At 67.7% G+C, this 54985-nt stretch carries 55 protein-coding genes (2 of these 55 only partly in view); 39 read left to right on the top strand and 16 right to left on the bottom strand.

Annotated features, from left to right (window positions below; all coding sequences use genetic code 11):
* The 3 genes in view from D8S75_RS02260 to D8S75_RS02270 are tightly spaced (each overlapping or abutting the next) and all read left to right on the top strand, a layout consistent with a single transcriptional unit that may run on beyond the window.
* Window positions 1-571, top strand: partial view of a carbon-nitrogen hydrolase family protein gene (locus D8S75_RS02260; protein ID WP_119964292.1) — the 3' portion only. 245 nt of this gene lie to the left of the window's left edge; only the last 571 of its 816 coding nucleotides appear in the window; the start codon falls outside the window, past its left edge; its stop codon occupies window positions 569-571.
* Complete coding sequence (locus D8S75_RS02265; RefSeq protein WP_232828827.1) at window positions 568-2622, top strand: two-component system sensor histidine kinase NtrB; 2055 nt, start codon at window positions 568-570, stop codon at window positions 2620-2622. Before D8S75_RS02260 ends, D8S75_RS02265 begins: the two co-directional genes overlap by 4 nt.
* Window positions 2622-3251: a response regulator transcription factor gene (locus D8S75_RS02270; RefSeq protein WP_119964293.1), complete on the top strand. Its 630-nt coding sequence runs from the start codon at window positions 2622-2624 to the stop codon at window positions 3249-3251. Before D8S75_RS02265 ends, D8S75_RS02270 begins: the two co-directional genes overlap by 1 nt.
* On the opposite strand, the gene D8S75_RS17990 is transcribed toward D8S75_RS02270, so the two are convergent.
* Window positions 3248-3376 carry a hypothetical protein gene (locus tag D8S75_RS17990; RefSeq protein WP_269813990.1) on the bottom strand — a complete coding sequence of 43 codons (129 nt, stop codon included), beginning with the start codon at window positions 3374-3376 and terminating at the stop codon, window positions 3248-3250. The genes D8S75_RS02270 and D8S75_RS17990 overlap by 4 nt on opposite strands.
* Here D8S75_RS17990 and mltA point away from each other — a divergent pair.
* Complete coding sequence (gene mltA, locus D8S75_RS02275) at window positions 3375-4541, top strand: murein transglycosylase A (protein ID WP_232828828.1); 1167 nt, start codon at window positions 3375-3377, stop codon at window positions 4539-4541. The two genes, D8S75_RS17990 and mltA, sit on opposite strands and share 2 nt — an antisense overlap.
* Window positions 4542-4606: 65 nt before the next feature.
* On the opposite strand, the gene D8S75_RS02280 is transcribed toward mltA, so the two are convergent.
* Window positions 4607-5092, bottom strand: a complete 486-nt coding sequence (locus D8S75_RS02280; protein ID WP_119964295.1) for an Lrp/AsnC family transcriptional regulator — start codon at window positions 5090-5092, stop codon at window positions 4607-4609.
* Between the two features lie 192 nt (window positions 5093-5284).
* Between D8S75_RS02280 and D8S75_RS02285 the strand changes: the two genes are divergently transcribed.
* The 9 genes from D8S75_RS02285 to D8S75_RS02325 all read left to right on the top strand — a co-directional run bounded on the left by D8S75_RS02285 (window position 5285) and on the right by D8S75_RS02325 (window position 18664).
* Window positions 5285-8845, top strand: a complete 3561-nt coding sequence (locus tag D8S75_RS02285; RefSeq protein ID WP_119964296.1) for an indolepyruvate ferredoxin oxidoreductase family protein — start codon at window positions 5285-5287, stop codon at window positions 8843-8845.
* 248 nt (window positions 8846-9093) lie between these two features.
* On the top strand, window positions 9094-9624 hold the full coding sequence (locus D8S75_RS02290) for an iron transporter (RefSeq protein WP_119964394.1): 531 nt from the start codon (window positions 9094-9096) through the stop codon (window positions 9622-9624).
* A 2-nt stretch (window positions 9625-9626) separates the two neighbouring features.
* Window positions 9627-11048: a carbohydrate porin gene (locus D8S75_RS02295; protein ID WP_119964297.1), complete on the top strand. Its 1422-nt coding sequence runs from the start codon at window positions 9627-9629 to the stop codon at window positions 11046-11048.
* A complete protein-coding gene (locus tag D8S75_RS02300; RefSeq protein WP_232828829.1) occupies window positions 11036-11461 on the top strand; it encodes a cupredoxin domain-containing protein in 426 nt (141 codons plus the stop codon). Before D8S75_RS02295 ends, D8S75_RS02300 begins: the two co-directional genes overlap by 13 nt.
* A gap of 79 nt (window positions 11462-11540) precedes the next feature.
* A complete protein-coding gene (locus tag D8S75_RS02305; protein ID WP_370807247.1) occupies window positions 11541-12857 on the top strand; it encodes a 4Fe-4S binding protein in 1317 nt (438 codons plus the stop codon).
* 165 nt (window positions 12858-13022) lie between these two features.
* Window positions 13023-13358 carry a preprotein translocase subunit YajC gene (yajC, locus tag D8S75_RS02310; RefSeq protein WP_119964396.1) on the top strand — a complete coding sequence of 112 codons (336 nt, stop codon included), beginning with the start codon at window positions 13023-13025 and terminating at the stop codon, window positions 13356-13358.
* A 79-nt stretch (window positions 13359-13437) separates the two neighbouring features.
* A complete protein-coding gene (gene secD, locus D8S75_RS02315; protein ID WP_119964299.1) occupies window positions 13438-15324 on the top strand; it encodes a protein translocase subunit SecD in 1887 nt (628 codons plus the stop codon).
* A 12-nt stretch (window positions 15325-15336) separates the two neighbouring features.
* The gene (gene secF, locus D8S75_RS02320; RefSeq protein WP_119964300.1) at window positions 15337-16290 is read left to right on the top strand and encodes a protein translocase subunit SecF; all 954 of its coding nucleotides are present in this window, start codon (window positions 15337-15339) and stop codon (window positions 16288-16290) included.
* A 34-nt stretch (window positions 16291-16324) separates the two neighbouring features.
* A complete protein-coding gene (locus tag D8S75_RS02325) occupies window positions 16325-18664 on the top strand; it encodes a DUF1631 domain-containing protein (protein WP_119964301.1) in 2340 nt (779 codons plus the stop codon).
* Between the two features lie 13 nt (window positions 18665-18677).
* On the opposite strand, the gene dprA is transcribed toward D8S75_RS02325, so the two are convergent.
* Both dprA and D8S75_RS02335 read right to left on the bottom strand, forming a co-directional pair.
* Window positions 18678-19817, bottom strand: coding sequence for a DNA-processing protein DprA (gene dprA, locus D8S75_RS02330; protein ID WP_119964302.1), 1140 nt, complete (start codon window positions 19815-19817; stop codon window positions 18678-18680).
* Window positions 19818-19888: 71 nt separating this feature from the next.
* Window positions 19889-21091: a LysM peptidoglycan-binding domain-containing protein gene (locus tag D8S75_RS02335; RefSeq protein WP_442474855.1), complete on the bottom strand. Its 1203-nt coding sequence runs from the start codon at window positions 21089-21091 to the stop codon at window positions 19889-19891.
* Window positions 21092-21291: 200 nt separating this feature from the next.
* Between D8S75_RS02335 and def the strand changes: the two genes are divergently transcribed.
* The 6 genes from def to D8S75_RS02365 all read left to right on the top strand — a co-directional run bounded on the left by def (window position 21292) and on the right by D8S75_RS02365 (window position 25619).
* Window positions 21292-21801: a peptide deformylase gene (def, locus tag D8S75_RS02340; RefSeq protein WP_119964397.1), complete on the top strand. Its 510-nt coding sequence runs from the start codon at window positions 21292-21294 to the stop codon at window positions 21799-21801.
* The gene (locus D8S75_RS02345; protein WP_157982580.1) at window positions 21798-22286 is read left to right on the top strand and encodes a hypothetical protein; all 489 of its coding nucleotides are present in this window, start codon (window positions 21798-21800) and stop codon (window positions 22284-22286) included. The genes def and D8S75_RS02345 overlap by 4 nt, the downstream gene beginning before the upstream one ends.
* A gap of 18 nt (window positions 22287-22304) precedes the next feature.
* A complete protein-coding gene (gene fmt, locus D8S75_RS02350; protein ID WP_119964305.1) occupies window positions 22305-23288 on the top strand; it encodes a methionyl-tRNA formyltransferase in 984 nt (327 codons plus the stop codon).
* Window positions 23289-23347: 59 nt separating this feature from the next.
* Entirely contained in the window at window positions 23348-24028 is a 681-nt protein-coding gene (locus D8S75_RS02355) for an AzlC family ABC transporter permease (RefSeq protein WP_119964398.1), read from the top strand.
* Window positions 24025-24360 carry an AzlD domain-containing protein gene (locus D8S75_RS02360; RefSeq protein WP_119964306.1) on the top strand — a complete coding sequence of 112 codons (336 nt, stop codon included), beginning with the start codon at window positions 24025-24027 and terminating at the stop codon, window positions 24358-24360. The genes D8S75_RS02355 and D8S75_RS02360 overlap by 4 nt, the downstream gene beginning before the upstream one ends.
* Window positions 24361-24425: 65 nt before the next feature.
* Entirely contained in the window at window positions 24426-25619 is a 1194-nt protein-coding gene (locus tag D8S75_RS02365) for a phosphoglycerate kinase (RefSeq protein ID WP_119964307.1), read from the top strand.
* A 69-nt stretch (window positions 25620-25688) separates the two neighbouring features.
* On the opposite strand, the gene D8S75_RS17655 is transcribed toward D8S75_RS02365, so the two are convergent.
* Complete coding sequence (locus D8S75_RS17655; protein WP_232828831.1) at window positions 25689-25919, bottom strand: hypothetical protein; 231 nt, start codon at window positions 25917-25919, stop codon at window positions 25689-25691.
* A gap of 79 nt (window positions 25920-25998) precedes the next feature.
* On the opposite strand from D8S75_RS17655, the gene D8S75_RS02370 reads away from it, so the two are divergent.
* From D8S75_RS02370 to pyk, 3 genes are all read left to right on the top strand, one after another.
* Entirely contained in the window at window positions 25999-26484 is a 486-nt protein-coding gene (locus tag D8S75_RS02370) for a hypothetical protein (RefSeq protein ID WP_232828833.1), read from the top strand.
* A complete protein-coding gene (locus tag D8S75_RS02375; protein ID WP_119964309.1) occupies window positions 26481-27035 on the top strand; it encodes a FlgO family outer membrane protein in 555 nt (184 codons plus the stop codon). Before D8S75_RS02370 ends, D8S75_RS02375 begins: the two co-directional genes overlap by 4 nt.
* Window positions 27036-27204: 169 nt before the next feature.
* A complete protein-coding gene (gene pyk / locus D8S75_RS02380) occupies window positions 27205-28641 on the top strand; it encodes a pyruvate kinase (protein ID WP_119964310.1) in 1437 nt (478 codons plus the stop codon).
* A 5-nt stretch (window positions 28642-28646) separates the two neighbouring features.
* On the opposite strand, the gene D8S75_RS02385 is transcribed toward pyk, so the two are convergent.
* Window positions 28647-29381 (bottom strand): phosphatase PAP2 family protein, encoded by a 735-nt coding sequence (locus tag D8S75_RS02385; protein WP_232828835.1) that lies wholly within the window; start codon window positions 29379-29381, stop codon window positions 28647-28649.
* A gap of 173 nt (window positions 29382-29554) precedes the next feature.
* On the opposite strand from D8S75_RS02385, the gene fba reads away from it, so the two are divergent.
* From fba to D8S75_RS02410, 5 genes are all read left to right on the top strand, one after another.
* The gene (gene fba / locus D8S75_RS02390; protein WP_119964312.1) at window positions 29555-30619 is read left to right on the top strand and encodes a class II fructose-bisphosphate aldolase; all 1065 of its coding nucleotides are present in this window, start codon (window positions 29555-29557) and stop codon (window positions 30617-30619) included.
* A gap of 237 nt (window positions 30620-30856) precedes the next feature.
* On the top strand, window positions 30857-32464 hold the full coding sequence (locus tag D8S75_RS02395; protein WP_119964313.1) for a Re/Si-specific NAD(P)(+) transhydrogenase subunit alpha: 1608 nt from the start codon (window positions 30857-30859) through the stop codon (window positions 32462-32464).
* A gap of 25 nt (window positions 32465-32489) precedes the next feature.
* On the top strand, window positions 32490-33902 hold the full coding sequence (pntB, locus tag D8S75_RS02400) for a Re/Si-specific NAD(P)(+) transhydrogenase subunit beta (protein ID WP_119964314.1): 1413 nt from the start codon (window positions 32490-32492) through the stop codon (window positions 33900-33902).
* Window positions 33903-33992: 90 nt separating this feature from the next.
* Window positions 33993-35672, top strand: coding sequence for a long-chain-fatty-acid--CoA ligase (locus tag D8S75_RS02405; RefSeq protein WP_119964315.1), 1680 nt, complete (start codon window positions 33993-33995; stop codon window positions 35670-35672).
* A gap of 77 nt (window positions 35673-35749) precedes the next feature.
* Window positions 35750-36499 carry a 5'-methylthioadenosine/adenosylhomocysteine nucleosidase gene (locus D8S75_RS02410; RefSeq protein ID WP_119964316.1) on the top strand — a complete coding sequence of 250 codons (750 nt, stop codon included), beginning with the start codon at window positions 35750-35752 and terminating at the stop codon, window positions 36497-36499.
* A 193-nt stretch (window positions 36500-36692) separates the two neighbouring features.
* Here the strand turns inward: D8S75_RS02410 and corA are convergent, their stop codons facing one another.
* The 4 genes from corA to tsaB form a co-directional block, all read right to left on the bottom strand.
* Window positions 36693-37679: a magnesium/cobalt transporter CorA gene (gene corA, locus D8S75_RS02415; RefSeq protein WP_119964317.1), complete on the bottom strand. Its 987-nt coding sequence runs from the start codon at window positions 37677-37679 to the stop codon at window positions 36693-36695.
* 183 nt (window positions 37680-37862) lie between these two features.
* Window positions 37863-38597 (bottom strand): uracil-DNA glycosylase family protein, encoded by a 735-nt coding sequence (locus D8S75_RS02420; protein ID WP_232828837.1) that lies wholly within the window; start codon window positions 38595-38597, stop codon window positions 37863-37865.
* The gene (gene rimI / locus D8S75_RS02425) at window positions 38594-39073 is read right to left on the bottom strand and encodes a ribosomal protein S18-alanine N-acetyltransferase (RefSeq protein WP_119964318.1); all 480 of its coding nucleotides are present in this window, start codon (window positions 39071-39073) and stop codon (window positions 38594-38596) included. The genes D8S75_RS02420 and rimI overlap by 4 nt, the downstream gene beginning before the upstream one ends.
* On the bottom strand, window positions 39070-39792 hold the full coding sequence (tsaB, locus tag D8S75_RS02430) for a tRNA (adenosine(37)-N6)-threonylcarbamoyltransferase complex dimerization subunit type 1 TsaB (protein WP_119964319.1): 723 nt from the start codon (window positions 39790-39792) through the stop codon (window positions 39070-39072). The genes rimI and tsaB overlap by 4 nt, the downstream gene beginning before the upstream one ends.
* Window positions 39793-39873: 81 nt before the next feature.
* Between tsaB and dacB the strand changes: the two genes are divergently transcribed.
* The 3 genes from dacB to D8S75_RS02445 all read left to right on the top strand — a co-directional run bounded on the left by dacB (window position 39874) and on the right by D8S75_RS02445 (window position 42977).
* A complete protein-coding gene (gene dacB, locus D8S75_RS02435) occupies window positions 39874-41295 on the top strand; it encodes a D-alanyl-D-alanine carboxypeptidase/D-alanyl-D-alanine endopeptidase (RefSeq protein ID WP_119964320.1) in 1422 nt (473 codons plus the stop codon).
* 4 nt (window positions 41296-41299) lie between these two features.
* Entirely contained in the window at window positions 41300-41572 is a 273-nt protein-coding gene (locus tag D8S75_RS02440) for a SemiSWEET transporter (RefSeq protein ID WP_119964321.1), read from the top strand.
* A gap of 94 nt (window positions 41573-41666) precedes the next feature.
* On the top strand, window positions 41667-42977 hold the full coding sequence (locus tag D8S75_RS02445; RefSeq protein WP_119964322.1) for a lipase family protein: 1311 nt from the start codon (window positions 41667-41669) through the stop codon (window positions 42975-42977).
* 77 nt (window positions 42978-43054) lie between these two features.
* Here the strand turns inward: D8S75_RS02445 and D8S75_RS02450 are convergent, their stop codons facing one another.
* Genes D8S75_RS02450 through purE form a run of 4 tightly spaced genes read right to left on the bottom strand, consistent with a single transcriptional unit; the run spans window position 43055 to window position 46744 of the window.
* Entirely contained in the window at window positions 43055-44008 is a 954-nt protein-coding gene (locus tag D8S75_RS02450) for an SGNH/GDSL hydrolase family protein (protein WP_119964323.1), read from the bottom strand.
* Between the two features lie 54 nt (window positions 44009-44062).
* On the bottom strand, window positions 44063-45079 hold the full coding sequence (locus D8S75_RS02455; RefSeq protein ID WP_119964324.1) for an L-threonylcarbamoyladenylate synthase: 1017 nt from the start codon (window positions 45077-45079) through the stop codon (window positions 44063-44065).
* A 7-nt stretch (window positions 45080-45086) separates the two neighbouring features.
* A complete protein-coding gene (locus D8S75_RS02460) occupies window positions 45087-46256 on the bottom strand; it encodes a 5-(carboxyamino)imidazole ribonucleotide synthase (protein ID WP_119964325.1) in 1170 nt (389 codons plus the stop codon).
* A complete protein-coding gene (gene purE, locus D8S75_RS02465; protein WP_119964326.1) occupies window positions 46253-46744 on the bottom strand; it encodes a 5-(carboxyamino)imidazole ribonucleotide mutase in 492 nt (163 codons plus the stop codon). The genes D8S75_RS02460 and purE overlap by 4 nt, the downstream gene beginning before the upstream one ends.
* 356 nt (window positions 46745-47100) lie before the next feature.
* On the opposite strand from purE, the gene trxA reads away from it, so the two are divergent.
* Window positions 47101-48009 carry a thioredoxin gene (trxA, locus tag D8S75_RS02470; protein WP_119964327.1) on the top strand — a complete coding sequence of 303 codons (909 nt, stop codon included), beginning with the start codon at window positions 47101-47103 and terminating at the stop codon, window positions 48007-48009.
* Between the two features lie 60 nt (window positions 48010-48069).
* On the opposite strand, the gene D8S75_RS02475 is transcribed toward trxA, so the two are convergent.
* The gene (locus D8S75_RS02475; RefSeq protein WP_119964328.1) at window positions 48070-48990 is read right to left on the bottom strand and encodes a phosphoribosylaminoimidazolesuccinocarboxamide synthase; all 921 of its coding nucleotides are present in this window, start codon (window positions 48988-48990) and stop codon (window positions 48070-48072) included.
* 342 nt (window positions 48991-49332) lie between these two features.
* Between D8S75_RS02475 and hpf the strand changes: the two genes are divergently transcribed.
* From hpf to hprK, 3 genes are all read left to right on the top strand, one after another.
* On the top strand, window positions 49333-49665 hold the full coding sequence (hpf, locus tag D8S75_RS02480) for a ribosome hibernation-promoting factor, HPF/YfiA family (RefSeq protein WP_119964329.1): 333 nt from the start codon (window positions 49333-49335) through the stop codon (window positions 49663-49665).
* Between the two features lie 128 nt (window positions 49666-49793).
* Window positions 49794-50261, top strand: coding sequence for a PTS sugar transporter subunit IIA (locus tag D8S75_RS02485; RefSeq protein WP_119964330.1), 468 nt, complete (start codon window positions 49794-49796; stop codon window positions 50259-50261).
* A 19-nt stretch (window positions 50262-50280) separates the two neighbouring features.
* Window positions 50281-51231 (top strand): HPr(Ser) kinase/phosphatase, encoded by a 951-nt coding sequence (gene hprK / locus D8S75_RS02490; protein ID WP_119964331.1) that lies wholly within the window; start codon window positions 50281-50283, stop codon window positions 51229-51231.
* Between the two features lie 3 nt (window positions 51232-51234).
* Here hprK and fur read toward each other — a convergent pair whose 3' ends face one another.
* Entirely contained in the window at window positions 51235-51657 is a 423-nt protein-coding gene (gene fur, locus D8S75_RS02495; protein ID WP_119964332.1) for a ferric iron uptake transcriptional regulator, read from the bottom strand.
* Between the two features lie 111 nt (window positions 51658-51768).
* On the opposite strand from fur, the gene D8S75_RS02500 reads away from it, so the two are divergent.
* The 5 genes in view from D8S75_RS02500 to leuS are tightly spaced (at most 60 nt apart) and all read left to right on the top strand, a layout consistent with a single transcriptional unit that may run on beyond the window.
* Window positions 51769-52326, top strand: coding sequence for an outer membrane protein assembly factor BamE (locus D8S75_RS02500; protein WP_119964333.1), 558 nt, complete (start codon window positions 51769-51771; stop codon window positions 52324-52326).
* A 51-nt stretch (window positions 52327-52377) separates the two neighbouring features.
* Window positions 52378-53214, top strand: coding sequence for a 4-hydroxy-tetrahydrodipicolinate reductase (dapB, locus tag D8S75_RS02505; protein ID WP_119964334.1), 837 nt, complete (start codon window positions 52378-52380; stop codon window positions 53212-53214).
* Window positions 53215-53224: 10 nt separating this feature from the next.
* Window positions 53225-53887 (top strand): MotA/TolQ/ExbB proton channel family protein, encoded by a 663-nt coding sequence (locus tag D8S75_RS02510; protein ID WP_119964335.1) that lies wholly within the window; start codon window positions 53225-53227, stop codon window positions 53885-53887.
* Between the two features lie 15 nt (window positions 53888-53902).
* A complete protein-coding gene (locus D8S75_RS02515) occupies window positions 53903-54325 on the top strand; it encodes an ExbD/TolR family protein (protein ID WP_119964336.1) in 423 nt (140 codons plus the stop codon).
* 60 nt (window positions 54326-54385) lie between these two features.
* Window positions 54386-54985, top strand: the beginning of a protein-coding gene (gene leuS, locus D8S75_RS02520) for a leucine--tRNA ligase (RefSeq protein WP_119964337.1). It continues 2094 nt past the right edge of the window; the window shows 600 of its 2694 coding nt (coding positions 1-600); it begins with the start codon at window positions 54386-54388; its stop codon lies off the right edge, out of view.

A 54985-nucleotide genomic window follows, 5' to 3' on the forward strand; every position in this document is an offset into this window, starting at 1 on the left:
CACCCTGCCCATGGCCAGTACGGCCCCCGGCCGCGTGCGCAACACCGTGCTGGCGTATGCACCCGATGGCGCCTGCGTGGCGCGCTACGACAAGATCCACCTGTTCCGCTTCGACAACGGCAGCGAGCGCTTCGACGAGGGCGCGACCATCGAGCCCGGAGACGCGCCCGTGCAGTTCCGGCTGCGCAGCCGCGACGGCCAGGCCTGGTGCGTGGGGCTGAGCGTCTGCTACGACCTGCGCTTTCCCGAGCTGTACCGCCAGCATGCGCGCGCTGGCGCCGACCTGCTGCTGGTGCCCAGCGCCTTCACCCACACCACGGGCCAGGCCCACTGGGAGGTGCTGCTGCGCGCGCGCGCCATCGAGAACCAGGCCTACGTGCTGGCACCGGCCCAGGGCGGCCGGCATGAGAACGGGCGGCGCACCTGGGGCCACAGCATGCTGGTGGACCCGTGGGGCGAAGTGCTGGCGGTGCGTCCCGAAGGGGCGGGCGTGGTGGCGGGCCTGCTCGACAGGGAACGCCTGCGCCAGGTGCGCCTGCAATTGCCCGCGCTGGAGCACCGCGTCCTGTGAACACGGCACTGTTCCACTGGGCCGTGCGGCGCCTGCGTGGCGCCTGGCGGCGCTGGTCGCTGTGGACGCTGCTGGTGGCGCTGGTGGCGGCCATGCTGGTCACGCTGGTGTGGCTGGCCGGCCGCTACGAGGCCAGCGTGGTGCAGGACCAGATCGAGCGCGATGCCTCCGACGCCGTGGCCGACATCCGCGCCGCGCTCGCGCGCAACCTGTTGAGCCTGCAAGCCCTGCAGACCCTGCAGGCGGGGTCGTCCGGCACGCAGCGCTGGGAAGCGCAGGCGGTGGCGCTGCTGCGCGAGCACCGTGAGCTGGTGCGCATCGAGTGGCGCTCGCCGTCGCTGCGCCTGCAGACCTTCGTGGACAGCCCGTTCCACGCCATCGAGTGGGCGAACGACGTGCGCGTGGAGCCGCATTCGGACACCGCGCTGGCCTGCGCCAATGCGCGCCGCCTCAGCAGCCCGGCCTATTCCAGCAGCTATTTCCAGCCGCATGGCGACGGCCTGGGCTCGGAGCTCGTCGAGTTCTGCATACCGCCTTCCGCCGGGGACCGCGACGCGGGCTACCTGGTCGCCACCTATTCGCTGCACAGCATCCTGACGGAAATGGTCGGCCATGGCCTGACGCGGCGCCAGGAGGTGTCGTTCACCGAGGCCGATGGCACCCGCCTGGCCCTGGTGGGCACGGCCCGGCGCAGTGCCCACATGTTCAGCGCGCGGCAGTTGCTGGACCTGCCCGGCAACACCCTGATCCTGCGCATGGATGGCTGGCACACCGCGCCCAGCCTGTTCCCTAATGTGCTCACGGCCCTGGTCACGGCCATGTCCATCGCGCTGGTCACGGTGCTGGTGGTGCTGGTGCGCGACAACCGGCGGCGCCTCAGGGCCGAGCGCGAGCTGGGCGATGCGTTCGCCTTCCGCAAGGCCATGGAGGATTCGCTGGTCACCGGCCTGCGCGCGCGGGACCTGCAGGGCCGCATCACCTACGTCAACCCGGCGTTCTGCGAGATGGTGGGCTTTTCCGCCGAGGAACTGCTGGGCCAGAGCACGCACCTGCCTTACTGGCCACCCGAACTTGCCGAGGAATACTGGCGCCGCCAGAAGGTGCGCCTGGCGGGCAACGCACCACCGCGCGAGGGCTTCGAGTCGGTGTTCATGCGCAAGGATGGCACGCGCTTTCCGGTGCTCATCATCGAGGCGCCCCTCATCAACGCCGTGGGCCAGCACACGGGCTGGATGAGCGCCTTCATCGACATCAGCGAGCAGCGCCGCGTGGAGGAGCTCTCGCGCGCCTCGCAGGAGCGCCTGCAGGCCACGGCGCGCCTGGCCACGGTGGGCGAGATGGCCTCCTTGCTGAGCCATGAGCTGAACCAGCCGCTGGCCGCCATCTCCAGCTATGCCACCGGTTCGCTGAACCTGCTGGATTCGGCGCGGGACGCCGACGCAGCCCACGTGCGCGCCGATCTGGGCGAGGTGCGCACCGCCATCGAGCGCATCGCCCAGCAGGCCGAACGTGCCGGCCGCGTCATCAAGAGCGTGCACGACTTCGTGCGCCGGCGCGACCGCGCGCGCGAGGCGGTGCCGGCGCAGGAACTGCTGGGCGACGTGCTGCCGCTGGTGAACCTGCAGGCGCGCAAGCTCGGCGTGCGCGTGCGGGTGGACGTGGAGCCGGGCCTGCCCCCCGTGCTGTGCGACCGCGTGATGGTCGAGCAGGTGCTGCTCAACCTGGCGCGCAACGCCATGCAGGCCATGGACGACCCGGCCATCACCGAGCGCACGCTGGACATCCAGGTGCGCCGGGCCGCGTCGAACGCCCACAGCGCCTGGCTGGAGTTCAGCCTCACCGATGGCGGCATCGGCATCAGCGAGGAGACGGCGCGCAATCTGTTCACGCCCTTCTTCACCACCCGGGCCGAGGGCATGGGCCTGGGGCTGAGCATGTGCCGCACGGTGGTGGAGCAGCATGGCGGCTTCATGGCGCACAAGCCGCACCATCCGCGTGGTACGGTATTCACCTTCACCTTGCCCGCGGTACCGCAGGAAGGGCACAACTGATGGAACCCATACCCAACGCCACCGTATACATCGTGGACGACGACGCCGGCGTGCGCGAGGCGCTGGCCTGGCTGCTGCGCTCGCGCCGTCTGCCCAGCGAGTCCTTCGACAGCGCCGAGGCCTTCGACGCGGTGCTGCAGTCGCGCCCGCCGCCGCGCGAGCCCTGCTGTCTGCTGCTGGACGTGCGCATGCCGGGCATGAGCGGCATCGCGCTGTTCGACGCGCTGCTCGCGCGTGGTGCCACCCATGCCATGCCGGTGATCTTCCTCACGGGCCATGCCGACGTGCCCACGGCGGTGGACACGGTCAAGCGCGGTGCCTTCGACTTCTGCGAGAAGCCTTTTTCCGACAACGCCCTGGTGGACCGCATCGAGCAGGCGCTGGCGCTCTCGGCGCAGCACCTGGCGCTGCTGCGCCAGCGCAAGGATCTGAGCAGCCGGCTGGCCGACCTGACCGAGCGCGAGCGCGACGTGATGCGCTGCGTGGTCGAGGGCCTGCCCAACAAGCTGATCGCCGACCGGCTCGACATCAGCGTGCGCACGGTGGAGGTGCACCGCGCGCGCGTGTTCGACAAGATGCAGGTCAAGTCGGCCGTGGAGCTGGCCAACCTGCTGCGCGAGGCGTCCTAGCGGGAAGGCTGGTCGTCGTCCTCGGCCTCCAGTTCGCCGCCCTTGCGCCCCGAGAACATGGTCCACCAGACGATCAGCACCAGGATCACCAGGGCGGCCAGCGCTTCAAGCAAAATCAGAACCATGAATTGGACACTCCCGCGCCTTGTGGTGACGGCGCTGATTGTAGGAACGCTGGCCGCCTGCTCCACGCCCCCCGCGCCCTATCCCTCCCACCCCGCGCCCCCGCCGGCCCCGGCCGCGCCCAGTGTTCCCGGCGCCGCCTGGCTGCCCGACGACACCGGCCCGCTGCCGCCGCCCCTGGCCCAGCCCAAAAGCCGCTGGGTGCCGGTGCGCTGGTCCGAGCTGCCCGGCGTGACCGAGGACGCCCTGCACGAAGCCTGGAACGCCTGGATCAAGAGCTGCGAGCGCCCCGTGGCGCCGTTCACCGCCCTGTGCGGCGAGGTGCGCCAGCTCAGCATCGCGAGCAGCGAGGAGCAGCGCGCCTGGCTCGTGGCGCGCCTGCGGCCCTACCGGGTCGAGTCGCACGAAGGCAACCCCGAGGGCCTGCTCACGGCCTACTACGAGCCGCTGGTCGAGGCCGCGCGCCAACCCGGCAACGGTTTCACCGTGCCGCTGCACCGCCTGCCCGCCAACCATGGCGCGCGCAAGCCCTGGTACACGCGCCAGCAGATCGACACCCTGCCCGAGGCGCAGGCCCAGCTCGCGGGCCGCGCCATCGCCTGGCTGAACGACCCGGTCGACGCGCTGGTGCTGCAGATCCAGGGCTCGGGGCGCCTGCGCATCCAGGAGGCCGACGGTTCCGTGCGCCTGGTGCGCGTGGCCTACGCCGGCACCAACGACCAGCCCTACCAGAGCGTGGGTCGCTGGCTGCTCGACCAGGGCCTGACGCGCGACGCCACCTGGCCCGGCATCAAGGCCTGGATCGCCGCCAACCCGCAGCGCGTGAACGAGCTGCTGTGGAGCAATCCGCGCTATGTGTTCTTCCGCGAGGAACCGCTCGACGCGCTGGACGCCGGCTTCGGCCCGCGCGGAGCGCAGGGCGTGCCGCTGACGCCGGGCCGCTCGATCGCCGTGGACCGCCAGAGCATTCCCTACGGTACGCCCGTGTGGCTGGCCTCCAGCGGGCCGCAGGTGCAGCTCAGCCGCCTGGTGCTGGCGCAGGACACGGGCAGCGCCATCCTGGGCGCGGTGCGGGCGGACTACTTCACCGGCTGGGGCCCCGAGGCCGGCGAGATCGCCGGTCGGCTCAAGCAGGGGCTGCGCCTGTGGGCGCTGTGGCCGCGCTGATTTTTGAATGAAATCGGCCTTTGGCGCTTGATGGGCAAGCGCTGTAAGCTATTAAATAAATAGCATCAGGGGGCGGCGCGAGGCAGGTGGCTGAGCGGCAGCGCACCGCTGGCCTTGACCTCGCCGAGCGAGAAGCTGGTGTGCATGTCCTTCACGTTGGGCAGGTGCAGCAGCACGTCGCGCGCGAACTGCGAGAAGCTGTCGAGGTCGCGCGCCACCACCTGCAGCTCGAAGGTGCCGGTGCCGCTGATGTAGTGGCACGACACCACCTCGGGGATCTGGCGGATGGCCTCTTCCATGATGCGCGTCAGGTCGCCGGTGCTGCGGTCGGCGTCCAGGCGCACGAAGGCCAGCACCCCCAGGCCGATCTTGCGGCGGTCGATCTCGGCGCGGTAGCCCTTGATGAAGCCGGCCTCCTCCAGCGCGCGCACGCGGCGCCAGCAGGGCGCGGCCGAGAGGCCCACGCGCTGGGCCAGTTCGGCGTTGGTCAGGCGCGCGTCGGATTGCAGCTCGTTGAGGATGGCGACATCGAATTTGTCCAAAGTGTTCACAATAGTCCTCAAAAACGAAAGATCCTTTCTCATGATAGCCTAAACACGGCATCAAAAGCAAAGACATATCCGCGTTGTGGGCATACACTTGTTGCCACCCCGAAGCCGCCGGCCGTACCCGGTCCCCGGCCCTCACCGCAGCCGCCCCACAAGGCGCGGCCTCCCCCCACAAGAGCCATTGGAGACATAGCCATGAACGCGCCCCTGCCCGAGCACATTCGCAAAGCCCTCGAAACCGTCACGCTCGACGACAAATACACCCTGGGCGAAGGCCGTGCCTTCATGAGTGGCGTGCAGGCCTTGGTGCGCCTGCCCATGCTGCAGCGCCAGCGCGACGCCGTGGCCGGCCTGAACACGGCCGGGTTCATCAGCGGCTACCGGGGCAGCCCGCTGGGCACCTACGACCAGGCGCTGTGGGCCGCCAAGAAGCACCTGGCCGAGAACCACATCGTCTTCCAGCCCGGCGTGAACGAGGAACTGGGCGCCACGGCCGTGTGGGGCACGCAGCAGCTCGACCTGTATCCCGAGAAGAAGAAATACGACGGCGTGTTCGGCATCTGGTATGGCAAGGGCCCGGGCGTGGACCGCTGCTCGGACGTGTTCAAGCACGCCAACATGGCCGGCACGGCCAGGCACGGCGGCGTGATCGCCATCGCCGGTGACGACCACATCAGCAAGAGCAGCACGGCGCCGCACCAGAGCGACCATATCTTCAAGGCCTGTGGCACGCCGGTGTTCTTCCCGAGCAATGTGCAGGACATCCTCGACATGGGCCTGCACGCCTTCGCCATGAGCCGCTTCTCGGGCGTGTGGTCGGGCATGAAGACCATCCAGGAGGTGGTGGAGTCGTCGGCCAGCGTGTCGGTGGACCCGGACCGCGTGAAGATCATCCTGCCCGAGGACTTCACCATGCCGCCCGGCGGCCTGCACATCCGCTGGCCCGATGTGCCGCTGGAGCAGGAGGCGCGCCTCATGGACTACAAGTGGTACGCCGCCCTGGCCTACGTGCGCGCCAACAAGCTCAACTACAACGTGATCGAGGGCCCCCATGACCGCTTCGGCATCATCGCCAGCGGCAAGGCCTACAACGACACGCGCCAGGCGCTGATGGACCTGGGCCTGGACGACGACACCTGCCGCGGCCTGGGCATCCGCGTGCACAAGGTCAACGTGGTGTGGCCGCTGGAGGCCACCATCACGCGCAGCTTCGCCGAGGGACTGCAGGAGATCCTGGTGGTGGAGGAAAAGCGCCAGGTCATTGAATACCAGCTCAAGGAAGAGCTGTACAACTGGCGCCCCGATGTGCGTCCGCATGTGCTGGGCAAGTTCGACGAGCCCGGCGGCGACGCCTCGGGCGGCGAATGGAGCATGCCCAACCCGAGCCAGAACTGGCTGCTGCGCGCCAAGGCCGACCTCACGCCGGCCATCATCGCCAAGGCCATTGCCAAGCGCCTCAAGAAACTGGGCGTGCCCGACGACATCATCGCGCGCATGGACGCGCGCATCGCCACCATCGAGGCGCGCGAGCGCGCCATGCTCGAGCTCAAGACCGACACCGGGGAGCGCACGCCCTGGTTCTGCAGCGGCTGCCCGCACAACACCAGCACGCGCGTGCCCGAAGGCTCGCGCGCCGTGGCCGGTATCGGCTGCCACTACATGACGGTGTGGATGGACCGCAGCACCTCCACCTTCACGCAGATGGGTGGCGAGGGTGTGTCGTGGGTGGGGCAGTTCCCGTTCACCGAGGACAGGCATGTGTTCGCCAACCTGGGTGACGGCACCTACTTCCACAGCGGCCTGCTGGCGATCCGCCAGAGCATCGCCGCGGGTGTGAACATCACCTACAAGATCCTCTACAACGACGCCGTGGCCATGACCGGTGGCCAGCAGGTGGGCGAGCGCCCCGAAGGCCATTCGGTGCTGCAGATCATGAACAGCCTCAAGGCCGAGGGCGTGGCCAAGCTGGTCATCGTGACCGACGAGCCGCAGAAGTACGACGGCGTGCCGCTGGCCGCCGGCGTGACGGTGCACCACCGCGACGTGCTCGACCGCATTCAGCGCGAACTGCGCGAGATCCCGGGCTGCACCGCGCTGATCTACGACCAGACCTGCGCCACCGAGAAGCGCCGCCGCCGCAAGCGCGGCAAGCTCGCCACGCCCGACAAGACGGTGATCATCAACGAGCTGGTGTGCGAAGGCTGTGGCGACTGTTCGGTCAAGTCCAACTGCCTGAGCGTCGAGCCCGTGGAGACACCGTTCGGCCGCAAGCGCCGCATCAACCAGAGCACCTGCAACAAGGACTACTCCTGCGTCAACGGCTTCTGCCCGAGCTTCGTCACCATCGAGGGCGGCCAGCTGAAGAAGCCCAAGAAGGAGAAGAAGGGCGACCTCGCCAGCCTGCCCCCTATCCCCGAGCCGGTGCTGCCGGTGGCGGAAGAAGCCTGGGGCATCGTGGTCGGCGGCGTGGGTGGCACGGGGGTCATCACCATCGGCTCGCTGCTGGGCATGGCCGCGCACCTCGACGGCAAGGGCGTGGTCACGCAGGACGCGGGCGGCCTGGCGCAAAAGGGTGGCGCGACGTGGAGCCACATCCAGATCGCCAACCGGCCCGAGGCCATCTATACCACCAAGGTGGACACCGCCAAGGCCGATCTGGTGATCGGCTGCGACTCCATCGTCGCCGCGAACAAGGCCACGCTGGCCGTGATGCAGCCGGGCCGCACCTTCGTGGCGCTGAACACCCACGGCACGCCGACGGCCTCGTTCGTCACCAACCCCAACTGGCAGTTCCCGGGCGGCAACTGCGAGAGCGCCGTCATCGCGGCCGTGGGCGCGGAGCTGGTGGGCCATTTCGACGCCGAACAGGTGGCGGTGCAGCTGCTGGGCGACAGCATCTACACCAACCCGCTGCTGCTGGGCTACGCTTGGCAGAAGGGCCGCGTGCCGTTGTCGCACGCCGCACTGATGCGCGCCATGGAACTCAACGGCGTGCAGATTGACAACAACAAGGCGGCCTTCGAGTGGGGCCGGCGCTGCGCGCACGACCTGGCGGCCGTGCAGGCGCTGTTCCAGGCGGCCCAGGTGATCGAGTTCGTGAAGAAGCCCGCGCTGGCCGAGATGGTGGCGCAGCGTGTGGAGTTCCTCACGGGCTACCAGGATGCGGCCTACGCGGCCCAGTACCAGGCCTTCGTCGAGAAGGTGCAGGCCGCTGAAGCCAAGCTCGGCAGCAGCACGCGCCTGGCCGAGGCCGTGGCGCGCTACCTGTTCAAGCTCATGGCCTACAAGGATGAATACGAGGTGGCCCGCTTGCACACCGACAAGGCCTTCACCGACAAGATCGCCGCGATGTTCGAGGGTGACTACAAGATCGTCCACCACATGGCGCCGCCCCTCATGGCCAAGCGCAACGACAAGGGCGAGCTGGTCAAGCAGTCGTTCGGCCCCTGGATGCGCCGGGCCCTGGGCGTGCTCGGTGGGCTCAAGGGCCTGCGCGGCGGCGCGCTCGACATCTTCGGCAAGTCCGAAGAGCGCCGCATGGAGCGCGCCCTGATCCAGGAATACCGTGCCTGCATCGAGGAGCTGCTCGCCGGCCTGACGCCCGAGCGGCTGGCGCTGGCGGCCGAGATCGCGCGCATCCCCGAGGACATCCGTGGCTACGGCCATGTGAAGGAGCGCCACCTCAAGGCCGCGCGCGCCAAGTGGGATGGCCTGATGGCCCAGTGGCGCGCCCCGGCGCAGCGCCAGGCGGCCTGAGCGAGTGCTGAAACGGCCCCCGTCTGAAAAGGCGGGGGCCGTTTCGTTTCTGGGGTCGGGCCCTTCTTTCGGGTTCCATGGCAGGCTGCCGCGCGCACCGGAGCCGGCACGAAGAATTGCGCGGGTGTTTGCAGTAGATCAATAGAAGTTATTGTTAATCATTCTTATTAGCAATATATTCACGCCCTGACTTCATCTGGAAACAAGGAGCGTTCGTGAACTACCGACTGACCCGTGCCGTGGGCGCGATGGCGCTGGCTGGCGCACTGTGGACCGCATTGCCGGCGGCCGCGCTGGAATTTCCCATCGGCACGCCGTACCAGCGCAACGGCATGGAGGTGGCCGCCGTCTACCTGCAGGCCATCGACATGGAGCCCGAGGGCCACATGCGCAAGGCGGCCGAATCGGATATCCACCTGGAGGCGGACATCCACGCGCTGGCGGGCAACGTCAATGGCTACCCGGAAGGCGCCTGGATGCCATTCCTGCACATCGCCTATGAGCTGGTGAAGGTGGGGGGCGGTGAACCGATCCGTGGCCACATGATGCCCATGGTCGCCAGCGACGGGCCGCACTACGGCGACAACGTCAAGCTCCAGGGGCCGGGCAAGTACAAGGTGAAGTTCACCATCCATCCGCCATCGTCCAAGGACAACCCGGTGGGCCAGCATTTCGGCCGCCACACCGACCGCGCCACGGGCGTGCGCCCCTGGTTCAAGACGTTCGAGGTGGAGTGGGAGTTCACCTTCGCCGGCATCGGCAAGAAAGGCGGGTACTGAACATGGGGCAACGCATGCTGGCGGTTGCGGCCGTGTGCGCGGCCGCCGCGCTGCCCGCGCAGGCGACCGATCTGGCGCGGATGCAGGCGCTCATGGAGCAGCTCGCCGCGCGGGTCGAGGTACTGGAGAGGCGCAACGCGGAACTGGAGACCGCGCTGACGACCGAGCGCTTGAGCGAGCGCGAGCCGGAGATCGCCACGCGGCTCAAGGCGCTGGAGGCGCGCACCCAGGCCATGGATGCGCCCGTCAAGCGCATGGAGGCGCTGGACGGCATCAAGGTGGAAGGCAGCATCACGGGCGTGGCGCAGTCCGCCGGCGCGGGCGCCACGGCCTCGGGCCAACGCGAGACCCGCGCCAACTACCGAGGCGATGTCGAAGTGACGCTGCCCGGCGGGGAGTGGGGCGATGTCACGGGCACGGCGTTTGCCCATGTGCGCTTCGGCCAGGGCAGCGGCGTGGGCCTGCGGCCCACCTACACCAGCACGCCCAATTCGGTGGGTTTCGAGGTCGGCGGCGTCGGTGATCCGGATTCCTCGTTCGCTGTGCTGGCGCAGGGCTGGTACCAGCTCGACATTCCGCTGCCCCGCGGCCGCAGCACCCAGGCCGCCACGCAGCGCGCGCGCGTGACGGTCGGCAAGATCGACATGTTCGGCTTCTTCGACGGCAATGCCATCGCCGATGACGAGACCACGCGCTTCCAGAACAATGCTTTCGTGCACAACCCCTTGCTCGATTCGGGGGGGGGTATCGGCGCCGATGCCTATGGCTTCGCGCCGGGCGCGATCGTGCAATACATCGACGAGAGCGACAAATCGGCCGCCTGGACCTATTCCCTGGGTGTCTTTGGCGCGGGCCAGGGGGCCAACTTCTCCGGCTCCATGGGCAAGCCGCTGGCCATCGCGCAGATCGAAACCACGCGGCGCATCGGTTTCCTGCCCGGGACCTACCGGCTCTATGCCTGGACCAACGGACAGGCCGCCGGTTACCTGGGCCAGGCGCAGCGCCAGCAGGGCGTGGGCCTGTCGATCGACCAGCAGGTCAGCGACGAGCTGACCGTGTTTGCGCGCTGGGGGCGCCTGACCAAGGGCCAGCCGCGTTTCGACACCGCACTGACGGCAGGTGCCGAGCTGAGCGGCAACGTCTGGGGCCGGGGGGGCGATGCCTTTGGCGTGGCCTGGGGGCGGTTGCGCACGGCCAAGGCCTTCGGCGCCGAATCGGCCACGGTGGACGCCGATGGCGATGGCCAGCCAGACTGGGGCTATGGCGCCTCGGGCGCGGAAACGCTGGCCGAGTTGTACTACCGCTGGAGCCTGGGCAACGGGCTGCAGCTCACGCCCAGCGTCCAATGGATCCGCCGTCCGGGGGGCGACGGCGCGGCATCGGCCATCCGCGTCCTGGGCGTGCGCGCGCAGTGGGCTTTCTGATGCGCGAGGGCTGGCTGCCGCGTGGATGGGCCGGTGCGGGCCTGGTGCTGGCTTTGTGTCTGCCGGGTGTGCCGCTGGCGCAGGAGGGGGCGTCGCCGCCGGACGAAGGCGCGGCGCCATCCAGCGCCCGGGCGCGGCGTGCCGAGCCGCTGCAGAGCTACACCGTCGAAGTGACGGATGGGGTGTTCACGCCCACGGCACTGCAGGTGCCCGCGGGCAAGCGCGTCAAGATCGAACTTGTGAACCATGGTCCCGGACCGTTGGAATTCGAGAACGACGAGATGAACATCGAGAAGGTGCTGGGCGCGGGCGCTCGTTCATTCGTGGTGCTGCCACCCCTGGCGCCAGGGGAGCATGAGTTCGTCGATGAATTCAATCCGGTCACGGGGGTGCTGGTGATCCATGCGCGCTGAAGGGCCGGGCCCAACCACCGCCGTCATCCGCATCGTGCCGCGCGCGCGGCGTGGTGCGCTCGCGCGCCTGGGTGATGCCATGGCGCGCCACCGCCGGGCCATCGTGGCGGTGCAGTGGATGGTGGTCCTGGTTTATGCGGTGCTGGTGGCTGTTCCGGCCTTTCTCCCCGTGCCGGAGGCCGGGGCGCACATGCTCAACAACTTGACGCTCGTGGCGCAGTTCGCCTTCTGGGGGCTCTGGTGGCCGGGAGTGATCGTGGCCACCATGCTGTTCGGGCGCATCTGGTGCGGCGTGCTGTGCCCCGAAGGGGCACTGGCGGAGTTCGCCAGCCGGCATGGCCGTGGAGGGGCGATACCGCGCTGGGTGCGTTGGCGCGGTTGGCCGCTGGTCGCCTTTGTCGTCACCACGGTGTATGGGCAGCTCGTCAGTGTGTACGAATATCCCCAGGCCGCGCTGCTGGTGCTGGGAGGGTCCACCCTGGCGGCGGTGGCGATCGGCTGGGCCTATGGGCGTGGCAAGCGGGTCTGGTGCCGTTACCTGTGCCCTGTCAGCGGCGTGTTCGCGCTGCTGGCGCGCGTGGCGCCGCTGCATTTCAAGGTGGACCGCGAAGCCTGGGCCGCCTATCCACGGCGCACCCCCGCCGTGGATTGCGCCCCATTGCTGTCCGTGCAGCAGATGACCGGCGCCGCGCAGTGCCATGCGTGCGGGCGCTGCGCCGGGCACCGCGACGCCGTGACCCTGAGTGTGCGCTCACCTGCGGTCGAGATCCTGGCCAGTGGCCCGCGCGACGTGGGGCGTGCCGAGGCCTGGCTGTTGATCTGGGGCTTGTTCGGGGTGGCGATCGGGGCGTTCCGCTGGTCTGCCGATCCGTTGTTTGTCGCCTGGCGCCAACAGGCCGCGGCCTGGCTGGCCGAGCGCGAGTGGTGGAAACTGCTGGACACCGATGCCCCCTGGTGGCTGCTCACGCACTACCCGGCGGTGGGGGACACCTTCACCTGGCTGGACGGCTTGCTGATTCCGGCCTACATCGGCGCCGTCACGCTGGTACTGGGCAGCGCGCTGCAGGCCGGAGCCTGGGTGGCCGGGCGGCTGGCCCGCCTGCCCTGGACGGTGCTGGCCCTGGCCTGGGTTCCCGCTGCCGGCGCCGGGGTGTTCGTGGGGCTGACCCTGCTCACCCAAACGCAGCTGCGCGCCGAAGGCGTCTATCTGCCCTGGCTCGACATGGCCCGCGCGGCCGTGCTGGCCCTGGCCTTCGCGGCGTCGCTGGCGCTGGGCGCGGCGCGCTTGGCGCGTGAGCGCGTGCCATTGGCGCGCGCGGTGCCGGCCTGGCTGGCGCTGGCCGTTCCGCTGGCGCTGGTGGGTGTCGCCTGGTGGCAGCAGCTGTTTCGGGCGTAGCGCCGGTCGCGTGCCCGTGCCCATGCCGTCGTGCAAACCCCCGTGGGGGCGGCGGGGTATCGACGGGCCGCCCTCCGGATCGGCCCGCATACAATGTTCTGTTTACCGCCAGGCGCCGGCCTGGGCGGGTTTGTTCCCCGACCATCCATTTGTGGAGTCTTGTCCGTGTTCATTTCTTCTGCTTTCGCCCAGACTGCTCCCGCTGCCGCCGCTGGTGGCGGCGACTTCATGTCCTCCCTGACGGGCATGCTGCCGCTGGTGCTGATGTTCGTGGTGCTTTACTTCGTCATGATCCGCCCCCAGATGAAGCGCCAGAAGGAGCACCGCGCCATGATCGACGCCATCGCCAAGGGCGATGAGGTGGTTGTCGGCGGCGGCATCCTGGGCAAGGTCGCGCGCCTGTCCGAGCAGTACCTGCACATCGAGATCGCCTCGGGCGTGGAAGTGCAGGTCCAGCGCGCCGCCGTGGTCCAGGTGCTGCCCAAGGGCACGATCAAGTAAGCCCGGCTCCAGAAACCGCGGGCGGCGCTTGGCGCGGCAGCCCGCGTTCCGTCCTTGTCCGTGAGGTATTAGCGCGATCATGAACCGTTATCCGGTCTGGAAGTACGCGATCCTGGTGATCGCGCTGCTGGTCGGGGTGCTCTACACCCTGCCCAATTTCTTTGGCGAGGCACCTGCGGTGCAGGTCTCGTCGGCCAAGGCCACCGTCAAGGTGGATTCCGCCGTGTTGCAGCGCGTGGAAGAGGCGCTCAAGGCCGCAGGCGTGACGGCGGACTTCGTCACCCTCGAAGGCACTTCGGTGCGCGCCCGTTTCGACACGCCCGACAACCAGCTCAAGGCCAAGGACGCGATCCAGAAGGCCCTCGTGCCCGATCCGGCCGATCCGGCCTATATCGTGGCGCTGAACCTGGTGTCGCGCTCGCCCACCTGGCTCACCGCGCTGCACGCCCAGCCCATGTACCTGGGCCTGGACCTGCGCGGCGGCGTGCACTTCATGCTCCAGGTGGACATGCAGGCGGCCCTGACCAAGAAGGCAGAGTCGTATGCCGGCGACATCCGCACCACGCTGCGCGACAAGAACATCCGCCATGGCGGCATCAGCCGCGACGGCCAGGCCGTGGAAATCAAGGTGCGCGACGAGGCCACGCGCACGGCCGCGAACAACCTGATCGCCGACCAGTTTCCCGATCTGCAGGTGGCGGTCACTCCCGAAGGGGCCGAATTCAAGCTGCGCGCCACCATCAAGCCCGAGGCCACGCGCCGGGTCCAGGAGCAGGCGCTCAAGCAGAACATCACCACCCTGCACAACCGGATCAACGAGCTGGGCGTGGCCGAGCCCGTCATCCAGCAGCAGGGCCTGGACCGCATCGTGGTGCAGCTGCCCGGCGTGCAGGACACGGCCAAGGCCAAGGACATCCTGGGCCGCACGGCCACGCTGGAGGTGCGCCTGGTGGATGAGACCACCGAGGCGCGCGCGGCCGAGCGCGGCCAGGGCACCGTGCCGTTTGGCTCGGAGCGCTACCTGGAACGCAATGGTCAGCCAGTGATCGTGAAGAAGCAGGTCATCCTGACCGGCGAGAACCTCACCGATGCCCAACCGGGCTTCGATGGCCAGACGCAGGAACCCACCGTCAACCTGACGCTCGATGCCAAGGGCGCGCGCATCTTCAAGGATGTGACGCGCGAGAACATCAACAAGCGCATGGCCATCATCCTGTTCGAGAAGGGCAAGGGCGAGGTCGTGACGGCGCCGGTCATCCGCTCCGAGATCGGCGGTGGCCGCGTGCAGATTTCCGGCCGCATGACCACCATGGAAGCCAACGACACCGCGCTGCTGCTGCGCGCGGGTTCGCTGGCCGCGCCCATGGAGATCATCGAGGAATTCACCATCGGCCCGAGCCTGGGGGCCGACAACATCGCGCGCGGCATCAACAGCGTGGTCTGGGGCATGCTGGCCATCGCGGCTTTCATGTGCGTGTACTACATGTTGTTCGGCGTGTTCTCCAGCATCGCACTGGGCGTCAATGTGCTGATGCTGATCGCCGTGCTGTCGATGCTGCAGGCCACGCTGACCCTGCCGGGCATCGCCGCCATGGCGCTGGCGCTGGGCGTGGCCATCGACTCGAACGTGCTCATCAACGAGCGCATCCGCGAGGAGCTGCGCGATGGTGTGTCGCCCCAGATGGCTATCCACGCGGGCTATGAGCGCGCCTGGGCCACCATCCTGGACTCGAACGTCACCACCTTGATCGCCGGTCTGGCGCTGCTGGCTTTCGGCTCGGGGCCGGTGCGCGGCTTTGCCGTGGTGCACTGCATCGGCATCCTGACCAGCATGTTCTCGGCCGTGTTCTTCTCGCGCGGGCTGGTCAACTTCTGGTACGGCGGCAAGAAGAAGCTCAAGAGTCTGTCCATCGGCCAGATCTGGAAACCCGAAGCCGGCGGCACCACGGTCGCCAAGCCGGAATAAAGGAGGAAGACCATGGAGTTCTTCCGCATCAAAAAAGACATTCCCTTCATGAAGCACGCGTTGATCTTCAACGCGATCTCCTTCATCACCTTCGCCCTGGCGGTTTTCTTCCTGCTCACGCGCGGGCTGCACCTCTCGGTCGAGTTCACCGGCGGCACGGTCATGGAGGTGGCCTACAGCCAGCCGGCCGACCTGGCCAAGGTGCGCGGCGCCGTGTCGGCCCTGGGCTATGCCGATGACGTGCAGGTGCAGAATTTCGGCACCTCGCGCGACGTGATGATCCGCCTGCCCGCGCAGAAAGGCGTCTCCTCGGCGCAGCAGAGCGAGCAGGTGATTGGCGCGCTCAAGGCGGCCGACCCCGAAGTCACGCTGCGCCGCACCGAATTTGTGGGCCCGCAGGTGGGCGAGGAACTGGTGCATGGCGGCCTCATGGCGCTGGCCATGGTGGTCGTGGGCATCGTGATCTACCTGGCGTTCCGCTTCGAATGGAAGTTCGGTGTCGCGGCCATCATCGCCAACCTCCATGACGTGGTCATCATCCTGGGCTTCTTCGCCTTCTTCCAGTGGGAGTTCTCCCTCTCGGTGCTGGCGGCGGTGCTGGCGGTGCTGGGTTACTCGGTCAACGAGTCTGTCGTGATCTTCGACCGTATCCGCGAGGCCTTCCGCCGTTACCGCAAGATGACCACGCACGAGGTCATCGATCACGCGATCACCAGCACGATGAGCCGCACCATCATCACCCACGCCTCGACCGAGGCCATGGTGCTGTCGATGTTCTTCTTTGGGGGCCCCAGCCTGCACTATTTCGCGCTGGCGCTGACCATCGGCATCCTGTTCGGCATCTACTCCTCGGTGTTCGTGGCGGCCGCGATCGCCATGTGGCTGGGTGTCAAGCGCGAGGATCTCGTCAAGACCGTGCGCAAGGAAGGCGATCCGAACGACCCGAACGCGGGCGCAACGGTTTGACCCGTTTGGGGAATTCCCAGACTAATATCGAGGGATGCACACACCTCCACCGCCCATTCATCCGCAGCGCAGGCTGGCACGCCAGGTGCGCGAGCGGCTGGTGGACGGGCTCTGCAGCGGCCTTGTGGGCGTGGACAAGGCGATCCTGGAGTTCCTGAACGCGCTGATGGCGCAAACCGGGACGCAGCGCGAGATGCAGGAGCGGCGCGACGCCTGGATGTCGTACCAGTCGCATGGCGGGGAATGGGTCCGTGGCGTCTCGGTGGCCTGGCGCGCGGCGCAGGCTCCGTCCACGGCGGGGCCGCCGCCCGGTAGCCGTCCGTCTGAGCTGACGTTCGAGCTGGTGGACGACAACGTGGTCGAGAACAAGATCCTGGCTTCACGGATGGCGCTGACGGTGCTGGAGCAGGTCAATGCCAGCTTTGATGCGCTGCGCTTGCGGGTGCAGGTTCTGGAGGGACTGGACCTGCCGGCCACCGATATCCTGCGGCCGGAAACGGTGGCGTTGCACATGGTCGATGCATGGGTCAAGGCGGGGCTCAAGCGCAACGATCTCCTAGCGGCGTTGGACCCCCTGCTGCGGGAGCTGACCGCCTTGTTGCAGAAGGTGTATCAGGCAGGCAACGATTTCCTGCAGGCCCAAGGTGTTGCTGCACAGCAGGATTTGCGCGTGCGGATGAGCCGTGCTTCGCCTTCGGGATCGGGGGGCTTGCAAGCCCAGGGGCAAGGGCCTGCGACCCGCGCCCTGGAGCAGTCGCAGGAGGCCGTGGCGCGCGCAAGGGCGCAGGCTTCCATGCATGCGCAGGCGTCGCGCATGGGCCCGGCAGGGACCGCCTTCGCCATGCCGCCGGGGGCCTCGATGTCCGGAATGACGCCCCTGGCCCGTGCGCGCCAGCGTGCCCATGGCGTCATGGGGCAGTTGCGGCGCCTGCTGACCCAGCCCGCGACAGGGTTCGACATGGTCAATGCGCCCCCTGCCTCGGCGGCCTTGGCGCAGGCCCTGGCAGCCCACCGGGTGCAGGCCGAAACCTATTACAGCACCGTGGGCACGCTGGCGGAAGACTACAGCCCTGCGGCCGTGGTGCATCTGGCGGGAGTGGTGCGCAACCGTTCCGCCGAACTCAAGAAGAAGGCAGATACCCAGGGAGAGAAGGCCATCATCGAGGTGGTGGCCCTGATGTTCCAGAGCATCCTGGCGGAGGACCGCATTCCTCCGGCCGTGCGCATCTGGTTCGCGCGGCTGCAGGTGCCGGTCCTGCGCGTGGCGCTGGCCGAGCCGGAATTCTTCAGCAACCTGAACCATCCCGCGCGCCAGTTGATCGACCGCATGGGCTCCTGCGCATTGGGCTTTGATGCCACGTCGATCTCGGGCAGCGCGCTGGAGGCGGAAATCAAGCGCATCGTCCAGGTGATCGAGCAGTACCCGGAAACGGGCAGCCGCGTGTTCCAGCTGGTGCATGACGAATTCGAGAAATTCCTGGCCAAATTTCTCACGGAAAAGCAGGCGACGTCGCGGTTGGTGAGCGTGGCGCAGCAGGTCGAGCAGAAGGAAACCCTGGCCATCCAGTACACGATCGAGCTGCGCACCATGCTCAAGGACATGCCGGTGCGCGATGAGATCCGCGACTTCCTGTTCAAGACCTGGGCCGAGGTGCTGGCGCTTTCCGCCGTGCGCGAAGGTCCCCAGCATGCCGATACGGTGGCCTACAAGCGTGCTGCGGCCGATCTGGTGTGGGCGGCGAGCGCCAAGCCCAACCGCAGCGAGCGGGCCCAGGTGATCCAGAGCCTGCCCGGGTTGTTGCAGCGGTTGCGCCAGGGCCTGGCCTTGATGGGAATCACCGGGGCCGGGCAGGACACGCAGATCAAGGCACTCACCGATACGCTGGCGGAAGCCTTCCTGTCCAAGACGGCGGCCATTCCGGCGGAGCACATCGAAGCCATGGCCAAGCGGCTTGCCAATCTGGAAGAGTTCATTGGAGATGCGGCCGTCATGGGCGATCTGCCGCTGGATGCCGAGAGCATTGAAATGATGACCGGCATCGATGCTTCGGCCATCCATGTGGTGGCAGACAACGGGGCACCCGTGGACGACGCCATGGTGGCCTGGGCGCAGGAGCTGCAGCCAGGCAACTGGTTCACGCTGGACCACAATGGATCGAGCAGCCAGGTTCAGTATGTCTGGCACAGCCAGCGCAAGCAACTGCACCTGTTCGCCTCGACCGATGGCAGCAGCTTCCTCATCCAGCTGCGCAGGCTGGGGGCCTATCTGCAGGCGGGGCTGCTGGTGGCGCGCGAGGAGGAGGGTCTCACGGTTCGTGCCACGCGGGATGCTCTGGCCAAACTCAACGCCAACCCGGAGCGGCTGCTGGGCTGATCCGCAGGCGGCTTCAGGCCTGTGCCATGCGTTGGAACAGGCCGCCGGGCATCCGCACCAGCGAGCCCGCCAATTCCAGTTCCAGTAATTGCACCTGCAGGCCGGGCGTGTCCAGCCCGGTGCGGGCTTGCAGGGCATCGAGGCCGATCGGGTCGAACCCCATGGCATCGAGCAGACCGTGCGCGGCGGGTGTCTCGGCAGGCGCGGGCGCCGGCCTGGCGGGCGCCGGCCATCGCAGCTCTTCGAGCACATCCTGCGCGGATTCCACCAGCTTGGCGCCTTGGCGGATCAGGGCGTGACAGCCGCGTGACTGGATGGCATGGATGGACCCAGGGATGGCGAACACCTCGCGGCCCTGCTCGCTGGCCATGCGGGCGGTGATCAGCGAGCCGGACGCTGGTGCGGCCTCCACCACCAGGGTGCCTTGGGAAAGGCCCGAGATGATGCGGTTGCGCTTGGGGAAATTGGCCGCCAGCGGGGGTGTGCCCAGCGGGTATTCGCTCATCAGCAGGCCCTGCGCGGCGATGCGGTGCGCCAGTTCGCGGTGGCGTTGCGGGTACACACGATCAAGACCGGTGCCCACCACGGCGATGGTGGCCGGCGTGGCATCCGTGGGGCTGGCGTCGGCCAGCGCGCCTTCGTGCGCGGCCCCGTCGATGCCCAGCGCAAGCCCCGAAACGATGGTCAGTCCTGCGGCGCGCAGGGTCTGGGCGAATTGCCGTGCATTGTCCTGTCCCTGGGGCGTGGGGTTGCGGCTGCCCACCAGGGCCAGGCAGCGTTCCGCCGGAAAGGCTGCGGCCCGCAGGAAGCGGGCCGGGCCGAGCAGGTAAAGCACCAAGGGTGGGTCGCTGGTTTCGAGCAGTGACGGCGGATACAGGGGGTGGCCCAGGGGGACGAGGGCCCGTGCGGTGGCAGCGTCGGGGCTGGCATGCAGCCATTGCCAGGTGGTTTCCACGAGGGAGGCCAGACCTGCGGGCTCGGTCTGCAGGGTGTCGGCCTGCGCGGGGCCGAGACAGGCCTGCAGCACATGCGCCGGTTGCTCGAAGATGCTGCGGGGAAGGCCGAAGGCCACCAGCAGGCGTCGGGCGGCCTGATTGCCGATGCCGGGCGTCAGGGTCAGCCGCAGCCATGCGGCGAGTTCATCGCGGTCCATTGCGCGCGGTGCAGGCTCCGTGCCGGAGCCGTTACCCATGGGCCGGTGCCGCGGTGTGCCGCTGCCGCATCTCAATCCGGGTTGGTGAGCCGGTCGCCAACGCGCACAGGCGTGCGCACATCCAGGATCAGCGCGTAGGAAACACGGTCGAAGGTGCGGAACACCATGGCCATGCCATTGTTTTCACTGGGCAGCTTGATCATGATCTTGGACTCGTCGGTCCGGTCCTTGATCTGCGCGCCCTTGGTCATCAGCTTGAGCACCAAGCCGGTTTCGATACCGTCCTGCGTGCCCAGGTTGATCGCGACCACGTTGTTCTGCGCGGCATTGGCGACGGCCGAACTGCCGTAGATGGAGACCACGCGGGCATCCACATCCTGCCGTGGCGCATGCGGCGTGTAGCTCAGGAAGACGCGCGGTGGCGCGGGCAGCAGGCGGTCGCCAGCGCGGATTTCCTCCTTGCTGGAAGTGAGGTCCAGCGAGGCGGGCACATACTCCGAAGTGACGCCGCCCTTGCCGTTGGCGCTGTCCTCGAAGGTCTCTCCGCGCATCAGCACCGCCTTGCCCAGGTGCTGAGCTTCGTAGCCCAGGATTTCCCCGGTCAGCGGGTCTTTCAGGGCCACGGCATTGCGGAACACGCGGAACTGGCGGGGCTCGCCAGGCTCGGCGCGCAATGGGTTGGCCACGTCGCCCCGGGCGTAGATGCGGTCTCCCGGGCTCATGAGCACACGGTCTTCCATCGTGGCCACGATGCGGGGTGCCTGTTGCAGTGTTTGCGCGTCAACCACCACGGGCTCCACCAGGAAGGGCTCGATCAGGTGTGGCTTGAGCGTGGGCAGCGCCGAGTCGGCCAGGCTGTCGGTGCGGGTGCGGGGGGAGACGCGCACGGTTTCGGGCTCGCCCGAGGTGCTGGTGCGCAGCCGGGCGTGGCCGCCATTCTTTTCGAGATAGAGGGTCTGCCCCGGGAAGATGAGGTGCGGGTTGCGGATCTCCTGGAGGTTCATGCCCCAGAGTTCGGGCCAGCGCCAGGGGCGTTTGAGGTACATGCCGGAGATGCCCCACAACGTGTCGCCGCGCTTGACGACATAGGTGTCGGGCGCACCGGGCGCGAGCTCGGCGAGGGGCACGCCCTGCTGGGCCACCTGCTGGGCGGTCGCGCGCTGTGACGCGGAGACCGAGAGATCCTGGGCCTGGACCGCCGGGGCGGCCAGGGCTGCGCAGAGGATGGCGGCTGTGCCCAGCATGGTCCGCTGCACGCTGGTGAATGCCGTCAAGTCGTTCCTGTTCTGATGCATTGTCAAACGCCCCCTCGCTGGCGCCGATATACACCCGGATATCGGGGCATACGGCAAAATACATTACAAATCATCTGAGATTCTCTGCTCAAGCCCTTGATTCGGCAATGATTATTGAATCAGGCAGGAGCGCACGCCTGAAAAAGTGGCGAAAATAGCGACATCTTTTCGGCGTGGCCATGGCAATTCTTCCCATTCTTTGTTATCCGGACCCCCGGCTGCACACGGTCGCAAAACCCGTGCAGGTGGTGGATGATCGTGTTCGCCATGTCGTGTCCGACATGCTGGAAACCATGTACGACGCCCATGGCATCGGCTTGGCCGCGACGCAGGTTGATGTGCATGAGCGGATCGTGGTCATCGATGTTTCGGAAGAGCGCGACCAACCGCTCGTGCTGATCAACCCGGAAATCGTTTGGGCCAGCGCCGAGAAGCAGGTGGGTGACGAGGGCTGCCTCTCGGTGCCGGGCATCTACGATGGCGTCGCGCGTTCGGCGGCTGTCCATGTGCGGGCCCTCGATGCGCAGGGCCAGGAGCGCACCATCGAGGCCACCGAATTGCTGGCCGTGTGCATCCAGCATGAGCTCGACCATCTGCTGGGCAAGGTGTTCGTGGAATACCTGTCGCCCCTCAAGCGCAACCGCATCAAGTCAAAAATGATCAAGCGCCAGCGCGAGGCTCGCGCATGAGGCAGGCCTTCGCTCCCCGGGCGCGTGTGGGCGCGTTCCTCCTGGGCGTCGCCGTGCTGGCGGGCTGCGCGGCGCCGGCCATGGTGCGGCCCGGTGTGGCGCGCGACGACGTGACCGCCCTGTGGGGTGAGCCTTTGGCGTCCTACCAATTGCCTGCGGGCCAGCGCCTTTTCTACCGTACCAAGCCTGGCCAGGTGCAGAGCCTGGACTTCGATGCCACCGGCAAGCTGGTCGGCATGGAGCAGGCGCTGACCGCGCAACGCCTGGGCCGGATCACCGCCGGCCAGTGGCGTGCCGCCGATGTGCAGTTGGCCTTCGGCCCCCCCGCCAAAAGAGAGGCGAATGGCGACCAGGGCAGCGTCTGGACCTATTTTTTCCAGGAATACGGCACGCACCGGCGCGCGCGCGTCCTCCTCGACCCTGCCGGGGCCGTGGTGCGCACCGAATTCGCCGATGACCCCGCTGCCGATGAGCGCTACCGCTAGCGCAGGGCAGGTTTTTCCATGAAAGTCATTTTCGCCGGCACGCCGGAGTTCGCCCGGGTGGCGCTGGAGGCGCTGCTGCAGGCCGGTTTTGCCGTGCCGCTGGTGCTGACCCAGCCCGACCGTCCCGCTGGGCGCGGCATGAAGCTGCAGGCTTCGCCGGTCAAGCAGCTGGCCCTGGAGCACGGCATCGCCGTGGCGCAGCCGCGCAGCCTGCGGCTCGATGGCAAATACCCCGAGGACGCCGCCCAGGCGCAAGCCGCCATCGCGGCCGCCCGGGCCGACGTGATGGTGGTGGCGGCCTATGGCTTGATCCTGCCGCAGTGGGTGCTCGATGCGCCGCCGCTCGGCTGCCTCAACATCCACGCCAGCCTGTTGCCGCGCTGGCGCGGCGCGGCGCCCATCCACCGTGCCATTGAGGCTGGCGACGCCGAGACCGGCGTCACCATCATGCAGATGGACGCGGGTCTCGACACCGGCGACATGCTGTTGGACGAAAAAGCCGCGATCCTGCCCGGCGACACCACGGCCGTATTGCACGACCGGTTGGCGCAGCTGGGCGGACGCCTCATCGTGCAGGCGCTCCGGCAGCTCCCCGGTGGGGGGCTGCGCCGCGTGCCACAGCCCGAGCAAGGCGTGACCTATGCGCACAAGATCGACAAGGTTGAGAGCGGCGTGGACTGGTCGCTGCCGGCCGAGGTGATCGCCCGGCGTGTGCGCGCCTTCGATCCCTTTCCCGGCGCCAGCACGGTGCTGGGCACCGAGGGCATCAAGATCTGGAGCTCTGAAATTGATAGCTGCTCGCGCTTGCCAGAAGCGCGCTGCGGGCAGATTTTGTCTGTAAATGATGCCGGCATCATGGTGGCTTGCGGTGAGGGGGCCTTGCGCCTGACCGTGCTGCAGCGCGCGGGCGGCAAGCGCCTGGCGGCCGCCGATTTCGTGCGCGGCTTCGAGCTGCGGCCCGGCATGGTGCTGGGCAACGCGGCCGGTGGGGCGCCGCCTTGACCTGGTCCACGGCCGGCGCGGTGCTGCGCCACCCATCCTATCGCCAGGGAGTGGCCGACATGGTGGGCGCGGCAGTGGGGGTGGGGGCCTGGGGCCTCGTGACGGGCGTGGCCATGGTCAAAAGCGGCATGTCCGTGCCCATGGCGCTGGCCATGACGCTGCTGGTGTACGCCGGCAGCGCGCAGCTGGCGGTGATTCCGCTGCTGGCCGTGGGTGCCCCGCTGTGGGTGATCTGGCTCACCGCGGCCTGCGTGAACCTGCGCTTCGTGATCTTCAGCAGCATGTGGCGCAGTTACTTCCAGCCGCTGCCGCTGCGCCAGCGCCTGGCCATCGGCTACTTCAGCGGCGACGTGATCTTCGTCGCCTTCATGAAGCGCTTCCCCGAGCCCGTGCCAGGCCCGGGGCAGGTGCCGTATTTCTGGGGAGCGGCGTCGATCAACTGGGTCGCCTGGCAGGTGCCCTCGATTGCTGGCATCCTGCTCGCCAATGCGATTCCCTTGTCCTGGGGGCTGGGTTTTGCCGGTGTGCTGGCCCTGCTGGGCGTGCTGCTGTCGCTGCTGTACGACCGCGCCACCTGGCTGGCCACGGTGGTCGCGGCGACGGCGGCCATCGCGGCGTTCGCCCTGCCGCTCAAGCTCAACATCCTCGTGGCCATCGCGGCCGCAGTGGCGGCGGGCCTGGCGATGGAGGCCGTGGACCGGCGGTGCGCCGCGCGTCGCAGCGGAGGAGGCGCCGCATGAGCTGGGACGATGTCTTTTCCCTGCTGGCCATCGTTGGGTTGGCCGCCATCACGCTGGTTGCGCGTGCCTTTTTCATGATTCCCGAGCGCGAGATTCCCATGCCCGACTGGCTGCGGCGCGGCCTGAAGTATGCGCCGCTGGCCGCCCTGGCCGCGGTGATCGCGCCCGAGATCTTCATGGCCCGGGGTGCGCTCATCGGCTCGCTGCACGACGCGCGCCTGCCGGCCGTGCTCTGCGCCACGGCGTATTATTTCTGGAAGCGCGGCATCCTCGGCACCATTGTCGTGGGCATGCTGGTCTACCTGCCTCTGCACATCGGCCTGGGCTGGTAGCGGCCGGCATGCGGGTGCCTACAATGCGGCCTGCCGCATGTGCGACTGCCTGACCGAGCCTTTTCATGAACATTCTCCGCTTCTCCGATTTGTGTGCCCAGGGCCGTGCCCGGGGCCAGCGCGTCTTCATCCGTGCCGACCTGAACGTGCCGCTCGACGGCAACGGCGCCATCACCGAGGACACGCGCATCCGCGCCTCGGTGCCCTGCATCCAGATGGCGCTCGATGCCGGCGCCGCCGTCATGGTCACCAGCCACCTGGGCCGTCCGACCGAAGGCGAATTCAAGCCCGAGGATTCCCTCGCGCCCGTGGCCGCTCGCCTGTCCAGCCTGCTTGGCCGTGAGGTGCCGCTGGTGGCGGACTGGGTCGATGGCGTGCAAGTGCAGCCGGGCCATGTGGTCCTGCTGGAGAACTGCCGCGTCAACGTGGGCGAGAAGAAGAACAAGGAAGAACTGGCGCGCAAGCTTGCGGCGCTGTGCGACATCTTCGTCAACGACGCCTTCGGCACCGCGCACCGCGCCGAAGGCACAACCTACGGCATCGCCCAGTTTGCGCCCATTGCCTGCGCCGGCCCGCTGCTGGCCGCCGAGATCGACGCCATCACCCAGGCGCTGGCCAGCCCGAAGCGCCCGCTGGCGGCCATCGTGGCAGGCTCCAAGGTCTCGACCAAGCTCACCATCCTGCAGAGCCTGTCGAAGAACGTGGACCAGCTCATCGTGGGCGGTGGCATTGCAAACACCTTCATGCTCGCGGCCGGCCTGCCCATCGGCAAGAGCCTGGCCGAGCCGAGCCTGGTGGAGGAAGCGCGTGCTGTCATCGAGGCCATGAAGGCGCGCGGTGCGGAGGTGCCCATCCCCACCGATGTGGTAACGGCCAAGTCCTTTGCCGCCGACGCGCCGGCCACCACCAAGGCTGCCACCGATGTGGCCGAGGATGACCTCATTCTCGATATCGGCCCGGAAACCGCGCACCGGCTGGCGCAGCAACTCAAATCCGCCGGAACCATCGTCTGGAATGGCCCCGTGGGAGTATTCGAGTTCGCTGCGTTTGAAAATGGCACGCGCGCCATCGCGCAGGCTATTGCAGAATCCCCGGCATTCAGTATCGCCGGTGGCGGTGATACGCTGGCCGCCATCGCGAAATATGGCATCGAGAAAGATGTGGGGTATATCTCCACCGGTGGCGGGGCGTTTCTGGAAGTGCTCGAAGGGAAAACATTGCCCGCCTTCGAGATTCTCGAAAAACGCGCCGCGGGCTGAGTGGCACAGGTGGCGCCGGCAATACCGGCGCTGTGACAAAAACAACAAAGCGTCTGTGCCCGGGCGCAGTTAGCGCATTTTTTTCTTGTTTTTGTTGAGCATAAAGCCCAGAATCGTTCTCAGTTGTGGGGGATAACGTTTTCCGTGGCCCCGCCGTTCAAGTCCGTAGGAGGGAATCATGGCGTTTTCAAAGGCAATCAGCCTGGCCGTTCTGGCTGGCGCTGTGGCGACTATGGTGGGATGCGCAAACAGGGCGCCCATTCCCCTGGCTGAGAATTTCGAACTGACCGTCCAGCCCAAGGTGCGGTCGGCGGGTCATTGGGAGCTGGTGTCGCGCGATGTCGTCGCGCAAACCCTGGCGACCCTTGACAAGGCGGGCATGCCCCAAGGGACGCAACTGCATGTGGCGCTGCCTCCCAACCCCAGCCAGTTCGATCTGGCGTTCCGGGATTTCCTGATCACCAAGCTCGTGCAGAGCGGCGCGCCCGTGCAGCAGATGCCCGGCCAGACGCTCGACGTGACCTACCACGCGCAACTCGTGCGCCACAACAGCGATCGCCCGCACTTCATCCCAGGTCAGTTCACCATGATCGCCGCAGGCCTCATGGCGGCCTACGGCCTGCGCCATGAGCATCTCGATGCGCAGCTGCTGGCCACGCTGGGTCTGACCGTTGCAGCCGATTACGGCGCCAGCATCAACTCCGGCGGTCCCACCAACACCGAGATGATCCTCACCACCACGGTGGCTCGGGGCGGTCAATACATCGCGCGCAAGACGGATGTGTATTACCTGGAGAACGCTGACACCCCGCTGTTCCTGCGTCCTTCGTACAAGAGCGTCAACATGAAGGTGGTGTCGCAATGAAATCGTATGCACTCCTGACCGTACTGGCCGGCGCGCTGCTGGCGGGTTGCGCTTCGAACAATACGCCCGTGCGCACCGAACCCACGTACCAGGAAGCGGCCAGCAGCCAATTCCTGCAAAGCAATGGTGATGCCGTCACCAAGCTGGTGGCGGGCTTTGACCTGAATACCCTCGGAGCGGGCCCAGTGCTCGTGGCCACGGTGGTGAACGTCAATGACTTGAGCCGTTCGGCACCGCTGGGCCGCACGCTGTCCGAGCAATACGCCTCGGTCATGGCTGGCAAGGGTTTTAACGTCAAGGAAGTCAAGCTTCGCGGAGAGGTGTTCGTGAAGGAAGGCGCTGGCGAATTGCTGCTGTCGCGTGAAATCAAGGACATCGCACGCAGTCAGAATGCTTCGCTGGTGCTTGTTGGCACCTATTCGGCTGCGGCCAACTTCACCTATGTCAGTCTCAAGCTCGTGCGCACGGAAGACAGCCGCATCGTGCGCGGCCATGACTACGCGCTGCCCAACGACCGTGACGTGCAGCGCCTGTTGCAGGTGCCGCGCTGAGCACCGTGGTGTCTGGCCCCCTCGGGGGGGCGTATCTCCGAAAGGCCGTCGCAAGACGGCCTTTTTCGCATCTGGAGCGGCGCGAACACAATCCGGTAGTTCGTTGCGGTCGTGTAACTGATTCCGTGTGAAAATTGAAACCGGATTACATATCGAGAAAGGGTTGTCCATGAATCTGCGCCGCGCCACCAAGATCGTCGCCACCCTGGGGCCTGCCTCCAGCGACGTGGCCTTGCTGGAGAAGATGATCTCGGCCGGGGTCAATGTTGTCCGGCTCAATTTCAGCCATGGCGCCGCGCAGGATCACATCGATCGCGCCCAGATGGTGCGCGAAGCCGCGCAGAGGGCTGGCCGCGAGGTGGCCATCATGGCTGACTTGCAGGGGCCGAAGATCCGCGTGGGTAAGTTCGCTCAGGGCAAGGTGATGCTGGAAGCCGGTGCGCCGTTCATCCTCGACGCCTCGCGCACCGAGCCGGGCGACCAGGAAGGCGTGGGGCTGGACTACAAGGAACTGCCCCGAGACACCCGGGCCGGCGACGTGCTGCTGCTCAACGACGGTCTGATCGTCCTCACCGTGGACGCGGTGCGCGGCGAGGCCGTGCACACCACGGTGAAGATCGGTGGCGAACTCTCCAACAACAAGGGCATCAACAAGCAGGGAGGCGGTCTCACGGCGCCTGCCCTGACGGCCAAGGACATGGAAGACATCCGCACGGCCATGAGCCTGCAGGCCGATTACGTTGCGGTGAGCTTTCCCAAGAACGCCACCGACATGGAAATGGCCCGCCAGTTGTGCAACGTGGCGGCTGCGCCCTACCGCCACCGGCCCGGCCTGATCGCCAAGATCGAGCGTGCCGAGGCGATTCCGCGCCTGGAAGAAATCCTGCGGGTGAGTGACGGCATCATGGTGGCTCGTGGCGATCTCGCGGTGGAGGTGGGCAACGCCGTGGTGCCGGCGCTGCAGAAAAAGATGATCCGCATGGCGCGGGACATGGACAAGGTCGTGATCACGGCCACGCAGATGATGGAGAGCATGATCACCAACCCGGTGCCCACGCGTGCCGAGGTCAGCGACGTGGCCAACGCCGTGCTGGACGGCACCGATGCCGTGATGCTCAGCGCGGAAACCGCCGCCGGCAAGTACCCGCTGGAGACCGTGCAGGAGATGGCCAAGATCTGCGCCGCCGCCGAGGCTGCCGAGGATGTCCAGCTTGACGCCGATTTCTCGGGCCGCGTTTTCTCCAGCATCGACCAGTCCATTGCCATGGGCGCGCTGTTCACGGCACACCACCTGGGTGCCAAGGCCATCGTGGCCATGACGGACAGCGGCTCCACGGCGCTGTGGATGAGTCGGCACCGCATCCACATTCCGATCTACGCGCTCACTCCCAAGATCTCGACACAGCGACGCATGGCTTTGTTCCGCAACGTGCGTCCATTGCTCATGGACACCAGCGCCGACCGCGATACCGCGCTCGACCAGGCGGAGCGCCATCTCAAGGACCGTGGCATCGTCAGCAGTGGCGATGTCTATGCGATCACTTGCGGTGAGCCCATGGGCGCGCCGGGCGGCACCAACATGCTGAAGATCTGCAGGGCGATCTGACGCTCTTAGTTTGCGGATTCAGGAGGGGCGTCCATGCGAAAGGCATTCGGGCTCTGAGCCCTGAGCCTCCGCGCCACAAGGTCGCACAGCCAGCCAGTGGTCCAGCAGAGCCAGCCTGTCCAGAGGGTGTGGCTCAGGTAGTGCGCTCCACGCACCTGCTGCGCCCAGCCCAGAGCCAGACCCGCGAGCAGGGCGCAGGCGAGCCAGAGGCGTGCCGCGCGGGCGTGCCGGTGGCGCAGTGCGAAGTAGCCGCCAAGGAAGGCGAAACCCGCCGAGGCATGGCCTGCCGGAAAGCACTTGCCGCTGCCGCCGTCCAGGGCGCCCAGTGCCCAGTGCGAGGCATAGCGTGCCATGCCGCCGAATTCGGCCAGATCCCAGGGGCAACTGGTCGTGCTGGTGTACTTCAGCAGGCTCACGACCACCAGGGCCAGCAGCGTTGTCGCCGCAAGCTGCCAGCGTTCGGCGCGGTGCAGCCGGCGCAGCGGGCCCAGCGGGTACCGGATGGATGCGAGCAGCACCAGCACCAGCAGCCAGGCCATGCGGCGCGGGGCTTCATGCATGACCTGCACCAGAAACCAGTGGTCGCGCCAGGGGAAGCCCGCTGCAGAGCCAAAAGCGTGGGCCAGGGCCCGGTCGTAGCCTGCGGCATCCCATGCCAGCAGGCACAGCAGGCTCGCGATGGTCCAGGCGAGGGGTCGCGCGGAGGCGGAGGCCGCGTGGGTGGCAGGGGGGTGGTGCATCATGGGGCGCCACGGTAACGGGCCACACTTAACGCCGGCTTAATCGCGCCACCCAAGGGCGCGAAGGCGCGGCCGGGACGCAGGCCGTCGGGCGGCTAAAATCCCGGGTTACAAAGCGGTTACCGCGCTTGGCGCGCCGTGGCCTCACCCCTCAACCCTATTGGACCCTCACCATGCCTCTCGTCTCGATGCGCGAACTGCTCGACCATGCCGCCGGCAACGGCTACGGCATCCCTGCCTTCAACGTCAACAACCTGGAGCAGGTCCAGGCAGTGATGGCCGCCGCCGACGAGGTGGGTGCTCCGGTGATCCTCCAAGCCAGCGCCGGCGCGCGCAAATACGCGGGCGAGAGTTTCATCAAGCACCTGATCCAGGCCGCCTGCGAGGCCTATCCCCATATTCCACTGGTCATGCACCAGGACCATGGCACCTCACCCAAGATCTGCCAAGGCGCCATCGACCTGGGCTTCGGCTCGGTGATGATGGACGGTTCGTTGATGGAAGACGGCAAGACCCCCGCCTCGTTCGACTACAACGTCGACGTGACGCGCAAGGTTGTCGAGATGGCGCACAAGGTCGGCGTGACCGTGGAGGGCGAACTGGGCTGCCTGGGTTCCCTGGAAACTGGCGAGGCCGGCGAGGAAGATGGCATCGGCGCCGTCGGCAAGCTGGATCACAGCCAGATGCTGACCGACCCCGAAGAGGCCGCGCAGTTCGTCCAGGCCACGCAGCTCGATGCCCTGGCCATCGCCATCGGGACCAGCCACGGCGCTTACAAGTTCACCCGCCCACCCACGGGCGATGTGCTGGCGATTTCGCGCGTCAAGGAAATCAATGCCCGTATCCCCAACACCCATCTGGTGATGCATGGCTCGTCGTCCGTGCCGCAAGACCTGCTGGCCATCATCAACCAGTACGGCGGCAAGATGAAGGAGACCTACGGCGTGCCTGTCTCTGAAATCCAGGAGGCCATCAAGTACGGCGTGCGCAAGATCAACATCGACACCGACATCCGCCTGGCCATGACCGGGGCCGTACGCAAGTTCATGGCCGAAAACCCCGACAAGTTCGATGCCCGCGAATGGCTCAAGCCCGCGCGCGAGGCCGCCAAGGCCATCTGCAAGCAGCGCTACCTCGAATTCGGCTGCGAAGGCCAGGGCGCCAAGATCAAGGGCATGAACCTGCAGGTGATGGCGGCGCAGTACGCGGCCGGTGCCTTGGCCCAGGTCGTGAACTGAGGCCTGTGCCTTTTTCGCCCGCAACAACGGCAGCCTTCGGGCTGCCGTTTTTCGTTTTGGGGGTTTCCTCTAGATAGGTCTGTCTTATAGAAGATAGGTACCGGGATTTTCTTCATGTAAGCTCGCGGTCAGTATGTCCGTGCCGGTGCGAAAGGGAGCATTCCGGCCTTGTCACACAGCGCATGCAAGCTTCGGTGGGGCTTGTACAACGATTACGACACTTGGAGGAGACCATTCATGCAAGCAAGCCCAACCCCCCTGGGGCAGCGCATCGGCGTGCCCCGGGAGATTTTCCCTGGCGAAAAGCGCGTGGCCACCGTGCCGGACGTGGTGGAAAAACTCATCAAGCTCGGCTTCACGGTCGCGGTCGAATCGGGGGCGGGCGATGGCGCCAACTTCAGCGATGACGCCTACCGCGCCGCTGGCGCCGAGGTGTTGCCGGATGCGGCCGCGCTGTGGGCAGCCTCGGACATCGTGCTCAAGGTGCGCCCGCCAAGCACGGAAGAAGTGGCGCTGATGCGCGAGGGCGGCACGCTCATCGGCTTTGTCTGGCCCGCCCAGAACCCCGAGCTGATGCAGCAGCTCACGGCCCGCAATGCCACGGTGCTGGCCATCGACTGCCTTCCGCGCACGCTGAGCCGCGCCCAGAAGATGGACGCGCTGACCTCCACCGCCGGGGTGAGCGGCTACCGCGCCGTCATCGAGGCGGCCAACGCCTTCGGCCGCTACTTCAACGGCCAGATCACGGCGGCGGGCAAGGTGCCGCCGGCCAAGGTGTTCATTGCTGGTGCGGGCGTGGCCGGCTTGGCCGCCATCGGCACGGCGGCCAACCTGGGCGCCATCGTGCGCGCCAACGACACGCGCGCCGAGGTGGCCGACCAGGTCAAATCGCTGGGTGGCGAGTTCGTCAAGGTCGACTACGAGGAAGATGGTTCGGGCGGCGGTGGCTACGCCAAGGTCATGAGCGAGGGCTTCCAGGCGGCGCAGCGCCAGATGTACGCCAGCCAGGCCAAGGACGCCGACATCATCATCACCACCGCGCTGATCCCCGGCAAGCCGGCGCCCAAGCTGATCACGGCCGAAATGGTGCAGAGCATGAAGCCCGGCAGCGTGATCGTGGACATGGCGGGCGAGCAGGGCGGCAACTGCGAGCTGACCGTGCCCGGCGAGGCCGTGGTGCGCCATGGCGTGACCATCATCGGCTACACCGACCTGCCTTCGCGCCTGGCCAAGCAGTCGTCCACGCTCTACGCCACCAACCTGCTGCGCCTGGTCGAGGAGCTGTGCAAGGCCAAGGACGGCGTGGCCGTGGTCAACATGGAGGACGACGCGATCCGGGGCCTGACGGTCACCAAGGATGGCGCCATCACCTGGCCCGCGCCGCCGCTCAAGGCCGCGCCCGTGCCCGCGCCCAAGACGGCCGCCGTGCCTGTGGCCGAGAAGAAGGGCGGCCATGGCCATGGCAGCAGCGGCCCGCTGCCGGCCAAGACGCTGGCCATCCTCTTCGCCGTGGCGGCCGTGGCCTTCTGGTTCATCGGCGCTTATGCGCCAGCGGCCTTCCTGGGGCACTTCACGGTGTTCGTGCTGGCCTGCTTCATCGGCTACATGGTGGTGTGGAACGTCACGCCGGCCCTGCACACGCCGCTGATGAGCGTGACCAACGCCATCTCCAGCATCATCGCCATCGGCGCGCTGGTGCAGATCGCGCCGCCCGAAGCGGGGGTGAACGGGCGCCCGGACGGGCTGATCCTGTGGCTGGCCTTCGCCGCCACCGTGCTCACGGCCGTCAACATGTTCGGCGGTTTCGCCGTGACGCGCCGCATGCTCGCCATGTTCCGCAAATAAGAACGAGAAGAAAGGAAAGACGATCATGTCCCAAAGTCTCGCCACGGTGGCCTATCTTGGCGCCGCCATTCTTTTCATCCTGAGCCTGGGCGGCCTGTCCAACCCGGAAACCTCGCGCCGCGGCAACCTGTTCGGCATGGTCGGCATGGCGCTGGCCGTGCTCGCCACGGTGTTCGGGCCGCGTGTCAGCCCCTCGGGCATCGTGTGGATCGTCGGCGCGCTGGTGGTCGGTGGCAGCATCGGCCTGTATGCGGCCAAGGTCGTGAAGATGACCCAGATGCCCGAGCTGGTGGCCCTCATGCACAGCCTGGTGGGCCTGGCGGCCTGCCTCGTGGGCTTCGCCAGCTACGTCGACACCTCGATCCAGCTGCAGGGCGCGGAGAAAGCCATCCATGAGGTCGAGATTTACGTCGGTATCCTGATCGGCGCCGTGACCTTCTCGGGCTCGCTCATCGCCTTCGGCAAGCTCAATGGCAAGATCGGCGGCAAGCCGCTGCTGCTGCCCGCGCGCCACTGGCTCAACCTGGTCGCGCTGCTGGTGGTGATCTGGTTCGGCCGTGAGTTCCTCCACGCCCACGACGTGCAGTCGGGCATGCTGCCGCTGGTCGTGATGACCGTGATCGCGTTGCTGTTCGGCGTGCACATGGTCATGGCCATTGGCGGCGCCGACATGCCGGTGGTGGTGTCCATGCTCAACAGTTACTCGGGCTGGGCTGCCGCGGCCACGGGCTTCATGCTGAGCAACGACCTGTTGATCGTGACCGGCGCGCTCGTGGGCTCTTCGGGCGCCATCCTGTCGTACATCATGTGCAACGCGATGAACCGCAACTTCATCAGCGTGATCGCGGGCGGCTTCGGCTCGGGCGGCGGCACGCCCGCCAAGAGCGGCGAGGCCGCCGAGCCGCAGGGCGAGGTGGTGCCGGTGAGCGCGGCCGAAACGGCCGAGCTGCTGCGCGAGGCCAAGAGCGTCATCATCGTGCCCGGCTATGGCATGGCCGTGGCGCAGGCCCAGCACACGGTGAACGAGATCACCCAGACCCTGCGCGAGAAGGGCGTCAACGTGCGCTTCGGCATCCACCCCGTCGCGGGCCGCATGCCGGGCCACATGAACGTGCTGCTGGCCGAGGCCAAGGTGCCCTACGACATCGTGATGGAAATGGACGAAATCAACGAGGACTTCCCCGACACCGACGTGGCCATGGTCATCGGCGCCAACGACATCGTGAACCCCAGCGCTCTCGAAGACCCGGCCAGCCCCATCGCCGGCATGCCGGTGCTGGAGGTGTGGAAGGCACGGACGTCCATCGTCATGAAGCGCTCCATGGCCTCGGGCTATGCGGGCGTGGACAACCCGCTGTTCTACAAGGAGAACAACCGCATGTTGTTTGGCGATGCCAAGAAGATGCTGGACGAGGTGCTGGGGGCGCTCAAGGGCTGACAAGGCATAATTCCCGCAGAAAAAAAGCACGACCGTGCGAAATTCTGGCACGGTCATTCATACGTGATTGACACATCAGGAGACCTGGAGATGACCGACCGCATTTGGCTCAAGAGCTACCCGTCTGGCGTGCCCGCCGACATCGACCCCTCGCAGTACCCGTCGCTCGTGGCGTTGATGGAGGAAGCCTTCCACAAGTACGCCGACCGGGTGGCCTACAGCTTCATGGGCAAGGACATCAGCTACGCCCAGACCGAGTCGCTGAGCAATGCTTTCGCGACCTACCTGCAGGGCTTGGGCCTGGCCAAGGGCGACCGCGTCGCCATCATGATGCCCAACGTGCCGCAGTACCCGGTCACGGTGGCGGCCATCCTGCGCGCAGGCTACGTGGTGGTCAACGTCAACCCGCTGTACACGCCGCGTGAACTGGAACACCAGCTCAAGGACTCGGGCGCCAAGGCCATCGTCATCATCGAGAATTTCGCCACCACGCTGGAGCAGTGCATCGGCCACACGCCGGTCAAGCATGTGGTGCTGTGCGCCATGGGCGACCAGCTCGGCCTGCTCAAGGGGGCGCTGGTCAATTACGTGGTGCGCAACGTCAAGAAGATGGTGCCCGCCTACAACCTGCCGAACGCGGTGCGCTTCAATGACGCCATCGCCCAGGGCACGCGCGGCACCTTCAAGAAGCCGGACATCAAGCCCGACGACATCGCTCTGCTGCAGTACACCGGCGGCACCACGGGCGTGAGCAAGGGCGCCGTGCTGCTGCACCGCAACGTGATCGCCAACGTGCTGCAGTCCGAGGTCTGGAACGAGCCCGTGATGAAGAAAGTGCCGGCCGGCGAGCAGCCCACCAGTATCTGCGCCCTGCCGCTGTACCACATCTTCGCGTTCACGGTGAACATGATGCTGTCCATGCGCATGGGCGGCAAGACCATCCTGATTCCGAATCCGCGCGACCTGCCCGCCGTGCTCAAGGAGCTGTCCAAGCACACCTTCCACAGCTTCCCGGCGGTCAACACGCTGTTCAACGGCCTGGCCAACCACCCCGACTTCAACACCGTCAACTGGAAGAACCTCAAGGTCTCCGTGGGCGGCGGCATGGCGGTGCAGGGCGCCGTGGCCAAGCTCTGGCTCGACAAGACGGGCTGCCCGATCTGCGAGGGCTACGGCCTGTCGGAAACCAGCCCCTCGGCCAGCTGCAACCCGGTCACGGCCACGGAATTTACCGGCACCATCGGCGTGCCCTTGCCAAGCACCTGGATGAAACTGCTGGACGACGAAGGCAACACGGTCACCGAAATCGGCCAGCCCGGCGAGATCGCCATCAAGGGGCCGCAGGTCATGGCGGGCTACTGGCAGCGCCCTGACGAGACCGCCAAGGTCATGACCGAGGACGGCTACTTCAAGAGCGGCGACGTGGGCGTGATGGATGCGCGCGGCTATTTCAAGATCGTCGACCGCAAGAAGGACATGGTGCTGGTCAGCGGCTTCAACGTCTACCCGAACGAGGTCGAGGAAGTCGTGGCCGCCATGCCCGGCGTGATGGAGTGCGCAGTGGTCGGCGTGCCCGACGAGAAGTCGGGCGAAGCCGTCAAGCTGGTCATCGTGCGCAAGGACCCCGATCTGTCCGAGGACGCGGTGCGCGAGTTCTGCCGCCACGAGCTGACGGGCTACAAGCAGCCCAAGGTGGTCGAGTTCCGCGAAGAGCTGCCCAAGACCCCCGTGGGCAAGATCCTTCGCCGCGAACTGCGCGACAAGAAGTGAGCCCAAGGGCCCGCGCGGCCCGTGCGCCACAATACGGAGCGGCTTCGGCCGCTCTTTCTTTTTCCGGACCTCCCACCATGACCACCGCCATCCTCAGCGCCCTTCCCGAAGAACAGTCCGGCCTCGTCGGCAGCCTGGTGCAGCCCCGCCGCGTGGTGCACGCGGGCCGCGCTTTCTGGGAAGGGGAGCTGCACGGCAAGCCGGTGGTGCTGGCGCTGTCGGGCATCGGCAAGGTGGCGGCCGCCACCACGGCCACGGTGCTGGCCGAGCGCTTCGGCGCGGCGCGCATCGTCTTTACCGGCGTGGCCGGCGGCGTGGGCGAGGGCGTTCGCGTGGGCGACGTGGTGGTGGCGCGCGACTACGTGCAGCACGACATGGATGCCTCGCCGCTGTTCGAGCGCTGGCGCGTGCCCGGCTACCCCGGCGTGCGCCTGCCCTGCGACGCGGCCTTGACTGCTCATCTTTCAGGAGCTGTCAGCGCTTGCCTGGCGGGAGAAATAACCGATTTTCATACCCATGCCGATGGGCAGCCGCCGCGCCTGCATGAAGGGCTGATGGCCAGCGGCGACCGCTTCGTGACCTGCGCCCAGGTCTCGCGCGCGCTGCGCGACCCACTGGTGGCCGCCGGCCACGACGTGTTGGCCGTGGAGATGGAAGGCGCCGCCGTGGCCCAGGTGTGCCTGGACTACGGCCTGCCCTTTGCCGCAGTGCGCACCATCTCCGACCGCGCCGACGACGATGCGCACGTGGACTTTCCGCTGTTCATCCAGACCGTGGCCAGCCGCTATGCCGACCACATCGTCCGGCATTTGCTCAAATCGCTATAAAAAACATAGCTTGCGGCGCTTGATGGACGGTTTCTGGGGGCGGATTTGATTGAAATTCCCGGGCGCTTCGCAATGGGCATGGCCCACACCAGCGACCGTCGCGCAAGGGCCGCCCGCCGCGCTGGCGGTGTCCCTCTTCCCGGCGAAGCCGAGAGAAGGGGGAAGGCGCGCAGCGCCACAGGGGGTTGTCCTGCTACTTCAACCAGCCGCGCTTGCGGAAGTACCACATGGGCCCCAGCGCGCTGGCCACCATCAGCACGAGCGCATAAGGGTAGCCCCAGGTCTGAGCCAGCTCGGGCATGTGCTGGAAATTCATGCCATACACGCTGGCGATCAGCGTGGGTGGCAGCAGCGCCACGCTGGCCACCGAGAAGATCTTGATGATCTTGTTCTGGTTGATGTTGATGAAACCGACCGTGGCGTCCATCAGGAAGTTGATCTTGTCGAACAGGAAGGCCGTGTGGCTGTCGAGCGATTCGATGTCGCGCAGGATCTGGCGCGCTTCCTCGAACTGCTCGGCGTTGAGCATCTTGCTGCGCATCATGAAGCTCACGGCGCGGCGCGTGTCCATCACGTTGCGGCGGATGCGGCCGTTCAAGTCTTCCTGGCGCGCGATGGCGGCCAGCACCTCGCCGGCGCGCGCGTCGGTCACATCACCGGCCAGCACCTGGGTGCTGACCTTCTCCAGGTCGTCGTAGATGCCTTCGAGCGTGTCGGCCGAGTATTCCGCGTCGGCGTCGAAGAGCTTGAGCAGCACCTCGCGCGCATCCTCGATGAGCCCGGGCGCGCGGCGCGCGCGCAGGCGCAGCAGGCGGAACACCGGGATGTCCTCGTCGTGGATGGAGAACAGCACGCCCTTGCTGCGCAGCGAGGGGTTGATGAGGTTCAGGATGAAGGCCACGCGCACCGAGCGCGGCTGGTCGTGGTCGTCGATCAGGAAGTCGCTGCGGATGTGCAGCTCGCCGTTGTCTTCCTCGTAGAAGCGGGCGGATTCCTCGATGTCCTCGTCCATCGCGTCTTCCGGAATGGACAGGCCGTAGTACTGCGTGACCCAGCGCTTCTCGTCGAGCGTGGGCGATTCAAGGTCCACCCAGATGGGCTGGAAGCGGGACAGCTCCTCCAGCGATTCGATCTCTTCCTGGACGAGGCGCCCGTTGGCAAGCGTGAAGATGTTGAGCATGGGCTCACTCCCTGTGTGTATGGGCCGGTGGCGGGGTTGGGGCGCTTTCAGCCCCGGCGCTGGCCTGGGAGCTGAAAGCTATCGACTGGGATAGGCTTCCACGGAACGTTCTCCAAAATTGCGGACGGTGGATTATCGCACCGGCATATGACAGTTGCAGGGCTTGCGGGGCCCGCGGCGGGTTCAGCGGGCCGGAGTGGCGAGGCTGCGGGCCAGGCACAGGTCGGCCCAGGCGCCGGGCTTGGCGTCGGGGACGCGCAGCAGGTAGGGGGCGTCGTAGGTCACGACGGCCGGCACGCCCTGCACGGCGTGCGGCGCACCGCGCAGGCGGCCCAGCGGCTCGGTGCGCCCGAGCACCGTGCGGGCGGCGGCGCGGCCCATGAGCAGCAGCACCGAGGGCTTCAGCTCGGCCAGGGCAGCGGCCAGCACGGCGGCGGGTTCGGCATCGGTGCCGGCGCTGGTGGGCGCCGACAGCACGCACAGGTAGGCGCGCGGGTGGCGGTGCAGTTGCAGGGCGCGCAGCATGTTGCCCAGCAGCCTCCCTGCGTCGCCCGCGAACGGGTCGGCGCCAGCCACGCCCTCGGCCACGATGAGCCAGCCCGCGCCCAAGGCGGGAGGGGTGTCCTGCGGGGGCGCGCCGGGATAGAGCACGCGTGGCGGCTGGAGCATCAGCGCCCCGGAGGGGAGGTCCGCGCCGGCCGGCGGCGGCGTGGGCATGGCCGGTGGGGACTGTGGCCGGGGGCTGACCGGCGGTGTGCCAGGCGCGGCCTGGGCGGCGGGTGCCGGTGTGCCGCGCGCGGTGGGGGGACGGGTGGGTTCCGCCTCGGCCCCAGGCTGCGCGGGGGCGGGCCACCACAGGCGCACGCCCATTTCCTGCAGCATGGCGCGCTGGCGCGGATCGAGGTCCAAGCTGTTCATAGCGCGCGGCTCATGACCACGGCGTCCTCGCGTTCGCCGCCTGCGGCGGGGTAGTAGCGCTTGCGCTCGCCGACGCGCTGGAAACCATTGGCCTCGTAGATCTGGCGCGCGCGTTGGTTGCCCACGCGCACTTCCAACCACAGCCATTGCGCGCCCTGGCCGCGTGCCCACAGGGCCAGGGCGTCCAGCAGCACCAGGGCCCAGCCCTGGCGCTGAAACGCCGGGGCGACGGTCAGGTTCAGCAGGTGGGCCTCGTCCACGCCCAGCATGGCGACGAAATAGCCCAGGATCTGGTCCCCGCCCATGAGCAGCTGCACCTGGTAGCCGCTGGCCAGCGCGTCGGTGAAATTGCCGCGCGTCCAGGGGTGTGGGTAGGCCTGTTGCTCGATGTCGAGCACGGCGTCCAGCCGCGCCAGCGAAAGCGGCTCGAAGCGCGCCTCGGTGGTATCGGTCAGGGGAAGATCGGGGACGCTCATGGCTGTGCGGGAGCGGACGCCGTGGTGCTGGCGGCGGCCTGCGCGGCCGCGCGCTCGGCCGTGGTCTGCGCCACTTTGTCGCGGATGTAGAGCGGCAGGGCCTGATCGGCCGGCACGGCCTGACCGGCGGCCAGCAGGCCGGGCGCCAGGCGCAGCAGCGCCGTGGCCGTGGGCAGCGCATGCACATGGCGCGCACCGGGCGCCAGGCGCTCGCCATAGGCCGCCTGGGCATTGCCCGCCACGGTCCAGCCCTCCGCCACCTGCACCTGTTGCGGTGCGCACAGGCCCAGCGCGCCGGCGGCGTGCCAGGCGCCGTCCTGCCATTGGTAGGGGGCGGTGTAGACCTCGTCCATGCGCGCGTCGAGCACCGCCACCACCTCGGTGCAGCCGTGCTGGTGGCGCGCTTGCTCGGCCACGGCGGCCAGGGTGTCGACGGGCAGCACCGGGATGCCGCGTCCCGCGCCGGCGCCGAAAGCCAGGCCCTGGGCGATGGCGCTGGCCGTGCGCAGGCCGGTGAACGAACCGGGGCCGCGCGAAAAGACGATGGCGCCGAGCTGCGCGAAATCCAGGCCGGCCTGCGCCAGCAGCGCGCGCACCGCCGGGATCAACGTGCTGGAGGCCTGGGCGCCCCCGGGGCCATCGTGCCGCCACAGCGCCTCGCCGCGTTGCACGGCGATGGACAGGGTGTCGGTGCTGGTGTCGAAGGCAAGCAGATTCATGGCGCCGGGTGGCCGGGGCGGGTGGGTGCGGGAAGGGAGCGCATGGCGCGATTATCCGCGCCCGGGCGATAGACTCGCCGCATGCTGCTTTTACCGACCCTGCGCCGCTGGGCGTTTCTCGGTCTGCTGGTGGGCGCGCAGGCCGCGCATGCCGCGGGCCCGGCGCTGCCGCCCGAAGTGGAGGCCGCGCTGGTCCGTGCCAAGCTGCCGCCGGAGGCCTTGGCGGTGCTGGTGGTCGATGCGCAGGATGGCCGTGCGGCGCCTCGCCTGGCCCACCGTGCCCAGGTGCCGGTCAACCCCGCTTCGGTGATGAAGCTCGTCACCACCTACGCGGCGCTGGAGCAGCTCGGTCCCGCCCATACCTGGAGCACGCCCGTCTATGTGGAGGGCCGGGTGCAGGCCGGGACCCTGCGCGGCAATGTCCATATCCAGGGGCTGGGCGACCCCAAATTGGTCATGGAGCGCCTGTGGTTGCTGCTGCGGCGTTTGCAGGCCCAGGGCATCCAGTCCATCGCGGGCGACATCGTGCTCGACCGCAGCGCGTTCGACGTGCCCGAGCAGGACCCCAGCCGCTTCGATGGCGAGCCCTTGCGCCCCTACAACGCGGCGCCGGATGCGCTGCTGCTCAATTTCAAATCGGTCGTCATGTCCTTCGTCCCCGATCCGGCCGCCGGTGTGGCGCGGGTGCAGTACGACCCGCCTCTGGCCGGCGTGCAGCGCCAGGCCACGGTGGCGCTGGCACAGGGGGGGGAGTGTGGCGACTGGCGTGGCGCACTGCGCGCCGAACTGTCGGACCCCACGCGCATGGCCTTCCAGGGCGTTTATCCGGCATCCTGCGGCGAGCGGGCGTGGCCCATTGCCCACCCCGATCCCCGGGGGTTCGCGGCGCGGGCGGTCGAGGGCATGTGGCGTGAACTTGGCGGCCAGCTCACGGGGAGCGTGCGCGAGGGGCGCGTGCCGGCGGGGCTGCGGCCGGCTTTCAGCATCACATCGCCCACCCTGGCCGAAGTGGTGCGCGATGTGAACAAGCACAGCAACAACGTCATGGCGCAGCATGTATTTCTCACGCTGGCCTTGCAGAAGAACGGCGTGGCCACTTTCGACGGTGCACGCGAGGTGTTGCTCCAGTGGTGGCGGGCCCGGCTGGGCGATGCCGTAGCACCGGTGGTGGATAACGGCGCCGGCCTGAGCCGCGAGGAGCGTATCACCGCCCAGGCGCTGGGCCGCATGCTGCAATTGGCCTGGCTGTCCCCGGTCATGCCGGAGCTGATGGCGTCGCTGCCCATCGCCGGAGTGGATGGCACGCTGCGCCGCAGCCAGAGCCGCGCCGGCGCGGCCCACCTCAAGACCGGCAGCCTGCGCGATGTGATGGCCGTCGCAGGCTATGTGCACGCCGCCAGCGGGCGTCGCTTTGTGCTGGTGGCGGTGGTCAACCACCCTGGCGCCCTGGCCGCGCGCCCGGTGTTCGACGCGCTGATCGATTGGACCGCGCGAGAGCGCTGAGGCCATGCAAATACACGACCTCATTGGCTACCTCGCCGCGGCCCTCACCACCTGCAGCTTCGTGCCGCAGGCGCTGCACACCTTCCGCACGCGGGACGTCCGAGGCATCTCGCTGGGCATGTACAGCGTGTTCACCGTGGGCATTGCCCTGTGGCTGGTCTATGGGCTGGTGCTTGGCGCCTGGCCCATCGTCGTCGCCAACGCCATCACACTGGTGCTGGCGGGCGCCATCCTGGCCATGAAGCTGCGCTACGGGCGCTGTCGCAAAGGTGTCTGAGCGGGCCGTTCAGGCTCGCGTAATCCCCTATGGCCGCCGCACCGCAGGTGCGGGCACGATGGCCGCTTTCCGAACCGACCAAGGGGACCGATCCATGACGTATTTCCGCCTTTCCTGCGTTGCCGCCGCCGCGGTGCTGCTCGTCGCCTGCGGCGGCTCCGACGACCCCGACCGTGGCTCGCTGAAGGAGGCGCCTGTCACCGTGGCCACGCTCACGGCGGCGCAGATCGATGCGGGCACGGCGGCCTCGGGCCTGCAGCCGATCACCGGCAAGGCCAAGTGCGATGTCAAGGTCGTGGCGCTCAACTATTACACCGTGGGCGCGCAAGGCACCGAGAGCACCAACGCCTCGGGCGTGATGCTGGTGCCGGGCGGCGCCGCCTGTACCGCGGCCGCGCCCCTGGTGGCCTATGCCAAGGGCACCGATTTGCAGAAGCCGCGCACTCTGGCCAACCCGCAGGACACCGAGACCTTCCTGCTCGCCGCCATGTACGCGGCCCAGGGCTACGCCGTGGTGGCCACCGATTACCTCGGTTTCGCCAAGTCCGACTATACCTACCACCCCTACCTGCATGCGGATTCCGAGGCGCGCACGGTGCTCGATTCGGTGCGCGCCGCGCGCGCGGCCGCTACCACCGTGGGCGCCAGCCTGTCGGGCAAGGTCATGTTCACCGGCTACTCGCAGGGCGGTCATTCCTCCATGGCGGCGCACCGCGCGGCCGAGCGCGACCACCCCGCCGAGTTCAACGTGGTGGCGGGCGCCCACCTGGCCGGGCCGTACAACCTCTCGGGCTCGCTCAAGCTGCCCGACGCCATTGTCGGTGTGCAGTTCTTCGTGCCCTATCTCGTGACGGCCTGGCAGAAGGTCTACGGCAACGTCTACACCGACGTGAAGACAGCGTTCAAGACCCCCTATTCGGGCTACATCGAAACGTTGCTGCCCAACCCCACGCTGAACTACACCACGCTGGTCACCAGCGGCATGCTGCCGGGCGGCCCCGGCGTGACGCCCAACCAGGCGCGCGACGCGGTGTTCCAGAGCGACTTCCTGCTTGGCGCGCAGACCAGCGCCACGCACCCGCTGGTCCTCGCCGCCAAGAAGAACGACCTGCTGGGCTGGAGCCCGAAGGCGCGCGTGCTGCTGTGCGGCGGCGCGGGCGACCCCACGGTGCCGCCGGCCGTTCACCAGGCCGTGATGAAGGCCGACTTCGACAGCCGGGGTCTGACCAATGTCAGCTCGGTGGACGTGGACGCCATGGTCCAGGCCACCTTCGGCCCCGGCGGCAAGGCGCCGACCGACCCGGCCTCGGCCGCGTTCGCCACCTACTACGGCAGTTACCACGGCACCTACGAGCCGCCGTTCTGCCATGCGCAGGCACGCGGCCTCTTCGATCTGGTGAAGTGATTCCACGGCCTCTGCATGGGGCCGCGCAGCCACAAAAAAACCGACCCTCGGGTCGGTTTTTTTGTGGGCGGGTGCGATCACCAGCGCGCGCGCAACTTGTCGTACATGAAGGTGCCCAACTGGCGCTGCGCCGAGGGGCTCAGGTACACGTTGTCGGCGAACACATACTGGTCGGCATTGGCCCCCGCCAGCAGCGTGGAAGCCGTGCACAGGGCCGAGTTGACCTGGCCGGTGCCGGTGCCGATGCCGTTGCCCGCATCCACCGAGGTGCAGACAGCGGCCTTGGCGTTGGTGAACGAATAGGCCGAGCCGGCCGAGGTGAAGATGTTCACGTAGTAGGCCGAATCGACGAACAGCACGTTCTGGCCCAGGTCGTTGATGGCGACCAGCACGGCTTCGTTGAAGCGGGTGCTGGCCTGGCTCAGCAACTCGGTCTGGCCGATGGCCGTGGCCCAGGGCGTCTTGCCCAGGTCGTAGGTGCCGGTCATCAGGATGTGGGGGGCTCCAGCGGCCACCAGGCGGCGCACTTGCGCGGCCAGGGCCTGGCCGTTCGCATGGGCCTGGTCCAGGTAGGCGGCGCTGCTCAGCGTGCCTGCCTGCACGGCGGCCATGCCCACGATCAGGTCGCTGATACCACCGTTCAGCAGCACGACGTCGTTCGCGGCGAAGGTCTTGCTGGCCAGGAAGCTGTCGATCTGCGCCGTGATGGTGGGGGTGCTGGCCTCACCGGCGGCATCGGGCTGGGCAGCGATGCGGGCGTTGCCCTGCGCATAGCTCAGGCCGCCGCTGGACACCGGGGCCAGGGTCTTCTGGTAGTGCGACACAAGCTGCAGCGTCCAGTTGTTCACGCTGCCGTTGTTCACCGTGTAGCGCGTGCCTTTCTGGCCGATGTCGCTGTGGGCGTCGCCGAAGGCGATGAAGCGATCGGGCGTGATGGCCGATTCCGTGGTGCTGGAGCCGCAGGCCGCCAGAAGCATTGCCGACGCACATGCGGCGACCAGGGCGGTGCGGCGCATCCAATTTGCTGCCATGTTGTGTTCTCCGGTAAGGGTTCGGTAGTTTAACGAGTGGCGTGGGGCCGGATCTCAGGCCGCGGCGGCACGCTGCAGGCGGTCGCGCACGCCTTCCCAGTCGGGGGTGTCGGGCGGTGTCTCGATCCAGATGAGCCGCGCGCCCGCGTCGTCGAAACCGCGCAGCGCGGCGAACAGCTGCTGAGCCGTGGCCTCGGCGTCGTCAGGCATGCGCCGCAGCAGCACCTGGGGCGATGCGGTGCGCAGAGGCGCGCGAGCGTACACCGCCAAGTGAGCGGCATCCCCGCCGAGCAAGTCCAGGCCGGTTTGCAGCGCCTTGGCGTCCATCAGACGCACCTTTGCCGCGGGTGCGTAATGGGCTTCAAGTGTTCCCGAGGCCCGTGGGGTCTGCGCTGGAAGCTCTTCTTTTGATAGCGGTTCGATGCCGCAAGCCGCCGCGATCTGCGCGCGCGTGATGGCGCCGGGGCGCAGCAGCACCGGCACGCCGCGCGTGCAGTCGACGATGGTCGATTCGATGCCCACGCCGCAGGGGCCGCCGTCGAGCACCAGCAGGGCCTCGCCCAGCTCGTCCTGCACGTGCTGGGCCGTGGTCGGGCTCACGCGGCCGAAGCGGTTGGCGCTGGGCGCGGCCAGGCCCCACACGGGCGGGCCGCCGAGCGCGGGGCCGTCGCCGGGCGCGGCACAGGCCTGCAGCACGGCATGGGCCACGGGGTGGGCGGGGCAGCGCAGGCCCACGCTGTCCTGGCCGCCGGTGGCGGCCGTGGCCACGCCGCTCAATCGCGGCAGGATGAGCGTCAGCGGGCCGGGCCAGAAGGCGTCGACCAGGGCCTGGGCGAAGGCCGGCACCTCGCGCGCGAAGTGCGCGATGCCCGAGGCGTCGGCCACGTGCACGATCAGCGGATGGTCGCTGGGCCGGCCCTTGGCGGCGAAGATCTGCGCCACGGCGGCGTCGCTGCTGGCATCGGCCGCCAAGCCGTACACCGTTTCGGTGGGCAGGCCCAGCAGAGCGCCGCCGCGCAGGGCGCGCGCGGCAGCAGCGATGGCCGAGGGATCGTTGCCGTCAAGGATCATGGGCGGCTCAAAACGGGGCAATGCCCAGAAGGGCGGCGGCCTGCAGCGCCGTGGCGCGCGCCTGCAGCGCCGTCGGCGCGGTGATGTTCAGGTGCCCCATCTTGCGGCCGTGCTTGGCCAGGGTCTTGCCGTACAGGTGCAGGTGCGTGCCGGGCAGCTGCAGCACCGCATCCCAGGCGGGCGTCTGCGCCGTTTCGCCGTGGGCGAACCACAGATCGCCCAGCAGGTTGAGCATGAGGGCCGCGCTGTGCTGGCGCGGTTGGACCAGCGGCAGGCCGGCCAGGGTGCGCACCTGCAGCTCGAACTGCGACACGTCGCAGGCGTTCTGGCTGTAGTGGCCGCTGTTGTGCGGGCGCGGCGCGATCTCGTTGACCACGAGGCTGCCGTCCTGCAGCACAAAGAATTCCACGCACAGCACGCCCACGTAGTCGAGGCCATTTGCTATGGAAATCGCAGCTGCTACCGCTTGACTGGCAAGCGCTGGAGGCAGATTTCCTTCATACACCTCGGTCACGGCCAGGATGCCATCGCGGTGCAGGTTGCGCTGCACCGGCAGATGCACGCTGGCGCCATCGGCGCCGCGCGCCACGATCACCGAGCATTCGAGCTGCAGCGGCAGCATTTTTTCGAGCACGCAGGCCACCTGGCCGACGGAGGCCCAGGCGGCGGCCAGCTCGGCGGCGGACTTCACACGCACCTGGCCCTTGCCGTCGTAGCCCATGCGGGCGGTCTTCAGAATCCCGGGCAGCAGATCGGCGGACACGGCGGCCAGCTGTTGGGCCGTCTCGATCACCGCATAGGGCGCGCAGGGCACGCCGCAGCCGACGAAATGGGCCTTTTCCTGGGCGCGGTCCTGTGCCACGGCCACGGCGCGCGCGGCCGGGGCCACGGGGCACTGCCCGGCCAGCGCCGCCAGGGAGACGGCGGGCACGTTCTCGAATTCGGTGGTGACGGCGTCGCTGAGCTGGGCCAGCCGCGCCAGGCCATCGGGGTCTTCGTAGCCGGTCTGGATGTGCTGGTGGCTCACCAGGCCGGCGGGGCTCTCTGGATCGGGGTCGAGCACGGCCGTGAAGTAGCCCATGGCCTGCGCGGCATGCACGAACATGCGGCCGAGCTGGCCGCCGCCGAGCACGCCGAGCGTGCTGCCGGGCAGGAGGGGCGTGGCGGGCGTCGTCATGCGGGCGGCAAGGTCATGTTGCGCGCCACCTCGGTCTGGGCGGCGCGGAAGGCTTCGAGCTGCTGGCGCAGCGCGGGGTTCTCGTTGGCCAGCAGCGCCACGGCGAACAGCGCGGCGTTGGCGGCACCGGCTGTGCCGATGGCGAAGGTGGCCACCGGGATGCCCTTGGGCATCTGCACGATGCTGTGCAGCGAGTCCACGCCCTGCAGGTGGCGGCTGGCCACCGGCACGCCCAGCACGGGCACCGGGGTCTTGGCCGCGATCATCCCGGGCAGGTGGGCCGCGCCGCCCGCGCCCGCGATGATGGCCTTGAGCCCGCGGCCGGCCGCCGCCTCGGCGTAGGCGAACATGTCGTCGGGCATGCGGTGGGCCGAGACCACGCGGGCCTCGTGGGCGATGCCGAATTGCTGGAGAATCTCGACTGCGTGCTGCATGGTGTCCCAGTCGCTGCTGGAGCCCATGACCACACCGATCTGGATGGGTGTCATAGTGTGAGGAGCGGAGCGCTGGCCGCCTGCCGCTGAGTGTGAACCCGTGATTTTACTTTTTGCCACCCGGTGCCGGGGAAGGGCCCAGTGTAGTGTTTCACTCACATGGGTACTTTCAGCCAGTGGCCAAGGGGTCAGCTGCTAGGCGCAGGGGCGCAGGCATAACGGGTTACGTCAAGCCACTGCAACAACGCAGATGGCCCCTTGGCCACTGGCCCGAAGGGAGCCCCGAAAAGCTGCCCAGCGTCGTTGCAACGCTTGGCAAGGGCACCACCATTGCCTGCGCGCTGCGCCTAGCCGTGCAGCTTTTCGGGGCTCTGAAAGTGCCCATGTGAGTGAAACACTACACTAACCACATGATCGACATCACCATAGAAAACTTTGAAGCCGAGGTCATCGCCGCCTCGATGGACGTGCCCGTGCTGGTGGACTTCTGGGCGCCCTGGTGCGGCCCGTGCAAGTCGCTCGGACCGGTGCTGGAAAAGCTCGAAACCGAATACGCCGGCCGCTTCAAGCTGGCCAAGATCGACTCCGACCAGGAGCAGCAGCTCGCCGCCATGTTCGGCATCCGCAGCATCCCCACCTGCGTGCTGCTGATGAACGGCCAGCCCGTGGACGGCTTCACCGGCGCCCTGCCCGAGGGCCAGGTGCGCCAGTTTCTCGACAAGCATGTGCCCAGCGCCGAGGAGGCTCAGGCCGAGGCCGAGGAAGAACTGGCGCAGGATGCCCTGGCCGAGGGCGATACCGACACCGCGCTGGAAAAGCTCCAGCACGCCGTCGCCACCGACCCGGCCAACGACGACGCGCGCTTCGACTACGTCAAGCTGCTGCTGCAACTGGGCCGCGAGGACGACGCCAAGATCGCTTTCGCCCCGGTGATCGCCAAGGCCGCCGGTTCGCGCAAGCTGGGCGCGCTCAAGGCCTGGATAGATGCTCTTGATTTCGTAGCTAGTGGCGCTCATGCAGAGGGCGCTGGAGCCGCATTTGATGCAAAAATTGCCGCCAACAAGCGCGATTTCGAAGCCCGCTTCGGCCGCGCCCGCTGGCTCATGGCGCAGCAGCGCTGGCAGGAGGCCATGGACGAGCTGCTGGAGATCCTCATGCGCGACAAGGCCTGGAACGACGAGGCCGCGCGCAAGACCTTCGTGGCCATTCTGGAAGTCATCGAGCCGCCCAAGGTGAAGGTGGCCGACGGCCAGATTCCGCCCGAGGACCCGCTGGTGGCCACCTACCGCCGGCGTCTCAGTTCGGTGGTGCTGAGCTGAGGGCGGCTTCGCCCAACAAAAAAGGCCCCTCGGGGCCTTTTTTGTTGGGAGGGTGGGCGTTCAGCCCGTCAGGCGCTCCAGCGCCTCGCGGTACTTGGCGGCGGTCTTCTCGATCACGTCCTGCGGCAGGCGCGGTGCGGGCGCCGTCTTGTCCCAGGGCTTGCCGCCCACCTTGGCCTGCTCCAGCCAGTCGCGCACGAACTGCTTGTCGTAGCTCGGTGGGTTCTCTCCCCGGGCCAGCGCGTCGGCATAGCCCTCCACGGGCCAGTAGCGCGAGCTGTCGGGCGTGAGCACCTCGTCCATCAGCACCAGGGTGCCGTCGGGCGCCAGGCCGAACTCGAACTTGGTGTCGGCGATGATCATGCCCTTGGTGAGCGCGATCTCGGCGGCCGCCTGGTAGATGGCGATGCTGAGGTCACGGATACGCGTGGCCAGGTCGAGGCCGATCATTTCCACCGTGCGCTCGAAGGTGATGTTCTCGTCATGCTCGCCCACGGCGGCCTTGGCGGCCGGGGTGTAAATGGGCGCGGGCAGCTTGGCGGCGTTCGTCAGGCCGGCGGGCAGGGGTACGCCGCAGACCGACTGGCTCTCCTGGTATTCCTTCCAGCCGCTGCCGGCCAGGTAGCCGCGCACCACGGCTTCCACCGGGATGGGCTGGAGGCGCTGCACCAGCATGGAGCGGCCGCGCACCTGCGCCGCCTCCTCGGGGCTCACCACGCTCTCGGGCGGCTCGCCCGTGAGGTGGTTGGGGCAAATATGGCCCAGCTTGTCGAACCAGAACAGCGCCATTTTTGTCAGCAGCTCGCCCTTGCCGGGGATGGGTTCACCCATGATCACGTCGAAGGCCGAGAGGCGGTCGCTGGCCACCATCAGGATGCGGTCATCGCCCACGGCGTAGTTGTCACGCACTTTGCCGCGCGCCAGCAGCGGCAGCGAGGTGAGGGCAGAGGTGTGCAGGGCGGGGGAGCTGGGCTGGGTCATGGTGGGTCGGTCAATGGACGGGCGGCGCGCACGGCCGCGGCGGAGCGGGCTGGAGATGCAGGGAGGAGAAACCACCCCCGCTGCAGGCTGATTTTACGCGCCGCTGCGGGAGGTCTGGCCGGGGGAGCAGGGGCATGGCAAGGCATGCAACCCGTCCATTGTGCGCCCTTTTTCCGGGCTTGGCACCCGGGGCGGCATAACCCGCCGCAGGGGGCGGAATGCGATTGCTTTTGCCGCGGTGCGGGCGCATAGTGAAACCACGGCAACGGACACAACCCCCCGGTTGCCGGGCCGCTCTCTCGAAGTGCGGCGTTTCTTCCATCGAGTTACAGGAGACTTTTTATGAACCTGACGATCAGCGGTCACCACCTCGAAGTTACCCCCGCCTTGCGCAATTACGTCACGTCCAAGCTGGACCGGATCACCCGGCATTTTGACCAGGTGGTCGACGTCAAGGTGCTGCTGACGGTTGAAAAGCAGAAGGAAAAGGAGAAGAGACAACGCGCGGAATGCAATATCCACGTCAAGGGAAGTGACCTGTTCGCCGAAAGCTCCCATGCGGACCTGTACGCCGCCGTCGATGAACTGGTCGACAAGATGGACCGCCAGGTGGTGCGCCACAAGGACCGTGTCCAGAACCACCACTCCGACGTGCGCCGTCGTCTGGTGGCGTGACCACGGTTCCTTCCCTGCCGGGCCTGGGTGCCCGGCCCCAGAGCCGCCCACCGGGGCGGTTTTTTGTGCCTTGTGTACATTTTGTTAGGGTTTGTGCCAAGCCGTGCATAATTGCCCACTGAACCGCCATGAACCGCCTTTCTTCCATCCTGCCCGCAGCCCAAGTGCTCGTGAGCGTCGACGCCACCAGCAAGAAACGTGCTTTCGAAGAGGCCGGCCTGCTGTTCGAGAGCCTGCACGGCCTGTCCCGCGCGCTCATCACCGACAGTCTGTTCGCCCGTGAGCGCCTGGGCTCCACCGGACTGGGCCATGGCGTGGCCATTCCGCACGGACGCATCAAGGGGCTCAAGTCGCCGATGGCGGCTGTGTTCCAGCTGGCGCACCCGATCGGCTTCGACGCGCCCGACGAGCAGCCCGTGGGGCTGCTGATCTTCCTGCTGGTGCCCGAGGCGGCCACGCAAAAGCACCTGGAGATCCTGTCCGAGATCGCCGAGCTGCTGAGCGATGGCATCCTGCGCGAGAAGATCAAGGCCAGCACCAGCGCCGCCGAACTGCACGCCATGATCGCCGGCTGGCAGTCCACCCAGGCCGCCTGACGCCGCACGCCGCCGCGCCGTGAAGCCCAATGTCGTCAGCGCCGATGTCCTGTTCGAGGAATTCCGCTCGCACCTGAAATGGGAGTGGGTGGCGGGCCTGGGGGCGTCCGAGCGCCGCTTCGACGAGGTCGCCGTGCGGTCGGCGCGCTCTGGCGCCGACCTCGTGGGCTATCTCAACTACATCCACCCCTACCGGGCGCAGATCCTGGGCGAACGCGAGATCGCCTATTTGACCAATGCCACGCCCGAGGACTGCAAGCGCCGCATCTCGCGCATCGTGACGCTGGAGCCGCCGGTGCTGATCCTGGCCGACGACCAGGTCGCGCCCGATGCGCTGCTGTCCATGTGCGAACGCGCCCAGATTCCGATGTTCGCCACGCGCGAATCCTCGGCCTTCGTGATCGATGTGCTGCGCGCCTACCTGTCCAAGCACTTCGCCGATCGCATGACGATGCATGGTGTCTTCATGGACATCCTGGGGCTGGGCGTGCTGATCACCGGCGAATCGGGCCTGGGCAAGAGCGAGCTGGGGCTGGAACTGATCTCGCGCGGGCAGGGCTTGGTCGCCGATGACGCGGTGGACCTTTTCCGGATCAACCAGACCACCATCGAGGGCAAGTGCCCCGATCTGCTGCAGAACCTGCTGGAGGTGCGCGGCATCGGCTTGCTCGATATCCGCGCCATCTTTGGCGAAACGGCGGTGCGGCGCAAGATGCGCCTGCGCCTCATCGTGCACCTGGTGCGCAAGGAAACCCTGGAGCGTGAATACGAGCGCCTGCCCTACGAACCGCTGACGCAGGACGTGCTGGGCGTGCCCGTGCTCAAGGTGGTGATCCAGGTGGTGGCCGGACGCAACATCGCCGTGCTGGTCGAGGCGGCCGTGCGCAACACCATCCTGCAGTTGCGCGGCATCGACACCTACCAGGAATTCGTCGACCGCCACCGCCGCGCCATGGAGCAGGGCTCCTAGGGCCTACTTCTTGGGGCGGGCGCACTGGGCGCAATGCCCGTAGAGCGCCATCGAGTGGTCCTGCACCACCCAGCCCTTGGTCTTCGCCACGAGCTGCTGGCGCTTTTCGATCTCGGGGTCGTAGAACTCCTCGACCTTGCCGCAGACAGTGCAGACGAAATGGTCGTGGTGCTTGCCTTCGTCCAGCTCGTAAATGGCCTTCCCGCCCTCGAAGTTGCTGCGGCTCAGGATGCCGGCCTGCTCGAACTGGGTCAGCACCCGGTAGACCGTGGCCAGGCCGATGTCGGAATGCTCTTCCAGCAGGACGCGGAACACGTCCTCGGCCGTCATGTGCCGCTGCGTGCCCTTCTGGAAGATTTCGAGAATCTTCAGGCGGGGCAGCGTGGCCTTGAGACCGGTGCTCTTGAGTTCATCGATGTTCGTCATGGCAAGCTCTCTGGTGCGCCGTTCGCCCAGGGGGCGGGCTCTCTCGGGGCGGCCAAGCCCGGGAAGGCCTGCCGCTACAATGGCCCGAATCATATCCTCAAGCTTTTTCCCATGCCCGTTTTCGCCCATCGCAGCGCCCGTCTGGGCTTTGCACTGTTGATCGGTGCCGGCCTGGCCGCCTGCGGCAGCTTCGACAGCGCCAGTTCCCGCCTGGCCAGCGTCGTCACGCCCTACAAGGTGGACGTGGTGCAAGGAAATTTCGTCTCGCGCGAGCAGGTCGAGGCGCTGCAGGCCGGCATGGGCCGCCAGCAGGTGCGTGACATCCTGGGCACCCCCCTGGTGACCAGCCTGTTCCATGCCGACCGCTGGGAATACGTCTTCACGCTCAAGCGTCCTGGCGTCGAGGTGCAGACGCGCAAGCTCACGGTGTTCTTCAAGGGTGATGTGCTGGAGCGCTTCGAGGGCGACGAAATGCCCTCGGAAAGTGAATTCGTCGCCTCACTCGACTCGCGCAAGGGCAAGCGCGCTGTGCCCGTGCTGGAAGCCACGCCCGAGCAGCTCGCCAAATACCCGGGGCGCGCGCCCGCCAAGGCGGACGAGGCGGCCACGGCGCCAGTCGCACCCGCGCCCGCCCACCGCTATCCGCCGCTCGAATCCTCCAGCCGCTGAAACCGTGCGGCCTGGGCCGCGTTGGCGGGCCGCATGCACACAAGGAACGACATGACAGGGACCACCGCACCCGCCTCCTCTTCTTCCCCCTGCCGCGTGGCCGTGGCGGGCGCCTCCGGCCGCATGGGCCGCATGCTGATCGAGGCGCTGCGCGCCAGCGATGACTGCGTGCTCACCGGCGCGCTCGACATCGCCGCCAGTCCCGCCATCGGCTCCGATGCCACCGCCTTCCTGGGCGTGGCCAGCGGCGTGCCGATCACGGCCGATCTGCGCACCGGCCTGAAGAACGCCGACGTGCTGATCGACTTCACGCGCCCCGAGGGCACGCTGGCCCATCTGGCCGTGTGCGCCGAACTGGGCGTCAAGGCCGTCATCGGCACCACGGGCTTCACCGAGGCGCAGAAGGCCGAGATCGCCGCACACGCGCAGCGCACGGCCATCGTCATGGCGCCCAACATGAGCGTGGGCGTGAACGTCACGCTCAAGCTGCTGGAGATGGCCGCCAAGGCGCTGTCCACCGGCTACGACATCGAGATCATCGAGGCGCACCACCGCCACAAGGTCGATGCCCCCTCGGGCACCGCGCTCAAGATGGGCGAGGTCATCGCCGGCGCGCTGGGCCGTGACCTCAAGGATTGCGCCGTCTACGCCCGCGAGGGCGTCACCGGCGAGCGCGACCCGTCCTCCATCGGCTTCGCCACCATCCGCGGCGGCGACATCGTGGGCGACCACACCGTGCTGTTCGCCGGCACGGGCGAGCGCATCGAGGTCACGCACAAGTCGTCCAGCCGCGCCACCTACGCCCAGGGCAGCCTGCGCGCGGTGCGCTTTCTGCGCGGCCACGCCACCGGCATGTTCGACATGTTCGACGTGCTCGGCCTGAACTGACCCGCGCGCCATGGATCCGCTGCACTGGTGGCGCCAGGGTGATGCCGTCACACAGTCCACCGCGCTGCTGCTGCTGGCCATGTCGGTGGCGAGCTGGGTGGTGATCGTTTGGAAGGCCTGGGTGCTGCGCCGGGGCAGCTCCGACATGGCGCGCTGCTTGGCGGCCTTCTGGCAGGCGCAGGGTTTCCCGGCGGCGCGCCAGGCGCTGGCGGCCTTCGACCGCGAGGCCCTGGTCCTGCCCCTGGTGGTGGCGGCCGACGCGGTGGCGCATGCGCCCGCCACGGGCTCGCTGGCGCAATCGGGCAGCATGGGCCAGCAGCTCACGCGGGTGCTGCGCGATGCCCTGCATACTGTGCTCGGCAAGCTGCAGTTCGGCCAGGTGCTGCTGGCCACCGTGGGCTCCACCGCGCCCTTCGTCGGCCTGCTGGGCACGGTGTGGGGCATCTACCATGCGCTTTCGGCCATCGCTGGCGCGGGCCAGATCAGCATCGACCGCGTGGCGGGGCCCGTGGGCGAGGCGCTCGTCATGACCGCCGCCGGCCTGGCCGTGGCCATTCCGGCCGTGCTGGCCTACAACTGGTTCGGCCGCATCGTCGGCCGCATCGAGGCCGAGCTGGAAGGCTTCGCGCTCGACCTGCGCGAGCTGCTGCTCGACCAGGCTGCCGCCATCTGATTTGCAGGGGTGGCCATGGCTTTCGGACGACTCGAACGCACCAGCGGTCCCCAGCCCATCAGCGACATCAACATGACGCCGCTGGTCGACGTGATGCTGGTGCTGGTGGTCATCTTCATCCTTACCGCGCCCCTCTTGGCCAGTTCCATCCGGCTTGACCTGCCGCGCGCCGATGGCGCCGCGCCCGGCGCGCCTCCGCAGTCGCTCACGCTGGTCGTGGACAAGGCCGGCCAGGTGTTCCTGGACGATCAGCCCCTCACATTCGCCGCGCTGGCGCAGCAGCTGCAGGAAACCGCCGCCCGCCGTCCGGACACCGAGATCCAGTTGCGCGCCGATGCCGCCGTGCCCTATGGCCGCGTGGTCGAGATCATGGGCGCGGCGCATGCCGCCGGACTCCAGCGCATCGGCTTCGTGGCCGAGCCGGCAGCGGCGCGCTGAGCGCCTAAAATCCGGGCAGCGCAGCGGTTTGCGGCTGCTTTCACCTTTTTTCGGGCATCCATGCAAGACAAATACCAACACACCGAGGTCGAGCGCGCCGCGCAGGCCCACTGGACGGCCAACGACGCCTACCGCGTGACCGAGGACGCTGGCAAGAAGAAGTTCTACGCCTGCTCCATGCTGCCCTACCCCAGCGGCAAGCTGCACATGGGCCATGTGCGCAACTACACCATCAACGACATGCTCACGCGCCAGCTGCGCATGAGCGGCTACAACGTGCTCATGCCCATGGGCTGGGACGCCTTCGGCCTGCCCGCCGAAAACGCCGCGCTGAAGAACGGCGTGCCGCCCGCCCAGTGGACCTACGAGAACATCGCCTACATGAAGAAGCAGATGCAGGCGATGGGGCTGGCCATCGACTGGAGCCGCGAGGTCGCCACCTGCGACCCCGACTATTACCACTGGAACCAGTGGCTGTTCCTCAAGATGCTGGAGAAGGGCACCGCCTACCGCAAGACCCAGGTCGTGAACTGGGACCCGGTGGACCAGACCGTGCTGGCGAACGAGCAGGTGATCGATGGCAAGGGTTGGCGCACCGGCGCCGTGGTGGAGAAGCGCGAGATCCCCGGCTACTACCTCAAGATCTCCGACTACGCCCAG

The sequence above is a fragment of the Simplicispira lacusdiani genome, assembly GCF_003604195.1.
In the GTDB taxonomy this organism is placed as follows: domain Bacteria; phylum Pseudomonadota; class Gammaproteobacteria; order Burkholderiales; family Burkholderiaceae_C; genus Simplicispira; species Simplicispira lacusdiani.

Excerpts from the sequence above, each read along its gene's own strand:
- D8S75_RS17990 (WP_269813990.1), bottom strand. The coding sequence starts at position 3,376 with ATGGTTCTGATTTTGCTTGAAGCGCTGGCCGCCCTGGTGATCCTGGTG.
- trxA (WP_119964327.1), top strand. The coding sequence starts at position 47,101 with ATGATCGACATCACCATAGAAAACTTTGAAGCCGAGGTCATCGCCGCC.
- rimI (WP_119964318.1), bottom strand. The coding sequence starts at position 39,073 with ATGAGCGTCCCCGATCTTCCCCTGACCGATACCACCGAGGCGCGCTTC.
- D8S75_RS02450 (WP_119964323.1), bottom strand. The coding sequence starts at position 44,008 with ATGGCAGCAAATTGGATGCGCCGCACCGCCCTGGTCGCCGCATGTGCG.
- D8S75_RS02410 (WP_119964316.1), top strand. The coding sequence starts at position 35,750 with ATGACCACCGCCATCCTCAGCGCCCTTCCCGAAGAACAGTCCGGCCTC.
- D8S75_RS02510 (WP_119964335.1), top strand. The coding sequence starts at position 53,225 with ATGGATCCGCTGCACTGGTGGCGCCAGGGTGATGCCGTCACACAGTCC.
- fmt (WP_119964305.1), top strand. The coding sequence starts at position 22,305 with ATGAAAGTCATTTTCGCCGGCACGCCGGAGTTCGCCCGGGTGGCGCTG.
- D8S75_RS02445 (WP_119964322.1), top strand. The coding sequence starts at position 41,667 with ATGACGTATTTCCGCCTTTCCTGCGTTGCCGCCGCCGCGGTGCTGCTC.
- pyk (WP_119964310.1), top strand. The coding sequence starts at position 27,205 with ATGAATCTGCGCCGCGCCACCAAGATCGTCGCCACCCTGGGGCCTGCC.
- purE (WP_119964326.1), bottom strand. The coding sequence starts at position 46,744 with ATGACACCCATCCAGATCGGTGTGGTCATGGGCTCCAGCAGCGACTGG.
- dapB (WP_119964334.1), top strand. The coding sequence starts at position 52,378 with ATGACAGGGACCACCGCACCCGCCTCCTCTTCTTCCCCCTGCCGCGTG.
- fur (WP_119964332.1), bottom strand. The coding sequence starts at position 51,657 with ATGACGAACATCGATGAACTCAAGAGCACCGGTCTCAAGGCCACGCTG.
- secD (WP_119964299.1), top strand. The coding sequence starts at position 13,438 with ATGAACCGTTATCCGGTCTGGAAGTACGCGATCCTGGTGATCGCGCTG.
- secF (WP_119964300.1), top strand. The coding sequence starts at position 15,337 with ATGGAGTTCTTCCGCATCAAAAAAGACATTCCCTTCATGAAGCACGCG.
- D8S75_RS02360 (WP_119964306.1), top strand. The coding sequence starts at position 24,025 with ATGAGCTGGGACGATGTCTTTTCCCTGCTGGCCATCGTTGGGTTGGCC.
- dprA (WP_119964302.1), bottom strand. The coding sequence starts at position 19,817 with ATGGACCGCGATGAACTCGCCGCATGGCTGCGGCTGACCCTGACGCCC.
- pntB (WP_119964314.1), top strand. The coding sequence starts at position 32,490 with ATGTCCCAAAGTCTCGCCACGGTGGCCTATCTTGGCGCCGCCATTCTT.
- D8S75_RS02455 (WP_119964324.1), bottom strand. The coding sequence starts at position 45,079 with ATGATCCTTGACGGCAACGATCCCTCGGCCATCGCTGCTGCCGCGCGC.
- D8S75_RS02440 (WP_119964321.1), top strand. The coding sequence starts at position 41,300 with ATGCAAATACACGACCTCATTGGCTACCTCGCCGCGGCCCTCACCACC.
- D8S75_RS02365 (WP_119964307.1), top strand. The coding sequence starts at position 24,426 with ATGAACATTCTCCGCTTCTCCGATTTGTGTGCCCAGGGCCGTGCCCGG.
- D8S75_RS02420 (WP_232828837.1), bottom strand. The coding sequence starts at position 38,597 with ATGAACAGCTTGGACCTCGATCCGCGCCAGCGCGCCATGCTGCAGGAA.
- hpf (WP_119964329.1), top strand. The coding sequence starts at position 49,333 with ATGAACCTGACGATCAGCGGTCACCACCTCGAAGTTACCCCCGCCTTG.
- fba (WP_119964312.1), top strand. The coding sequence starts at position 29,555 with ATGCCTCTCGTCTCGATGCGCGAACTGCTCGACCATGCCGCCGGCAAC.
- D8S75_RS02295 (WP_119964297.1), top strand. The coding sequence starts at position 9,627 with ATGGGGCAACGCATGCTGGCGGTTGCGGCCGTGTGCGCGGCCGCCGCG.
- D8S75_RS02290 (WP_119964394.1), top strand. The coding sequence starts at position 9,094 with ATGGCGCTGGCTGGCGCACTGTGGACCGCATTGCCGGCGGCCGCGCTG.
- corA (WP_119964317.1), bottom strand. The coding sequence starts at position 37,679 with ATGCTCAACATCTTCACGCTTGCCAACGGGCGCCTCGTCCAGGAAGAG.
- D8S75_RS02355 (WP_119964398.1), top strand. The coding sequence starts at position 23,348 with ATGGTGGGCGCGGCAGTGGGGGTGGGGGCCTGGGGCCTCGTGACGGGC.
- D8S75_RS02405 (WP_119964315.1), top strand. The coding sequence starts at position 33,993 with ATGACCGACCGCATTTGGCTCAAGAGCTACCCGTCTGGCGTGCCCGCC.
- D8S75_RS02285 (WP_119964296.1), top strand. The coding sequence starts at position 5,285 with ATGAACGCGCCCCTGCCCGAGCACATTCGCAAAGCCCTCGAAACCGTC.
- D8S75_RS02500 (WP_119964333.1), top strand. The coding sequence starts at position 51,769 with ATGCCCGTTTTCGCCCATCGCAGCGCCCGTCTGGGCTTTGCACTGTTG.
- D8S75_RS02485 (WP_119964330.1), top strand. The coding sequence starts at position 49,794 with ATGAACCGCCTTTCTTCCATCCTGCCCGCAGCCCAAGTGCTCGTGAGC.
- D8S75_RS02270 (WP_119964293.1), top strand. The coding sequence starts at position 2,622 with ATGGAACCCATACCCAACGCCACCGTATACATCGTGGACGACGACGCC.
- D8S75_RS02325 (WP_119964301.1), top strand. The coding sequence starts at position 16,325 with ATGCACACACCTCCACCGCCCATTCATCCGCAGCGCAGGCTGGCACGC.
- tsaB (WP_119964319.1), bottom strand. The coding sequence starts at position 39,792 with ATGAATCTGCTTGCCTTCGACACCAGCACCGACACCCTGTCCATCGCC.
- D8S75_RS02305 (WP_370807247.1), top strand. The coding sequence starts at position 11,541 with ATGGCGCGCCACCGCCGGGCCATCGTGGCGGTGCAGTGGATGGTGGTC.
- D8S75_RS02395 (WP_119964313.1), top strand. The coding sequence starts at position 30,857 with ATGCAAGCAAGCCCAACCCCCCTGGGGCAGCGCATCGGCGTGCCCCGG.
- mltA (WP_232828828.1), top strand. The coding sequence starts at position 3,375 with ATGAATTGGACACTCCCGCGCCTTGTGGTGACGGCGCTGATTGTAGGA.
- D8S75_RS02475 (WP_119964328.1), bottom strand. The coding sequence starts at position 48,990 with ATGACCCAGCCCAGCTCCCCCGCCCTGCACACCTCTGCCCTCACCTCG.
- dacB (WP_119964320.1), top strand. The coding sequence starts at position 39,874 with ATGCTGCTTTTACCGACCCTGCGCCGCTGGGCGTTTCTCGGTCTGCTG.
- D8S75_RS02345 (WP_157982580.1), top strand. The coding sequence starts at position 21,798 with ATGAGGCAGGCCTTCGCTCCCCGGGCGCGTGTGGGCGCGTTCCTCCTG.
- D8S75_RS02385 (WP_232828835.1), bottom strand. The coding sequence starts at position 29,381 with ATGCACCACCCCCCTGCCACCCACGCGGCCTCCGCCTCCGCGCGACCC.
- D8S75_RS02460 (WP_119964325.1), bottom strand. The coding sequence starts at position 46,256 with ATGACGACGCCCGCCACGCCCCTCCTGCCCGGCAGCACGCTCGGCGTG.
- def (WP_119964397.1), top strand. The coding sequence starts at position 21,292 with ATGGCAATTCTTCCCATTCTTTGTTATCCGGACCCCCGGCTGCACACG.
- D8S75_RS02375 (WP_119964309.1), top strand. The coding sequence starts at position 26,481 with ATGAAATCGTATGCACTCCTGACCGTACTGGCCGGCGCGCTGCTGGCG.
- D8S75_RS02370 (WP_232828833.1), top strand. The coding sequence starts at position 25,999 with ATGCCCCAAGGGACGCAACTGCATGTGGCGCTGCCTCCCAACCCCAGC.
- D8S75_RS02515 (WP_119964336.1), top strand. The coding sequence starts at position 53,903 with ATGGCTTTCGGACGACTCGAACGCACCAGCGGTCCCCAGCCCATCAGC.